This is a genomic window from Streptomyces sp. T39, assembly GCF_008042045.1.
Classification (GTDB): Bacteria; Actinomycetota; Actinomycetes; order Streptomycetales; family Streptomycetaceae; genus Streptomyces.
Genome location: NZ_RDBP01000013.1, coordinates 1 through 50,462, shown reverse-complemented (window position 1 = coordinate 50,462; position 50,462 = coordinate 1). Strand labels below are relative to the sequence as shown.

Genomic DNA, 50,462 nt, shown 5'->3' with positions numbered 1-50,462 from the left:
GTCCGGTCGGGGGCGCCGCGGGGGCCGGCTGTGCGCGCCGGGGGCTTCACGCGGCCGGGGGCTTCACGCGGCGACAAGCGACCGCTTAGTATGCGGAGCGCAGCACAGTACTGCCCGTACTGCCCTATGGCTGGTGGGAGGCCCCGAAATGCAGGCATGGCGAGTGCACCGCAACGGCGAGCCGAGCGAGGTGATGCAGCTCGACGAGGTGGACAGGCCGGTGCCCGGCGAGGGCCAGCAGCTGCTGCGCGTGCTCGCCGCGAACATCAACTTCCCCGACGCGCTGCTGTGCCGCGGCCTGTACCAGGTCCGCCCCCCGCTGCCGTTCACCCCCGGCGTGGAGATCTGCGGCGAGACGGAGGACGGCCGCCGGGTGATCGCCAACCCCGCGCTGCCGCACGGCGGCCTCGCCGAGTACGTCGTCGCCGACACCGCCGCCCTGCTGCCCGCGCCGGACGCCCTCGACGACGCCGAGGCCGCGGCCCTGCACATCGGCTACCAGACCGGATGGTTCGGACTGCACCGCAGGGCCGCCCTCAAGGAGGGCGAGACCCTGCTCGTGCACGCCGCCGCGGGCGGCGTCGGCAGCGCCGCCGTCCAGCTCGGCAAGGCGGCCGGAGCGCGGGTCATCGGCGTCGTCGGCGGCCCGGAGAAGGCGGCCGTCGCCCGGGAACTGGGCTGCGACGTGGTCGTGGACCGCCGCTCCGAGGACATCGTCGCCGCGGTCAAGGAGGCCACCGGCGGCCGGGGTGCGGACGTGGTCTACGACCCGGTGGGCGGCGACGCCTACGCCAAGTCCGCCAAGTGCGTCGCCTTCGAGGGCCGCATCGTCGTGGTCGGCTTCGCCAGCGGCGACATCCCCGCCCCGGCGCTGAACCACGCGCTCGTCAAGAACTACTCGATCCTCGGTCTGCACTGGGGCCTGTACGCGGCCAAGGACCCGGCCTCCATCGGCCGCTGCCACCGCACCCTGACCGAGTACGCGGCCAAGGGCCTGATCAAGCCGCTGGTGAGCGACCGCGTCCCGTTCGCCGAGGCCCCGGGCGCGGTCCAGCGCGTCGCGGACGGCACCACCACCGGCCGTCTCGTCGTCCTCCCGGCGGGCGCCGGGCCGGACGCACCCGCCGGCGCCACGGCAGAAGGAGAAGCACGATGACCGACGCCGCCGACCTGCGATCCCGCGTCGCGGACCTGCTCGCCGCCCACCCTCCGGCGACGACCCCGCGCGCCGACTTCCTGCGCGCCCGCTTCGACGCCGGACTGGCCTGGGTCCACTACCCGCCGGGCCTCGGCGGTCTCGGCGCCCCGCGCTCCCTCCAGGCGGTCGTCGACGCGGAGCTGACCGCCGCGGGCGCGCCCGACAACGACCCCCGCCGCATCGGCATCGGCCTCGGCATGGCCGCGCCCACCCTGCTCCAGTACGGCTCCGAGGAGGTCAAGCGCCGCTTCCTGCCCCCGCTCTGGGTGGGCGAGGAGGTCTGGTGCCAGCTCTTCTCCGAGCCGGGCGCCGGCTCCGACCTCGCGGCACTCGGCACCCGCGCCGTCCGCGACGGCGACGACTGGGTGGTCAACGGGCAGAAGGTGTGGACCTCCAGCGCGCATGTCGCCCGGTGGGCCATCCTCATCGCCCGCACCGACCCCGACCTGCCCAAGCACCGCGGCATCACCTACTTCGTCTGCGACATGACCGACCCGGGCGTCGAGGTCAGGCCGCTGCGCCAGATCACCGGCGAGGCGGAGTTCAACGAGGTCTTCCTCACCGACGTGCGCATCCCGGACGCCCACCGGCTCGGCGAGGTGGGGGAGGGCTGGAAGGTCGCCCAGACCACCCTGATGAACGAGCGGGTCTCCATCGGCGGCAGCCGCATCCCGCGCGAGGGCGGCATGATCGGCCCCGTCTCCCGCACCTGGCGCGACCGCCCCGATCTGCGCACCCACGATCTGCACCAGCGTCTGCTGACGCTGTGGGTCGAGGCCGAGGTCGCCCGCCTCGCGGGGGAGCGGCTGCGCCAGCAGCTCGTCGCCGGGCAGCCCGGCCCCGAGGGCAGCGCGATGAAGCTCGCGTTCGCGCGCCTCAACCAGGAGATCAGCGGCCTGGAGGTCGAACTCCTCGGCGAGGAGGGGCTGCTGTACGACGACTGGACGCTGCGCAGGCCCGAGCTCGTCGACTTCACCGGACGCGAGGCCGGCTACCGCTACCTGCGCTCCAAGGGCAACTCCATCGAGGGCGGCACCACCGAGGTGCTGCTCAACATCGTCGCCGAACGCGTCCTCGGGCTGCCCGCCGAACCGCGCAACGACAAGGACATCGCCTGGAAGGACCTCGCCCGATGACCGACCTGCTCTACACCGAGGACGAGAGCGACCTGCGGGCCGCCGTGCGCTCCCTGCTCACCGCCCGCGCCGACCCGGCCGCCCTCACCGGAGGCAGGGCCGAGAGCGGCAGCCCCTGCGACCCCGCCCTCTGGCAGGCGCTCGCCACCGAGGTCGGCGCCGCCGGGCTCCTCGTGCCCGAGAAGCGGGGCGGTCAGGGGGCGAGCCACCGTGAGGCCGCCGTCGTCCTGGAGGAGCTGGGCCGCGGGTGCGTTCCCGCCCCGTACCTGACCAGTTCGGTCGTGGCGACGGCCGCGCTGCTGGCGCTCGGCGACGGCGCGGAGGCGGCGGTCGCGCTCCTCGGCGACCTGGCCGCCGGCCGCCGCACCGCCGTGCTCGCCGTGCCGCTCTCCACGGCCCCCGACGGGCCGCTGCCCGCCCCGGCCGGACGGATCACCGGGGTCGCGGACGCCGCCGCCGCCGATGTGCTGCTGGTGCTCCGCGGCGACGGGCTGTACGCCGTGGACCGAGCCGACGCCGAGGTCGAGCCGGCGACCGCCCTCGACCTGACCCGGCCGCTCGCCGCCGTCACCGTGCCGGACGGCGCGGGCACCCTGCTGGCCGGCGCGGCGGAGGGCGAGGCCGCGGTCCGCCGCGGACTGCTCACCGGCGCGGGGCTGCTCGCCTCCGAGCAGCTGGGCATCGCCGAATGGTGCCTGGAGGAGACCGTCCGGCACACCCGGGAGCGCCACCAGTTCAACCGTCCCGTCGGCTCCTTCCAGGCCCTCAAGCACCGGATGGCCCAGCTGTGGCTGGAGGTGGTGTCGGCCCGGGCCGCCGCCCGGGCGGCGGCCGACGCCCTCGCCGCCGGCAGCGAGGAGGCGGCGCTGCTCACCGCCGTCGCCCAGGCGTACTGCTCCCGGGTGGCGGTGCACGCGGCCGAGGAGTGCGTCCAGCTGCACGGCGGCATCGGTATGACGTGGGAGCACCCGGCGCATCTCTATCTCAAGCGGGCCAAGGCCGACGAGATCGCGTACGGCACCCCCGGCAGGCACAAGGAGCGGCTGGCGGGCCTGGTCGGCCTCGACGCGCCGTAGGAACGGGGCCCGGCGGGGCAGGACCGCCCCCGCCGGGCCCCGTTCCCCCGGTAACACCCCCTGTTCCACCCCACCCTTTACATGCTGTTTAATTGCCACTGCTTTGCAATAACTGCTGATCTTCAACAGGGGTGGGAGCATGACGGCCCGATCCATACGGACCGTGGCACCGGTCGCCGCGCTGGTCCTCGGCGCGGCGGCCTGCGCGAATCCGTCCGGCGGTACCGGCGGGCAGGGCACGGGCGACACGGCCGTCGTCGGCATCGCCTACGAACCCGACACGCTGAGCCCGCTCCTCGGGTACGGCAAGGACGGCAACTCCAAGATCTTCGACGGACTGCTCGCCCACGACGCCGACATGACGCTGCGTCCCGCCCTCGCCGCCGAGCTCCCCGAGGTCAGCGCGGACGGCCTCACCTACACGTACAAGCTGCGCAAGGGCGTCGAGTTCAGCGACGGCGAGCCGTTCGACGCCGACGACGTCGTCTTCACCTACCGCACCATCCTCGACGAGAAGACGAACAACGCCTCCCGCACCGAGCTCGACGCCCTGAAGGACGTCGGCAAGGCGGGCGACGACACCGTCGTCTTCACCCTCAAGTACCCCTACGCGCCCTTCGCCCAGCGGACCGTCCTGCCCATCGCGCCCGAGCACGTCGCCGGCCGGCAGGACGTCAACACCGGCGAGTTCACCACGAAGCCGATCGGCACCGGGCCCTACATCCTCACCGGCTGGTCCAAGGGCGAGAAGCTCAGCTTCAAGGCCAACCCCACGTACTGGGGCGGCGAGCCGAAGGTGAAGAAGTTCACCATGGCGATCATCAAGGACGACGACGTCCGCGCCACCCGGCTGCGCGCCGGCGACCTCGACGGCGCCATCCTGCCGCCGAACCTCGCCGAGGGCTTCGCGAAGGACAAGGGACGCAGGACCCACCGGGCCACCACCTACGACTACCGCACCGTCACCCTCCCCACGCACAACGAGGTCACCGGCGACACCGCGATCCGCCGCGCCCTCGACATCGCCGTCGACCGCCAGGCCATGGTCGACTCCATCCTCAACGGCGCCGGCAAGCCCGCCTACGGCCCCGTGCCCACCGGCAGCGAGTGGTTCGCCGAGGGCACCGAGCGCCGCCACGACCTCGCCGGGGCGAAGAAGATCCTCGACGAGGCCGGCTGGAAGCCCGGCAAGGACGGCATCCGCGTCAAGGACGGCGTCCGGGCCGCCTTCCCGCTCTGGTACCTCACCGGCGACAAGCTCCGCCAGGACCACGCCCTCGCCTACGCCTCCGACGCCCGCAAGGCCGGCATCGACATCACCACCCAGGCCGGCACCTGGGAGGTCATCGAGCCCCGCATGGAGCACGACGCGGTCCTCGCCGGCGGCGGCGCACCCGGCGACCCCGACTTCGACCAGTACCTCCTGCTCAGGTCCGAACTCGCCGGAGACGGCTTCAACAACATGGGCTGGTACGACAACCCGGCGGTCGACAAGGCGCTGGAGGAGGGCCGCACGTCCGGCGACCGGGCCACCCGCCGCGCGGCCTACGACACCGTCCAGCGCGAACTGGTGAAGAACCCCGGCTACACCTTCCTCACCCACATCGACCACGTGTACGTGCTCGCCGACAAGTGGGACGGCCTCGGCACCCAGACCGAGCCCCATGACCACGGCCTGGCCTCGGGCCCCTGGTGGAACGTCGAGAAGTGGACCCCCAAGGACGCGGGGAAGTGAAGCGCCGCCTCCCCTGGGGTGCGCTGGCACGGATGACGGGACGGCGGGCGCTGCTCGCCGTCCCGGTCCTCGGCGCCGTCACCTTCGGCGTGTTCGCGGTCGCCGCGGCCTCCCCGTTCGACCCGGTCAAGGCGTACACCGGCACCGCCGGGCTCACCGCCTCCCAGGAGAACCTCGACCAGATCCGCGCCAACCTCGGCGTCGACCAGCCGCTCGTCACCCGCTGGTGGGACTGGATCACCGGAGCCCTCCAGGGCGAACTCGGCGACTCCTCGGTGATGCGCATGCCCGTCGCCGACGTCATCGGCGAACGGCTCGGCTGGTCCGTGCTGCTGGCCGTCACCGCGTTCACCGTCGCCGTGCTGCTCGGCACCGCGCTCGGCGTCCTCGCCGCCCGCCGCCGCGGCGGACCGCTCGACCGGTGCGCCTGCTCCGCCGCCTACACCCTCGAAGCGGCCCCGGCGTTCTGGCTCGGCCTGCTCGCCATCTGGTTCTTCGCCCTCCAGCTCGGCGTGCTGCCCGCCGGCGGACTCACCGACACCGCCAGCGACACCGTCACCTTCGACCAGGTCGCCCGCCATCTGGTGCTGCCCGCCGCCGTCCTCGGCGTCAGCCAGACACCGTGGTTCTTCCTCTACGTGCGCCAGGGGGTCGGCGACGCGCTCGACGAGGACGCCGTGCGCGGCGCCCGCGCCCGCGGCCTCGCCGAACGCACCGTCCTCACCGGCCACGCGCTGCGCGCCGGCATGCTCCCCATGCTCACGCTCATCGGCTCGCGCGTCCCCGAACTGATCACCGGAGCCCTGCTCGTGGAGACCGTCTTCAGCTGGCCGGGCATCGCCGCCGCGACCGTCCAGGCCGCCACCGCCGTCGACTTCCCGCTGCTCGCCGCGCTCACCGTGCTGGCGACCGTCGCGGTACTGCTCGGCAACCTGCTCTCCGACCTGCTCTACGGCCTCGCCGACCCCCGGGTGGGCTTCGATGGCTGACCTCGTCTGGACCAGCCGCGGGCGCACCCGCAGGTCCACCCGCACCGTCCGCGTCGCCGTCTCCTGGACGATCACCGCGGCCGTCGCCCTCGCCGTCCTGCTCGTCCCGCCGCTGGTCCAGCTGGACCAGCAGGCGGTCGACCTGTCGATGAAGCTGCGCCCGCCGTCGGCCGCCCACCCCTTCGGCACCGACGACGTCGGCCGCGACCTGCTGCTGCGCTGTGTCCACGGGCTGCGGGTGTCCCTGCTCGTCGGACTGGTCGCCGCGCTCGTCGCCACCGTCATCGGCACCGCCGTCGGCGCCGCGGCGGCCGCCTTCGGAGGCTGGACCGACCGGCTGCTGATGCGGCTGGTCGACACCTTCTCCTCCGTACCGCACCTGCTGCTCGGCATCTTCGTCGTGGCCCTGTTCCGCCCCGGCGTGTGGCCCGTCATCGTGTCCGTCGCCGTGACCCACTGGCTCTCCACGGCCCGCATCGTGCGCGCCGAGGTCCTCTCGCTGCGCTCCCGCCCCTACATCGACGCCGCCGTCAGCGGCGGCGCGAGCCGGTGGCGGGTCGCCGTCCGGCACCTGCTGCCCGGTGTGCTGCCGCAGGCCGGACTCGCGGCGGTGCTGATGGTGCCCCACGCCATGTGGCACGAGTCCGCGCTCTCCTTCCTCGGCCTCGGGCTCCCCACCCATCAGGCCAGCCTGGGCAACCTGATCCAGAGCGCGCGCGGTTCGCTCCTCGCCGGCGACTGGTGGCCCACCCTCTTCCCCGGCCTGTTCCTCATCGTGCCCACCCTCGCCGTCGCCGGCCTCGCCGGAGCCTGGCGCGAACGGATCAACCCCCGCCGCCGATCGGAGCTGATGCTGTGACCGCGACACCGGTGCTGTCCGTACGGGGACTGTCCGTGCGGTTCCGGATGCGCGGCGGACGGCATGTCGCCGCCGTCACCGACGCCTCCTTCGACCTCGCCGCGGGCGAGTGCCTCGCCCTCGTCGGCGAGAGCGGCTGCGGCAAATCCGTCCTCGCCTCCGCCCTGCTCGGCCTGCTGCCCGGCAACGCGCAGACCGCCGGCTCGGCGGTCGTCGACGGCGTCGACGTGCTCACCGCCGATGAACGCACCCTCGCCCGCACCGTGCGCGGACGCCGCATCGGCCTCGTACCGCAGAGCCCCGCCGCCCACCTCACACCCGTGCGCACCGTCGGGTCCCAGCTCACCGAGACCGTGCGCGCCCTGACCGGCGCGCGCGGCCCCGCCGCGCACAAGGCGGCCGGCGACGCCGCCGCACGCGCCGCCTTCCCCGCGGACCACCTCGACCGCTACCCCCACGAACTCTCCGGCGGCCTCGCCCAGCGCGCGGCCACCGCGCTCGCCCTCGTCGGCGACGCGCCCCTGCTGCTCGCCGACGAACCCACCACCGGCCTCGACCGCGACCTCGTCGAGCACACCGCGGCCGAACTGCGCCGCCACGCCGACCAGGGGCGCGCCCTGCTGCTGATCACCCACGACCTCGCGGCCGCCCGGCGCACCGCCGACCGGGTCGCCGTGATGTACGCCGGCCGCATCGTCGAACTCGCCGGCGCCGAGGACTTCTTCGCCGGCCCCGGCCCCCGACACCCCTACGCCCGGGGACTGCTCGACGCGCTCCCGGAGCGCGGCTTCACCCCCATCCCGGGCATGCCCCCCGAACTCGGCGACCTGCCCGACGGCTGCGCCTTCGCCCCCCGCTGCACCCGCGCCGACGCCCGCTGCTCCGCCGTGCCGGCCCTCACCGGCGGCGTCGCCTGCCATCACGCCGAGGAGACCCAGCGTGTTTGAACTGGAGCGGATCACCGCCGGCTACGACCGGCGCCACCCCGTCGTCCGCGACGCGTCCCTGAGCCTCGCGCCCGGCGAGTCCGTCGGGCTCCTCGGACCCAGCGGCTGCGGCAAGTCCACCCTCGCCCGGGTCGCCGCCCTCCTCCACCGTCCCGACGCCGGCCGGGTGCGCATCGACGGCCGCCCGGCGGGCGGCTGGCGCCACCGGGCCCCCCGGGAGCAGCGCACCGCCGTCGGGGTCGTCTTCCAGCAGCCGCGGCTCGCGGCCGACCCCCGGCTGACCTTGCACGACCTGATCGCCGAACCGCTGCGGGCGACGGGGCGGCGCGCCGAGGCGCCGGCCCGGGTGGCGGCCCTCGCCGCCGAGGTGGGCCTCGGCGGCGACCTGCTGGGCCGCAGGCCCCACGAGGTCAGCGACGGCCAGCTCCAGCGCGCCTGTCTCGCCAGGGCGCTGACGCTGCGGCCGCGCTGGCTGGTCTGCGACGAGATGACCGCGATGCTGGACGCGTCGACGACGGCGGCCCTGGTCGCCGTGGTCGAGGACTACCGGCGCGCGGAGGGCGCGGGACTGCTCGCCGTCGGCCACGACCGCGTCCTGCTGGAGCGCTGGTGCGACCGGACGGTGGACTGGGACGAGATCACCTCGGCGGACGCGGGGGCGGGGTCGCGGGCCGGGTGACGGTGACCGCGCCGGCGGGTGACGGTTGGCCGAACTCTTGCCGTGCGTCTGTCCGTTGGGGCGCGGCGCGCGGATACTCGCCGGTGTCCGGACTCCCGCCGAGCCAGGAGGCACCGTGCCCACCAGTCGTCGCAGAGCCGTCACCACCCTCGCCGCGGGGCTGCTGGGCGCCGTCGCCCTGACGGAGAAGGGGCGCGCGGACGGACCGACCCGTCCGGCGCGCGGCCCCGTGCCGCTGCGCCAGGCGCACGCCCACAACGACTATCTGCACCTGCGCCCCCTGCACGACGCCCTCGTCCAGGGCTTCACCAGCGTCGAGGCGGACGTCTTCCTCGTCGACGGCGACCTGCTGGTCGCCCACGAGCCGGCCGGGCTCGACCCGGCACGCACCCTGCGCTCGCTCTACCTCGACCCCCTCCTCGCCAGGGTCCGCGCGGGCCACGGCAGCGTCCACCCCGGCCACCCCACGACCCTGCACCTGCTCGTGGACATCAAGAGCGACGGCATCGCCGCCTACCGCGAACTCGACCGTCAACTGCGCGACTACCGGCGGATGCTGAGCAGTTGCACCGATGGACGGGTCCGCACGGGCGCCGTCACCCCGGTGGTCTCCGGCGACCGCACGGCACGCCTGCCCATGGAGGCCCAGCGCAGGCGGTACGCCTTCTACGACGGCCGGCTCGACGACCTCGTCGCACCGGCCCCCGCCCCCGCCTCGTTCGTCCCGCTGATCTCGGCCAACTGGACACAGAGCTTCGCCTGGCGCGGAGCCGGTGAATTCCCCGCCGCGGAACGCGAGAAGCTGCGCGCGATCGTGGCCACGGCCCACGCGCGGCGGCAGCGGATCCGCTTCTGGGCCACCCCCGACACGCCAGGGCCGGACCGGGACGCCCTGTGGAGCGCACTCCTGGACGCCGGCGTCGACCACCTCAACACCGATGACCTGGCAGGTCTCGCGGCCTTCCTGCGCGCCCGGGGGCACTGAACGGACCCCACCCGTACGGCGGACACGCCAGTCGGCCGTCCGGGGCCCGCGCTGCGCCAGACTGACCGCCGAACGCCGCACGAGCGGCACGCGGACGCCGCATGACCCGCGCGGCGAAGGAGGTTCGGCGATGGCCATCTCGATCTCGGTGGTGCTGCTGCTCACGGTGCTGGCGGTGATCTTCCTGCGCAACGGCGGACTGAAGCTCTCCCACGCGGTGGTCTGCGCCCTGCTGGGCTTCTTCCTCGCGGGGACCAGCATGGCGCCGACCATCCAGGACGGGATCGCGGCGACGGCGACCGTCGTCGGAAGTCTCCAGCCCTGAGCGCCCGTTCACGGCGTCCGGCCGCCGCCGGGTCGGGCCAGGTGCGACCTGATCAGGAACCGGACGCCTTCCGGGGCCTCCAGCGAGAAGCCGCTGCCCCGGCCCTCGACCACGTCCACCACGAGGCGGGTGTGCCGCCACAGGTCGTACTGACCGCGTGACATCCAGAACGGCACCGGCTCGTCGACGCCGTCCAGCCGCAGTTCGGCCAGCAGCACATCACTGTCCCCGGTGCGGAACTCGCCCGCCGGGTAGCACATCGGCGCGCTGCCGTCGCAGCAGCCGCCCGACTGATGGAACATCAGCGGCCCGTGCGCCGCACGCAGCCGGCGCAGCAGCCCGGCGGCGGCATCGGTCAGCTGCACACACGCGGTTCCGTCCATCGCCCGAGCACAGCACACGGCACGTTGCGGTCACGTTGCGGCGTGCCCGGCGCAGCCGAAATCCGCTGTCGCCCCGGCGTTCCCCCAGGTGAGAATGCAGCATCTCGAACGGAGGAACCCATGGGCCAGGCCCACCTGACTCTTCACGAACTGCTGCCCGCGCACGAGCTGGCGGAGGCTCTCGACGCGGGGCACGTGACCCGCAAGGCGCACCCCGAACTGCCGCTGTCGATCTACACGTACACGCGCGTCTGCCAGTACGAGCGGCGCTGGAACGAGGTCACCACCCGCTGCCGCGGGCTGGTCGCCGACGACGTCACCGGCCGGATCGTCGCCCTGCCCCTGCCGAAGTTCTTCAACGTCGGCGAGCACGAGGCCGGACAGCCCTACGCGCCGGCCCTGCCCGACGAGCCGTTCGAGGTGTACGACAAGGTCGACGGCTCGCTCGCCGTGGTCTTCCACTACGCGGGCCGCTGGCGGGTGGCCTCCAAGGGCTCCTTCACCAGCACCCAGGCCGTCTGGGCGCAGCGCCGGCTCGACACGAAGGACACCTCCGCACTGGAGCCGGGCGTCACCTACCTCGCCGAGATCCTCTACCCGCAGAATCGTATCGTCGTCGACTACGGCGACCGCCGGGACCTGGTGCTGCTCGCCGCGTTCGGGGCCGACGGCACCGAAGTGCCGCTGGCGGACGCCGCACCCGCCTGGAAGGCGGTCGGCTCCGTCGTCGCCCTGCGGCCCGCCATGCCGCTCGCCGAACTGCTCGCCCTGACCGAGTCCAGCACCCTGCCCGGCGGGGAGCCGGCCACCGGGACGGACGCCGAGGGCTTCGTGCTGCGTTTCGCGTCCGGTGTGCGGGCGAAGGCCAAGATCGCGGAGTACGTGCGGCTGCACAAGGTGCTGACGGGCGTCACCGAGCGGGACATCTGGCGCAGCCACGGCATCCAGCGCTTCGCCGGCCTGCCCGCCAAGGCGGTGGCCCAGGCGCTCGGCTGCTCGCCCCCCGAGATCGCCGCGTCCGGCGGCAGGCCGCTGGACGCCCTGCTGGAGCAGGTGCCCGACGAATTCGACACCTGGGTCCGGGAGGTGATCGCCCGCATCGAGGCGCAGGTCGCGGCACGCGAGCGGGCCGTCGACGAGGCGTACGCGTCCGTCGCCCACCTCTCCGGCGACCGCGGCGCCTTCGCCCGCGCGGTGCGGGAGGTGCCCGACCCGGCGGTGCGCCCCGCCCTGTTCCTGCGCCTGGACGGGCGGTCCACCGCGCTCGTCACGTACCGTTCCGCACGCCCCGAGGCGTCCGACCCCTTCACCACCGACGAGGAGAACTGACCGTGTCCACTGCCGTGACCGCACCCCGGGTGCACGTCATGACGGGCCTGCCCGCATCGGGGAAGACGACCGCCGCCCGCGCCCTCCAGGCCGAGGCGGAGGGCAGGATGCGGCGGGTCAACCTCGACGACCTGCGCACGATGCTCGACGTCCCCGCGCCGGAGCGCGGCCGCTCCCACGCGCACGAGCAGACCGTGCTGGCGATCCAGGACGCGGCGGTGACGGCCGCCGTGGCGGACGGTTTCGACGTCGTCGTCGACAACACGCATCTGACGCCCCACATCCCGAAGCGACTCAAGGCGGCCGTGGCGGGCCGGGCCGCGTTCGTGGTGCACGACTTCACGGACGTGGACGTGGAGGAGTGCGTACGCCGCGACGCCGTCCGGGAGCGTCCGGTGGGGGAGGAGATCATCCGGCTGCTCGCCGACAAGCACCTCAAGGCCCGCAAGGGCGGCTGGCGTCTGACCGACGAATGGTTCAACGACCAGCAGCCCGTGCAGCCCTACGTGCCGGACCCCGCGCTGCCGTCGGCCGTCATGTGCGACATCGACGGCACGCTCGCGCTGCGCGGCGACCGGGGGCCGTTCGACTTCTCCCGCTGCGACGAGGACGTCCTCAACATCTCCGTCCGGCAGGCCCTCTCCTCGTTCCGCCGCGCGGACGACGATGTCATCGTGCTCCTCTCCGGCCGCAGCGAGGACCACCGCGACATGACGGAGGCGTGGCTGCGGCGCCACGAGGTGCCGTACGACGAGCTGTGGATGCGGGCCTCGGGCGACGGCCGGCGCGACGACGTCGTGAAGGCGGAACTCTTCGACCGCCACGTCCGCCACCGGTTCGCGGTGCGGGTCTCGCTGGACGACCGCGACCGGGTCGTGGCCGTCTGGCGCCGGATGGGCCTGCCGACCTGGCAGGTCAACTACGGCGCCTTCTGACGGACACGCGCCGGGACGGGGTGCGCTGCCGCGCGGGAGGAAGACCGGCCCGGCCGGGTGCGTGCCCGGGCCGGGCAGGCCGAGCCGGCCGGGCCGGGGCGTGTGCAGATGCCCGCATGCACCCCGGCACGGCCGGCTCCTGCGACCGCGCGCCCTCGGTGGCCGGGGCCCGGGCGGCCACGCCGACGGGCCCGCGGCCCGGTGCCGGTCACCCGCGTCCCGGCGGCCGCCCGGGCCCCGCCGACCGGGCCGCCGTGGTGTGCGCGCCGCCCGAGCCGTTCGCCCGGCCGTCAGTGCCGGGACGAGGCGGGTGCGGTGCCCCGCAGGCCCGCGGCCGCGAGGGCGGCGCCCAGCAGGCACAGGACGCCCGTGACGGTCACGGCGGTGTGCACACCGTTCATGAACGCCTGGCCGCTGCCCTCGACGACCGCGGCCCGCAGCGGCCCGGGCATGTCCGCCGAGACCGGCGCGATGCCCATCGCCACCGCGTCCTCGACCCGGTGGAACTGTGCGGCCTGCCCGGCCGGGACACCGGCCGCGGTCAGCTCGCCGGTGAGCGTGGCGCCCACACGGCCGCTGATCAGCGAGATCAGCACGGACGTGCCGAGCGCGCCGCCGATCTGGAGCGCGGTGGCCTGGATGCCGCCCGCGACGCCGCCGTCCTCGACGGGCGCCTGGCCGACGACCGCGTCCGACGAGGCGGCCAGCACCATGCCGACGCCGAGGCCGAGCGCGACGAACGGCGGCCACATCGTGGCGTAGGAGGACCCGGTGCCCCAGGTGAGCATGGAGAACGCGGCCGCCGCCTGGAGCAGCATGCCGAGCGGCATCGACAGCCGCGGCCCGAAGCGGGCGGTCAGCGCCGCGCCGAGCGGCGACGCCACCAGTGACGCCAGGCTCAGCGGCAGGGTGCGCACACCGGCCTCCACGGGGGTGAAGCCGCGCACGTTCTGGAGGTAGAGCATCACGAAGAAGATCAGGCCGAGCAGGACGAAGAAGTTGAGCGCCGTCACGACGGTCCCCGTGGTGAGGGCCCTGCTGCGGAACAGCTGCATGGGCAGCAGCGGGTGCTCCACCCGCGTCTCGTACCGGCCGAAGACGACGAGGACGAGCAGACCGGCGCCCACCGCCGCGATCGTCCCGGCCGAGGACCAGCCCCAGGTCTCGCCCTTGACGACGCCGAAGACGACGCACAGCAGACCGGCCGCGAGCAGCACCACGCCGACCACGTCGAAGCGCTGCCGCCCCGCGGCGGTGCGGCTCTGGGGGAGTACGGCGCCGCTCACCAGCAGGGCGAGCACACCGATGGGGGCGTTGATGAAGAACACCGACTCCCAGGAGACGTGTTCGACGAGCAGACCGCCGACGATGGGCCCGAGCGCCGTGGACACGGCCGACACCATCGCCCAGATGCCGACCGCCATGCCGAACCTGCGCGGCGGGAAGACGGCCCGCAGCAGGCCGAGGGTGTTCGGCATCAGCAGGCCGCCGAAGAAGCCCTGCACGGCGCGGAAGCCGATGACGCCCTCCACCGAGCCCGCCAGCCCGATGGCGACGGAGGCGAGGGTGAAGCCGGCGACACCGACGAGGTAGTACGTGCGGCGCCCGAAGCGGTCGCCCAGCTTGCCGCCCAGGATGAGGGAGGCCGCGAGGGCGAGCAGATAGGAGTTGGTCACCCACTGGAGGTCCGCGGTCGACGCCTCCAGCGTTCGCCCTATCTCGGGGTTCGCGATCGCCACGACCGAGGCGTCGAGCTGGACCATGAAGAGGCCGAACGAGACGGCGAGCAGGGTCAGCCAGGGGTTGGCCCGCCGGCCGCGAGCCGGTGGGGCCGGCGGGGAGGCTGCGGGCAGAGGAGAGTGGTCCACGCTGGTGGGCGGCATGAGAGTGCCTATTCTTTCGAGGGTGCGGGAGGGGAACGGGCGTCGGGTGCCGCCGCGCGGACACGGGAGTGCGCCCGGGGCGGGCGTCGGCGCCCATGGGGATGTGCACCCGCACACGTGTCCCGTCGCGGGGTGCGGGGGAGGCGTGCGCGGCGTGCGGACGCCGGGGCCTTGCTACTCGGCCGCGGGGCCCGGGTGCAGGTGGCGCGCCAGTGACGTCAGCGCGCCGACGGCCGAGCCCAGCGCGCCTCGCTCGCCGTCGGTGAGCTCGTGCAGGGCGCGGGCGATGTGGGCGCCCTGGAGGCGCCTGACCTCGGCCAGTTCCCGCCGGGCGCGGTCGGTCGGGTGGAGGCGGGCGACGCGCTTGTCGTCCGGGTCCCGGCGCCTTTCCAGCAGGCCCGCGTCGGTGAGCTGCGAGACCAGTGCGCTGACGTTGTTGGGCCGCATCAGCAGGGCGTCCGCGCTCTCGCGCACGGTCACGCCCTCGCGCCGCATCACGAAACGCAGCAGTGCGAGCTGCCCCTCGGGCGGCTTGGGGCCCGGGAAGTCCCGGGCGACCTGCCGGTCGAGGGCCCGGTTCAGCGCAGGCAGGCACGCCGCGAGCGCGGAGGCGACGCGGTCGATGTCCTGGGCGGGGCTGGGGGACTCGGGCACCCGGCGACGATAGGTCTGCACCTATAGGTATGTCAAAAGACCTACTGCCCTCGGCGTGGCGCGCCGCCGGGCCGGGCGGGTGTGACGAGGACCGCTTGGAAGATCAAAACACCGTGGGGTTAGCATATGAGCGCCGCCTAGCTCGAAAGATAAATACGTGACTGTCAACGACGACTCGTTCACCAACTGGATGCACCGCGAGGAGATCGCGGAGTCGATGATCCCGATCATCGGGAAGCTGCACCGCGAGCAGGACGTCACGGTCCTGCTGCACAGCCGCTCCCTGGTGAACAAGTCGGTGGTCAGCATCCTCAAGACCCACCGGTTCGCCCGGCAGATCGCCGGCGAGGAGCTCTCGATCACCGAGACGTTCCCGTTCCTCCAGGCGCTGACGGCGCTCGACCTCGGTCCGTCCCAGATCGACCTCGGCCTGCTCGCCGAGGCCTACCGCGCCGACGACCGCGGCCTGTCGGTGGCGGAGTTCACCGCCGAGGCCGTCGCCGGCGCCACCGGTGACAACAAGATCGAGCGTCGTGAGGGGCGGGACGTCGTCCTCTACGGCTTCGGCCGCATCGGCCGCCTCGTCGCGCGTCTGCTCATCGAGAAGGCGGGCTCCGGCAACGGTCTGCGCCTGCGCGCCATCGTCGTCCGCCGCGGCGGCGACCAGGACATCGTCAAGCGCGCCTCGCTGCTGCGCCGCGACTCGATCCACGGCCAGTTCCAGGGCACGATCACGGTCGACGAGGCCACCAGCACGATCAGCGCCAACGGCAACGAGATCAAGGTCATCTACGCGAACGACCCGTCCGAGGTCGACTACACGGCGTACGGCATCGACAATGCCATCCTCATCGACAACACGGGCAAGTGGCGCGACCGCGAGGGCCTGTCCGCGCACCTGCGCCCCGGCATCGACAAGGTCGTCCTGACCGCCCCCGGCAAGGGCGACGTGCCCAACATCGTGCACGGGGTGAACCACGACGACATCAAGCCGGACGAGCGGATCCTGTCCTGCGCGTCCTGCACCACCAACGCGATCGTCCCGCCGCTGAAGGCGATGAACGACGAGTACGGTGTGCTGCGCGGTCACGTGGAGACCGTCCACTCGTTCACCAACGACCAGAACCTGCTGGACAACTACCACAAGGCCGACCGCCGCGGCCGTTCCGCGCCGCTCAACATGGTCATCACCGAGACCGGCGCCGCCTCCGCCGTCGCCAAGGCGCTGCCCGAGCTCAAGGCCCCCATCACCGGCAGCTCCATCCGCGTGCCCGTGCCGGACGTGTCGATCGCGATCCTCAGCCTGCGCCTGGGCCGCGAGACCACCCGCGACGAGGTCCTGGAGTACCTCCGCGACGTCTCGCTCCACTCGTCGCTCAAGCGCCAGATCGACTTCACCACCGCCCCGGACGCGGTCTCCATGGACTTCGTGGGCTCCCGCCACGCCTCCATCGTGGACGCCGGCGCCACCAAGGTCGACGGCGACAACGCGATCCTCTACCTGTGGTACGACAACGAGTTCGGCTACTCGTGCCAGGTCATCCGGGTCGTGCAGCACGTCTCCGGCGTGGAGTACCCGACCTTCCCGGCCCCGGCCGTCTGATCGTCTCCGGGCCCGCACGGGGCGGTGTCCGGCACCGGTACGGTGCCGGACACCGCCCCGTCCCGTCTCCCCGTCGTCCCGTCTCCCCGCACCGCGCGACCGCGGCCCGTTCCGCCCGGCGCCGCTCCCGGTGGCTTTGGTACCGTTGCGCCCATGGGTTCGTACTACTTCTTTCTCTGATTCCGGCCACGGACACGGCCTGAACCGCTGACCGCGAGGCGGCAGCGGCGCGGGCTCCGTCGTCCCTCCGTGCCCGAATCCTGCGAACCCACCCCAGGGACACCCCATGCGCCCCAGGGACACCCCATGCGCGACCGCGCACAGCTCAGCCTGCATTCCGTCAGCACCTCCTACGGCGTCCGCCCCGTGCTCGACCGGGTCACCTTCACCGTCCGGCCCGGCGAGAAGGCCGCCGTCGTCGGCGAGAACGGCTCCGGGAAGTCCACCCTGCTGCGCCTGATCGCCGGCGTACGGGCCCCGGACGGCGGGGAGATCACTGTCCGCTTCCCCGGCGCCACGGCCCACCTCGCCCAGACCCTCGCCGAGACCTTCGGGGTCGGCGACGAACACACCGTCCAGGACACCGTCGACGCCGCGCTCGCCGAACTGCGCTCTGTCGAGGCCCGGTTGCGCGCCTGCGAGGAGCAGCTCGCCGACGCCGACCCCGACCGGCTCGCCGCCTACGGCGAGCTGCTGAACCGCTACGAGGAACGCGGCGGCTACCGGGCCGACGCGGACGTCGACGCCGCCCTGCACGGCCTCGGACTCGGGCACCTCACCCGCGACCGCCGGATCGGCACCCTCTCCGGCGGCGAGCAGTCCAGGCTGGCGCTCGCCTGCGTCCTCGCCTCCGGCGCCGAACTGCTGCTGCTCGACGAGCCGACGAACCATCTCGACCGGGACGCGGTCCGCTGGCTGCAGGAACGCCTGCGCGCCCACCGGGGCACCGTGCTCGCGGTCACCCACGACCGGGAGTTCCTCGAGGGCATGGCGACCACCGTGCTGGAGGTCGACCGCGACACCCGCTCCGTCGCCCGCTACGGCGACGGCTGGAGCGGCTACCGGGCGGCGAAGGCGGCCGAACGGCGCCGGCGGGTGCAGGAGCACCAGGAGTGGCTCGACGAACTCGCCCGCACCGAGGAACTGGTGGCGACGGCGGGGCAGCGGCTCGCCGTCTCGGGCGGGGACCCCCGTCAGGGCTTCGGGAAACACCGCCGTTCGCACGAGAACAAGCTCTCCGGACAGGTGCGCGCCGCCCGCGTGCGGCTGGAGCAGTTGCGCCGGGAACCCGTGGCCGCCCCGCCCGAACCGCTGCGTTTCGGCGCCCTGTTCACGGATGCCGGAGCCGCCCCGGGCACCGTGCTCGCCGAGCTGACCGGCGTCTCGGTCGGCGACCGGCTCGCCGTCCCGCGCCTGCGCGTCGGCATGGGGGACCGGCTGCTGGTGCACGGCCCCAACGGGGCGGGCAAGACCACGCTGCTGCGGGTCCTCGCGGGAGACCTGCGTCCCGACACCGGGACCGTGCACCGGGTGGCCCGCGTCGGCCGTCTGCGCCAGGAACTCGACGCCGTGCCGGCGCGGGAGCCGCTCCTCACGGCGTACGCGCGGGGGCGGGCCGGCCTGCCGGAGGAACACGCCGGGGAACTGCTCGCCCTCGGGCTCTTCCGGGAGGCGGACCTGGAGGTCCCCGTCGCGGGGCTGTCGGTGGGGCAGCGCCGGCGGCTGGAGCTGGCCAGGCTGGTCTCCCGCCCGGCCGACCTGCTGGTGCTCGACGAGCCGACCAACCACCTGGCGCTCGACCTCGTCGAGGAACTGGAGACCGCGCTCGCCGGCTTCGCCGGCGCCGTGGTGGCCGTGTCCCACGACATGCGCTTCCAGCGCCTGTTCGAGGGGGAGCGCCTGGAGCTGCGCGCCGGCCGCGTCGTCGGCTGACCCGCGCCCGGGCCGGGCACACCTCCCGGCCCGGTGCCCCGCCCGTTCCCGGGTCCCGCCCCTGGGCGCGTGCCGCCGGGCAGGCGGACCCTCCCCGGCGCGGCGGCGCGGCGGCGCGGCGGTCCCGGCCACGAACGAATCGGTCTCGATCCGGGCCGCGGCTTGGGCGGCGGACGCGGTGCCGCAATCATGAGGCCATGCACCGTCCGCCGCCTCCGGTCCGCGTCCCCGAATGGTTCCTGCCCGACGACTCCACCCTGGACGTCGCGCTCGTGTACCCCCAGCAGGGGCCCGCCGGGATCTTCGGGCCCACCTGCCTGACCTGCGCCCGGCTCGCGGCCGAAGAGGTCAACATGTCGGGCGGGGTGCTGGGCAGGGAACTGCGGCTCCTGGAGGTCGACGGCGGCGCCGACCCGCGGCGGGTGGCGGCGGAGGTGGAGGCGCTCGTGGACACCGGCACGGTGCAGGGCGTCACCGGCTGGCACATCTCGTCGGTCCGCCGGGCCCTCGCCCCGCGGGTCGCGCACCGGGTGCCCTACGTCTACACGGCCCTCTACGAGGGTGGCGAGCGCACCGAGGGCGTCTTCATGACCAGCGAGACGCCGTCGTCGCAACTGCTGCCCGCGATGCAACTGCTCGGTGAGGCGCGGGGGGTGCGGCGCTGGTTCGTCGTCGGCAACGACTACGTCTGGCCCCGGCACACCGCCCGGGCCGCTCGCCGCTATGCCCGCACGGCGCGGGGCCGGGTCTGCGGCGAGGTCTATCTCCCGCTGGGCACGAACGACTTCCACGACGTGCTGCGGCGCATCGAGCGCACCGACGCGGACGCCGTGCTGATGCTCCTGGTGGGCAGCGACGCGGTCCGCTTCAACCGGGCCTTCGCCGCGTTCGGACTCGACCAGCGGTGTCTGCGGCTGAGCACCCTCATGGACGAGAACATGCTGCTGGGCAGTGGCCCCGGCGCCACCGCCGACCTGTACAGCACGGCCGGCTTCTTCGCCTCGCTGGCCGACGCCAACACCCTGGACTTCCACGGGCGTTACGCCGCGCGCTTCGGCCTCCAGGCCCCGACGCCCGGCAGCCTCGGCGAGTCCTGCTACGAGGGGGTGCTGCTGCTCGCGGCGCTCGTCGAGCGGGCGCGCACGCTGGACGTGACCGCCATCGGGGCCGCGGCCGACACCGTCCGGTACGAGGGCCCGCGGGGTCTGCTCGGCCTCGAGGGCCGGCATGTGCGCCAGCGGATCTACCTGGCCGAGGCGGACGGGCTCGACTTCACCGTGCTCGCCCAGCTGAGCGCTCCGCACGGGACCGGCTGACGCCGCCGTCCTGCAGGGCCGACGTCAACCGGTCCAGCAGCACCGCGAGCTGACGGCCGTCCTCCGCGGCGAGCAGCGGTTCCCATGCCTCACGGTCGGTGCGCACCGCCTCGGCCAGGAGCTGCCGGCGCCGCATGCCCCGCGGGGTGAGGTGGGCCAGCACCCGCCGGCGGTCGGCGGGGTCGATCCTGCGGAAGACCAGATTCTGGTCGACGAGCTGGTCCACCAGTTTCGTCAGCGTCGGCGCCGGCAGGAACGCGTGGTCGGCCAGGGCCGTCATGTGGTGTCCCTCGCCGTCCGCGAGCAGGTCCAGCACCCGCCATGCCTCGACGGAGCAGTCGAACTCCGCGAGCGCGGCCTGCATGCGGCGCGCGGCGAGCCGCTCCGCCCGGGTCAGCAGGTCGAGCAGTTCCACGGACCGCCTCGCCATCGCTCTCCTCGGTTCGCGTCGGCACCTCCCCGGGCGGGGAACGGCAGGAGCCTACCGCCGACCGGCACATGCGTGACAAGGGAATCCAGGAATCACATCCTTTCCGCCGGAAGTATCGGATCCGGCATCCGACGGTCCGTCATCTCCAGCGCGAGGGACCGTAATACGGCGAAGTTGCACGCATGAAAACTTCCGCTGGAAACTGTTCTTCAATTGCGCCGAAACGCGCGGGAAACAGTTCGCCCGCAGGCTGTGGACGCACTTCAGCGACCGGCCCGGACGCCACAGCGAAACGGCCGGGCCCCCGTGCGCCGACGCGGCCGCCCCCTGGAGCGCCCTCTTCTTTCCCGGTTCCCCCTTTCTCGATACGCCCCACTTCGCAACGCCCGTTACGGGCCCAGGAGGTAGTGCATGTCCGAGCTCATCCTGAGCAGACGCGGCCTGTTGACGGGCGTGTCCGCCCTCGGTGCGACCGCCGCGCTCAGCGCGTGCGGCGCCAGGACCGGAAACGGCACGTCGACCGGCTCCGGCGCCACGGCGGACACGTCCGGCGACACCGTCAAGGTCGGTCTGCTGAACTCGCTCTCGGGCACCATGGCGATCAGCGAGGTCACCGTCCGCGACGCGCTGCTGCTCGCGGTGAAGGAGATCAACGCGGGCGGCGGCGTCCTGGGCAAGAAACTCGAACCGGTCAGCCAGGACGGGGCCTCCGACTGGCCGACGTTCGCCGAGAAGGCCGAGGCGCTGATCACGGACACCCGCGTCGCCGCCACCTTCGGCTGCTGGACGTCGGCCAGCCGCAAGGCCGTCAAGCCGGTCTTCGAACGCCACAAGGCGCTGCTGTTCTACCCCGTCCAGTACGAGGGACTGGAGCAGTCCCCGTACATCTTCTACACCGGCGCCACCACCAATCAGCAGATCGTCCCCGCGCTCGACTACCTGAAGAAGCAGGGCCACACCCGGCTGTACCTGGTCGGCAGCGACTACGTCTTCCCGCGCACCGCCAACAAGATCATCAAGGCGTATGCGGCGGCCCACGGCATGACGGTGGCCGGCGAGGACTACGCGCCGCTCGGCTCCACCGAGTTCGGGACCATCGTCAACAAGATCAAGGACGCCGGGGCCGACGCCGTCTTCAACACCCTCAACGGCGACAGCAACGTCGCCTTCTTCAAGGAGTACCGGTCCGGCGGTCTCACGGCCCGGAGCCTCCCGGTGCTCTCCGTCTCGATCGCCGAGGAGGAGGTCAAGAGCATCGGCACCCAGTACCTGGAGGGCCAGCTGACCGCCTGGAACTACTACCAGACCACTCCGGGCGCCGCGAACACCGGCTTCGTCACGGCCTACCAGGACGCCTACGGCAAGGACAAGCCGACCAGCGACCCGATGGAGGCGGCCTACGTCTCGGTCCACCTGTGGAAGAGGATGGTCGAGAAGGCGGGATCCTTCGACGTCGCCGCGGTCAAGGCCGCGTCCGACGGCATCGCCCTCGACGCGCCCGAGGGCAAGGTCACCGTCGACGGCACCACCCAGCACGTGCACAAGACGGCCCGCATCGGCAGGGTCGGCGCCGACGGCCGCATCACCGAGGTGTGGAACTCCGGCCGCCCCATCGCGCCCGACCCGTACCTCAAGGGCTACGACTGGGCAGCCGGCCTCTCCTGAGACGAGCAGCCCCTCCCACGGCGGATCCGGGCCCACCCGGAGCCGGATCCGCCCGGTACCCGCACCCCGCCGTTCCCCCGGAGCCGCTCCATGACGGTCGTCCTCAACCAGTCCTTCACCGGCATCAGCATCGGTGCCGTCCTCCTCCTCATCGCGCTCGGCCTCACCCTCACCTTCGGCCAGATGGGCGTGATCAACATGGCCCACGGCGAGTTCATGATGGCCGGCGCCTACACCGCCTACCTCCTCCAGCGGGCCGTCGGCGACGCCGGGGTCTCCCTGTTCGTCGCCCTGCCGACCGCCTTCCTCGTCGCCGGCGCGATGGGCGCCCTGCTGGAATGGCTGCTCATCCGGCGCCTGTACACCAGACCGCTGGACACCCTGCTCGTCACCTGGGGCGTCTCGCTGATGCTCCAGCAGCTGGCCCGCGACATCTTCGGCGCCCCCAACGTGCAGACCCGCGCCCCCGAGTGGCTCACCGGCAACATCGGCGTCGCGGGCACCACCCTGGCCACCAACAGGCTCTTCATCCTCGGACTCGCCCTGCTGTGCGTCCTCGGGCTCACGGTCGTCATGCGGTCCACACCGCTCGGGCGACGCGTCCGGGCCGTGGTGCAGAACCGGGACCTCGCCAAGGTGTCCGGCATCGCCACCGGCCGCGTCGACCGGACGACCTTCTTCATCGGCTCCGGGCTGGCCGGCCTCGCCGGCGTCGCGCTCACCCTCGTCGGCCCCATCGGCCCGACCATGGGCACCAACTACATCGTCGACGCCTTCCTCGTGGTGGTCGTCGGCGGAATCGCCCAGCTCAAGGGCGCGGTCATCACGGCCTTCGCCCTCGGCGTGCTCCAGTCCGTGCTGGAGTACTCGACCACGGTCAGCGTCGCGAAGGTCGTCGTGCTCGTCGCGATCGTCGCGTTCCTCCAGTGGCGACCCCAGGGCCTGTACACACTGCGCACCCGGAGCCTGGCATGACGACGACCACCGCTTCGCCCGAGACCGCCCCAGTCGCACCTCCGCCGAATCCCCGGCGCGCCCGGCTGCGGGTGCCCGCCGCCTTCCTGGCGGGCGCCGTCCTCCTCCTCGGCGTCGCCCCGCTCGCCCTGTCCGACTTCCGGCTCAGCCTGCTCGCCAAGTACCTCTGCTTCGCCATCGTGGCCGTCGGCGTGAGTCTCGCCTGGGGCCGCGGCGGACTCCTCGTCCTCGGCCAGGGCGTCTTCTTCGGCATCGGCGGCTACGCCATGGCGATGCACCTGAAGCTCGCCGACGCCGCCGCGGCCGGTGAGACGCTGCCCGACTTCATGCTGCTCTACGGCACCGGCGACACCCTGCCGTGGTGGTGGCGGCCCTTCGCCGACCCGGTCTTCGCCCTGGCCGCCACCGTCCTGCTGCCGATGGCCGTCGCCGCCCTGCTCGGCTTCCTCGTCTTCCGGCGCAGGGTCAAGGGCGCCTACTTCGCCATCCTCAGCCAGGCGCTGGCCGCCGCCCTGGCCATCTGGCTCATCGGCCAGCAGGCCACCACGGGCGGCACCAACGGCCTCACCGACATCCAGGGCTTCTTCGGCTACGACCTGCGCGACCCGGTCAACCAGCGCACGGTGTACCTCGTCATCGCCGGCGCCCTGCTGCTCACGACCGCCCTCGCGCGCATGCTGTTCGTCTCCCGCTACGGCGAACTCCTCGTGGCCGTCCGCGACTCCGAGGAGCGGGTCCGCTTCCTCGGCTACGACCCGGCCAACGTCAAGCTGGTCGCCTACGTCGTCGCGGCCGGCACGGCGGGCCTGGCCGGGGCGCTGTTCGTACCGGCCGTCGGCATCATCTCCCCGGCACTGATCGGCGTCGTGCCGTCCATCGGCTTCGTCATCGGCGCCGCGGTCGGCGGCCGGGCGAGCCTGGTGGGAGCCGTACTCGGAGCCGTCGCCGTCGCCTGGGCGCAGAGCACCCTCTCCGAGTCGTTCCCCGCCGCGTGGACGTACGCCCAGGGCCTGCTGTTCGTCCTGGCCGTCGGCTTCCTCCCCGGCGGCCTCGCCTCCCTCGGCGCCGTCCTGCGCAGGCGCCGGACCGCCACGACCCCGACAGGAGAGACGGCATGAACGGCGAAGGGCTCACCGTCCGCGACCTGCGCGTGACGTTCGACGGCTTCACCGCCGTCGACGGAGTCGACCTGGACATCCGCCCGGGCGACCTGCGCTTCCTCATCGGCCCCAACGGCGCCGGGAAGACCACCGTCGTCGACGCCGTCACCGGCCTGGTGAAGGCCACCGGCTCGGTCCGCTTCGGCGGCGAGGAGATCCTCGGCCGGCCCGTGCACCGCATCGCCAGGACCGGCATCGGCCGCACCTTCCAGACGGCCACCGTCTTCGAGGAACTGACCGTCCTGCAGAACCTCGACATCGCCGCCGGGGCGGGCCGCTCGCCGCTGACGATGCTCCGGCGGCGCAAGGGAGTCCCGGAGCAGGTGTCCAGGGCACTGGAGACCACCGGCCTGACCCGGCTGCGCGACCGCCCGGCGGGCGCGCTGGCCCACGGCCAGAAGCAGTGGCTGGAGATCGGCATGCTGCTCGTCCAGGACGTGCGCCTGCTGCTGCTCGACGAACCGGTGGCCGGAATGAGCCACGACGAACGCGAGGCCACCGGCGAACTGCTCCGGCGGGTCGGCGAGGACCGCACCGTCGTCGTCATCGAGCACGACATGGACTTCATGCGCCGGTTCGCCCGCAGCGTCACCGTCCTGCACGCCGGCCGGGTCCTCACCCAGGGCACCGTCGCCGAGGTCCAGGCCGACGCCAGGGTCCAGGAGGTCTACCTCGGGCGCGCCACCGAGCCGGGGGCGGCCGCCGTCCCCGTACCCGTCGCCGAGGAGGCATGAGACCCGTGCTGGAGATCAAGGACGTCCGGGCCGGCTACGACCGCACCACCGTGCTCCACGGCGTGAGCGTCACCGTCCCCGAGGACGGCGTCGCCACCGTGCTCGGTCACAACGGAGCGGGGAAGAGCACACTGCTGCGCACCGCGATGGGGCTGATCCGGCCGGGCAGCGGAAGCGTGCTCCTCGACGGCGAGGACATCACCCGCCTCGCCCCGCACCGGCGGGTCGCCCGCGGCATGGCGTACGTCCCGCAGGGACAGCAGTCCTTCCCGCACCTCACCACGGCCGAGAACCTGCTCCTCGTCGCCGACGGCCGCCCCGGCGGGAAGGAGGCCGTCGCCGAGGCGATGGACCTCTTCCCCGCCCTGCGCGAACTCGCCCGGCGCCGCGCCGGACTGCTCTCCGGGGGCCAGCGGCAGCAACTCGCCCTCGCGCGGGCCCTGGTCACCCGCCCGCGGCTGCTGCTGCTCGACGAGCCGACGGAGGGCATCCAGCCGTCGGTCGTCGCCGAGATCGAGGAGACGGTCATCGCCCTCTCGCACCGGCGGGGCCTGTCGGTCCTCCTCGTCGAACAGCACGTGGGCTTCGCCCTGCGCGCCGCCCAGCGCTACCACGTGCTGGAGGCCGGACGGGTCACCTCCTCCGGCGACGGCGGGACCGCGGCCGAGCACACCGTGCGGGAGGCCCTCAGCGTGTGACCGGCGCGCACCCCCGGCCGGCGGACGAGGGCCCCGGGCCGGGGGCGCCCGCGGCGCACGGCCACGTGCCGCCGTCCGGCGTCATCCGGCGTCATCCGGCGAAGACGCGGGCGAGATGCGCGGCGAGGGAGTGCTCCGCCGGGAGCGGAAGCCGGGCGCCCAGGTAGCCGTCGGGCCGCACGAGGAACGCGGTCGGCTCCCGCACCCCGTACTGCCGGGCGAACTCGCCCCCGGTGTCGCGGTACACGGGCGGCCCCGCCCCCTCGGGCGGTGCGCCGTCACCCGCGACGACGGCGCATGTCTCGACGAGGCCGCGCGACGCCTGCCGCGCCTGGTGCGCCAGCCGCCCGAACGAGCCGTTCGAGGCGTCCGCGGCGGCGGCGCCGTACACGACCAGCACATGGCCCCGCCCGCGCAGGACGTCGAACAGCCGCAGTGGATAGGCGGCGATCCGGCCGCGCAGACCGCCGCAGTCGGGTGCCCGGTCGCCGGCCCCCGGGCCCGGCCCGCCGCCCGGGGCCTCGCCGTCCACGACCGGGCTGCCCCGGTAGCCGACCAGCAGCTGAGCCTCGCGCAGGATCAGCGTCGCCGGGTCCGCCGGGTCCGCCTGGACGCCCTCGGCGGCGTGCCGCACGGTCCGGCCCACGACCTCCTCGCCCACCGGACGCCGTTCGGCGTCGTAGCTGGCGAGCAGCCGCGGATGGGCACGGCCGGCCACGGCGAGGGCGAGTTTCCAGGCCAGGTTCCAGGCGTCCTGGATCCCGGTGTTCATGCCCTGGGCGCCGGTCGGCGGATGGATGTGGGCGGCGTCCCCGGCGACGAAGACCCGGCCGCGGCCGTAGCGGTCCACCAGCCGGTGACTGATGCGGAACACCGACGACCAGCGCAGCGCCGACGCGGTCGCCGGCCGCGGCGACAGCCGGTCCAGGACCGCCTGGACCTGGGCGAGCGAGGGGGCGCGGCCCGTCTCCAGACCGTGCGCGACGGCGTCGCCCCGGGCGCCGTCCCGGCCGGATGCCGACAGTTCCGGCGGCACCGTCATCGACATGCGGTAACGGCCGTCGCCCGGCAGCGGGATGCACACCAGCGCGTCGTCGACACCGCCGTCGGCGCCGCGGTGCAGCGAGCGCACGCCGTAGCCGTGCGGCAGGTCCCAGTCGACCTCCACGTCCCCCAGCATGTACTCGTCGGGGAAGGCACCGCCCTCGAACGTCAGCCCCAGCCCCTTGCGCACCGCGCTGTGGGCGCCGTCGCAGCCCACCAGATAGCGGCAGCGGACCTCCTCCTCGCGGTTCCCGTCCGGTGCCGTGTGCACGAGACGGGCCGTCACCCCGTCGTCGTCCTGCTCGAACGAGACGAGTTCCGTGCCGCGTTCGACCCGTGTCCCGAAACCCTCCAGGAACTCCTCCAGGATCCGTTCGGTCTCGTACTGGGGCAGCGCGGCGAAGCGGTAGGGCACCTCCGGCGGCAGCACCAGGTCGAACCGCCCGCGCTCGGCGCCGTCGACGTACAGCAGCTGGCCGAGCATCGGCACGGCCGCCTCCAGCACCTTGCCGACGAGCCCGGCCCGGTCCCACAGCTCCAGGGTGCGCGGCTGGATGCCCACGGCCTTCGCATACGGCAGCCGGTCGGGCAGCCTGTCGACGACCCGGACGCCGACGCCGCGTCTGCGCAGCTCACCGGCGGCGGTGAGCCCCACGGGGCCGGCGCCGATCACCAGGACGTCGGTGGTGTGCTGGCTGTCGCTGTGCATCGAAGCGCCTCCCGGGACCGGCCCCCGTCCCATCGTCGGCCGCCCGCCGAGGCCGTGCACCTCCACCGCCGCGGGGCGGCCCGTGGGCGGGCGGCGCGACGGTCAGCGCGGCAGGCGCTCCAGCAGCGCCGCGAAGTCCGTGCCCGGCGGCAGGGTGCCGAACGCCAGACCCCGGTCGCCCGCGAGACGCGAGGCGCAGAAGGCGTCCGCGACGGCGGCCGGCGCGTGACGCACCAGGAGCGAGCCCTGGAGGACCAGCGCCGCGCGCTCGATGACGCGGCGGGCCCGCAGGGGCGCGTCCTCGGTGAGGACCAGCTCGTCCTTCAGCGCACTCCAGGCGGCGTCGAGCCGGCCATCGGCGCCGGCGGCCGCCCCGATCTCGGCGTGGAAGGCGTCGAGGGACGCGGGCTCCCGCGCGAGCGCGCGCAGCAGGTCCAGGGCGTTGACGTTGCCGGAGCCCTCCCAGATGCCGTTCAGCGGGGCCTCCCGGTACAGGCGCGGCATGCCCGACGCCTCGTCGTAGCCGTTGCCCCCGAGGCACTCCAGCGCCTCGGCCACGGCGGCGGGCTGCCGCTTGCACACCCAGTACTTGCCGACGGCCGTCGCGATGCGCAGGAAGGCGCGCTCCCCGTCGTCCCCGCGCTGCGCCCGGTCGGCGGCGCCCGCCAGGCGCAGGGCCAGGGTCGTCGCCGCCTCGGACTCCAGGCCGAGGTCGGCGACGACGTTGCGCATCAGCGGCTGGTCGACGAGCCGGGCGCCGAACACACGGCGGTGGCGCACATGGTGGGCGGCCTCGGCGAGGGCCGCCCGGGTCCCGGAGGCCGAGCCGAGGACGCAGTCGAGCCGGGTCATGGTGACCATGTCGATGATCGTGCGCACCCCCTTGCCCTCGGCACCCACGAGCCAGGCGACCGTGTCGTCGAACTCGGGTTCGCTGCTCGCGTTCGAGCGGTTGCCCAGCTTGTCCTTGAGGCGCTGGATGCGGAAGGTGTTGCGGCCGCCGTCGGGCAGCACCCGCGGCACCAGGAAGCAGGACAGCCCGCCGGGCGCCTGCGCGAGGACCAGGAACAGGTCGTTCATCGGCGCGCTGGTGAACCACTTGTGTCCGCGGAGGCGCCAGGTCCCGTCGGCGTGCTCCGTCGCGGTGGTCGTGTTCGCGCGGACGTCGGTGCCGCCCTGCTTCTCGGTCATCCCCATGCCGGCGAGCAGGCCCCGCTTGTCCGCCGGGGTCCGCAGCCCCGGATCGTAGACCCGGCCGGTCAGCAGCGGCTCGTAGGTCCTGGCGAGGTCGGGGGAGTGGCGCAGTGCGGGCACCACCGCGTACGTCATGGACACCGGGCAGCCGTGACCGGCCTCGGCGCTGCTCCACACCATGAACCCGGCGGCCCGGGCGACATGGGCGCCGGTGCGCTCGTCGGTCCACGCCGCGCCCGCGAGTCCCGCGCCGACCGCCACCTCCATCAGCGCGTGATAGGCCGGGTGGAAGTCGACCTCGTCGATGCGGCGGCCGTACCGGTCGTGGGTGCGCAGCACCGGCTCGTGGCGGTTGGCCTCCTCCGCCCAGCGCCGGACCTCCTCGCTCCCGGCCCTGCGGCCGAGCCGGTGCAGGTCGTCCAGGCACCACTCGGCGCCCTCCCGGCGCACCCCTTCGAGGAGCACCGGGTCGTCGGCGACGTCGTGGCCGGTCAGCGGCGGTGGCTGGTTGGTGATCTCGTGCGTCACGGCGGTCGGGTTGCTGGACGGTGCGGACATGCGGTGCTCCGGGGGCGTGGTGGGCGGATGGTGCCGGGTCAGGTGCGGGGCGCCGCGGACGGGGCGCCCGAGCAGCGCAGTGCCAGTGCCGTGAGCTCGGCGAGGAGGTCCCCGGTGCGGGCGCCGCTGCCGTCCGGCCCGGACAGCGGGTCGACGAGCACCTCGCCGACCGCCCCCGTGAGCGCGGCGGCGGTCACCTCGCCGTCCTGCGGAGGCAGCAGGCCCTCCCGCATGCCCTCGGCGATCACCTCGGCGAACAGCGCACGGTAGCGGCGGCGGAATTCCAGGCGCTCGGCGCCGACGGCCGCTTCCGCCGGTGCGGCGAGCAGGGCGTGGGCGAGACCCCGGTTCTCCAGGGCCCGGCGGGCGAAGACCCCGACCCCGGCGGCGAGGCGGTCCACGGGCGTGCCGGGGCCGCGCAGCACCTCGCCGAGGACCTCCACCTCCCGTCCGGCCGCCCGCCGGAAGACCTCGACGGCGAGGGCGGCCTTGGACGGGAAGTGCTGGTAGACCGAACCGGCCGCGATACCGGCCGCGTCGGCGACGGCGGTGACGGACGCCTGTGCCCACCCCACCTCGGCGACGACCTCGGTGGCACGCGCCACCAGATGGTCGCGGGCGGCCTCGAGACGGCGGAGTTCGGCGGGGGTCTTGCGGTAGGCCATGAAAGAAGTGAAGCACTGTTCAGACTTTGAGCCAAGGGTCCCGCGCCGGCTCTCGGGGCGTCGGGCCCGCACGGGTTGATCACTCTTTCGGGGGACACACCCATCCAAGGCCGCCCGAGCGCCGAATAGGGGTTGTGACGATCGAGAGAGCAGCCACCGCCCGCCGCGGCCGCCCCGTCCCGAGCCGGGTCCCGTCCCCGCGCTCGATACGCGCCGGCGCGCGGGCCGCCCGCCCGGCGGGCGGGAGATCTCCGACGGCCGTCACCGCGTAACCCCCGAACCGGTTCCTCGGTGCGAGGCCCGTGCTCCGCACCCCTGTCCTGTCACCCTGTGTGACGAAGTGAACACCTCAGGAGATATCGATGAACGCGTTCCGTTTCCGCCGTGCCGCTGTCGCCGTTGCCGCCGCCGCCGTCCTGCCGCTCGCCCTGACGGCCTGCGGGAGCGACGGCAGCTCCTCCGACGCGGCCTCCGACGCGGCGAGTTCGGCCCCGGCGGAGGACAAGGCCAGCCCGTCCATGGACGCCTCGGCCGGCACGGACGCTCCCTTCGGTCCGGCGTGCGCCTCGGTGCCGAAGGACGGTGCGGGCTCGTTCGACGGCATGGCCAAGGACCCCGTCGCCACCGCCGCCTCCAACAACCCTGCCCTGTCGACCCTGGTCACCGCCGTCACGAAGGCCGGTCTCGTCGACACCCTCAACAACGCGCAGAACATCACCGTGTTCGCGCCGACCAACGACGCCTTCGCCAAGATCCCGAAGGCCGACCTCGACAAGGTCCTCGCCGACAAGGAGATGCTGACCAACATCCTCACGTACCACGTGGTCGGCGAGAAGCTCACCCCGCAGCAGCTGGAGAACGGCACCTACCCGACCCTCCAGAAGTCCACCCTGACGACCAAGGGCTCCGGCGAGAACTACACCGTCAACGACACCTCCAAGGTCGTCTGCGGCAACGTCCCCACCGCCAACGCCACCGTGTACATCGTCGACACCGTGCTGATGCCGAAGTCCTGACATCCGCCGCCCCGTCCCCCTGACGGGTGCACGACCGGTGCGGCCCCGCCTTCCCCCCGAGGCGGGGCCGCACCTCGTGCTCCCCGAGTGGTGCCGCTTCCCTGCCCGGCGCATCCGGAACGGGGAGTGGGGCCGCCCCCGCCCGGCGCATCCGGAACGCGGCGCGGGGCAGAAGCGGTGGGCGGGCAGGGGGTGTCGGGAGCAGTGGTTGCGCACGATAAAGTGTCTCGACGGTTGACATACTTTGTGAGTGACATACTCCGCGAGGCTTGGGGATCCCCATGAGGAACACACCGCGCTGGGCCCGGTGGCTGGTACCGCTCGTCCTGCTGGTCGTCTGGCTCGGCGTCGGCGGCACGCTCGGACCGTACGCGGGCAAGCTGGGCGAGGTCGCCACCAACGACCAGGCCGCATTCCTGCCGCAGGACGCCGAGTCCACGCAGGTGCTCACGGCACGGGAGGCCTTCGACCAGGGCGAGACCGTGCCCGCGATCGTCGTCTGGACCGCCGACGGCACCCGAGTCACCGACGCGCAGCGGACCGAGGCGACCCAGGCGATCGGCGGCCTCGCCGGCCGCCCGGGCGTCGTCGGACAGCCGTCGCCCGCCTTTCTCTCGGAGGACGGCGAGGCGATGCAGGCGGTCGTCCAGCTGGAACCCGACCTCGGGGAGGAACTGCCCACGGTCCTCGGTGAGGTGCGCGAGGCGGCCGGCGCGGTCGCGGACACCGAGGCCGAGATCGCCGGACCCGCGGCGAGCCAGGCCGACCTCTCCGACGCCTTCGCCGGCATCGACGGCCTGCTGCTCGGCGTGGCGCTCGCGGCCGTGCTGCTCATCCTGCTGCTGGTGTACCGCAGTGTGCTGCTGCCCTTCGTCATCATCCTCGGCGCCGTCTTCGCGCTGGGCCTCGCCTGCGCCGTGGTCTACGCCCTCGCCGACCGGGACGTCGTGCGGGTCGACGGACAGGTGCAGGGCATCCTCTCCATCCTGGTGATCGGCGCGGCCACCGACTACGCCCTGCTGCTCGCCGCCCGCTTCCGCGAGGAACTCGCCGCGCGCGGCGACCGGGCCGCGGCGGCCATGGCGGCGGTGCGCCGCTCCTTCGGCGCGATCACCGCCAGCGCGGCCACCGTCGCGCTCGGCCTGCTGGCCCTCCTCGCGAGCGACCTCACCAACAACCGGGCGCTCGGCCCGGTCGGGGCCATCGGCATCGTCTGCGCCGTCCTGTCCACCCTGACCTTCCTGCCCGCCGTCCTGGCGCTGCTCGGGCGCGCCGCCTACTGGCCCGCCCGGCCCAAGCCCTCGGACGCCACGGTCGAGGGGCACGGCGTGTGGCGCCGGGTCGCCGCGGTGGTCGACAAGGCCCCGCGCAAGGTGTGGGTGTCCACGGCGCTCGTCCTCACGGCCTTCGCCGCGTTCTCCCCGGCGCTCTCCTCCAAGGGCGTGCCCCTCGACGAGATCTTCGTCAACGACGCCCCCTCGGTGGCCGCTCAGGAGACCCTCGGCAAGCACTTCCCCGGCGGCTCGGGCAACCCCGCCGTGATCATCGCCTCCGCCGACCGGGCCGAGCAGGTCACCGCCGCCGCCGAGGGCACCGAGGGCGTCGCCTCGGCCGCCGCCGTCTCCGCCTCCGGGCGGCCCGGAACCGGCGACCCGCTCGTCGTCGACGGCCGCGTACGCATCGACGCCACCCTGGAGGCGGCGGCCGACAGCGACGCGGCGAAGGACACGGTCGAGCGGCTGCGCGAGCAGGTCCACGCCGTGCCGGACGCGGACGCGATCGTCGGCGGCTACACGGCCCAGCAGTACGACACCCAGCAGACCGCCGCACGCGACCGGACGATCATCGTGCCCGTCGTGCTCGCCATCATCCTGCTGATCCTCGTGATGCTGCTGCGCTCCCTGCTGGTGCCGGTGCTGCTCGTCGCGACGGTCGCCCTCAACTTCCTCGCCACGCTGGGGGTGTCGGCCCTCGTCTTCGAGCACCTGCTCGGCTTCAGCGGCACGGACGCCTCCGTCCCGCTCTACGGATTCGTCTTCCTGGTGGCCCTCGGCGTCGACTACAACATCTTCCTGATGTCCCGGGTCCGCGAGGAGACGCTCACCCACGGCACCCGCCTGGGCGTGCTGCGCGGCCTGACCACGACCGGCGGGGTCATCACCTCCGCGGGCGTCGTCCTCGCGGCCACCTTCGCCGCGCTGATGGTGATCCCGCTGGCCTTCCTGGTGCAGATCGCGTTCATCGTCGCCTTCGGCGTGCTGCTGGACACCCTCGTGGTCCGGTCCCTGCTGGTGCCCGCGCTGGTCGTGGACATCGGTCCGAAGGCATGGTGGCCGAGCGCCCTGGCCCGCGAGTCCCGCCCGGACACGGCGGAGAAGCCCCCGGTCGCGGTGTAGCGGCCGGAAGCCGGCCGGCCCGGTCCGCGCCGGCCGGTACGCCGGGCGACGTGCCCCGCCCGCGCCTACCGTGGGCGGGGTGGGCCGGTCCCGGTGGCGGGAGGCGCCTTCCCGCCACCGGGACCGGCCCGTCTCCCGGCCGCCCACGACGGAGGTGACCCGCGTGCACTGGCTCTTCGGCGACCAGCTCGGCCCGCACTTCCTCACGCCGTCCGAGGACGGCCCCTCCCGCGGCACACCGCTGCTGATGATCGAGTCCCGCGCGGTCTTCCGGCGGCGCAGGTTCCACCGGGCCAAGGCCCATCTGGTGCTCTCCGCGATGCGCCACCGCGCGGCGGAGCTCGGCGACCGCGTCACCTATGTGCGCGCCGGCACCTACCGCGAAGGACTGGCCGAGGCGGCCGGGTCGCGTCCGGTCACCGTGCACCACCCCACCTCCCGCGCCGCGCTCGGCCTGGTGCGGTCCCTGCCGCAGGTGACCGTGGGGCCGGCCCGCGGATTCCTGGTGCCGCACGCCGACTTCGCGGCCTGGGCCGACGGGCGCGACGGCGCCCGGCTGCGGCAGGAGGACTTCTACCACTGGGTCCGGCGCGGCCACGACCTGCTCATGGACGCCGACCGTCCTGCCGGGGGCACCTGGAACCTCGACCACGACAACCGGCGGCCGCCGCCGCACACCCCCGCCCTCGACGTCCCGCGCCCGTACCGGCCGCGCGAGGACGAGATCGACGACGAGGTCCGCCACGACCTCGACCGCTGGGAGGCCGACGGCGACGTGTCCTTCGTCGGGCGGGACGGGCCCCGCCGCTTCCCCGCCTCCCGGGCCGAGGCGCGCGCGGCGCTGAGCCGCTTCGTGGAGCGGCGCCTGGCCGCCTTCGGCCCGTACGAGGACGCCGTGCTCGCCGGCGACCCCGTGATGAGCCACAGCCTGCTGTCGTCCTCCCTCAACCTCGGACTGCTGGATCCCGCCGAGTGCGTCGCCCGCGCGGAGACGGCCTGGCGCGCCGGACTCGCCCCGCTGAACAGCGTGGAGGGCTTCGTCCGCCAGATCGCGGGCTGGCGCGAGTACGTGTGGCAGCTCTACTGGTACTTCGGCGAGGAGTACCGCCACTCCAACGTGCTGCGGCACACCGCTCCGCTGCCCGCCTGGTGGAACGACCTCGACGCGGACGACGTGCGCGCCCGGTGCCTGCACACCGTGCTGGCCCAGGTGCGCGACACCGGATGGACCCACCACATCCCCCGGCTGATGATCCTCGGCAGCTACGCGCTCCAGCGCGGCTGGGACCCGGCGCAGGTCACCGACTGGTTCCACCGCTGCTTCGTGGACGGCTACGACTGGGTCATGCTGCCCAACGTCGTCGGCATGTCCCAGTACGCCGACGGCGGCCGGATGACGACGAAGCCCTACACCTCGGGGGGCGCCTACGTGAACCGGATGAGCGACCTGTGCGGCCCGTGCCGCTACCGCCCCGGTGACCGGACAGGCGAGCACGCCTGCCCCTACACCACGGGCTACTGGGCCTTCCTCGACCGCCACCGGGAGCGCCTCGCGCACAACCACCGCACCGGCGCGGTGGTGCGCGGGCTGGAGCGGATCACCGACCTGGCCGAGGTGCGCCGGCAGGAGCGGGCCCGGGGAGGCGCGCCCCCGTGAGCGGGCCGCGGACGGGCACGGCGCATCCGGGACGGCCCCCGGCGGCGAAGAGGCTGTGAGCCCCCGCACCGGGCGGAGGTACCCCCGAAGGACTGATCACCATGACCTCTCGGACCCCTCTCGCCGTGGCCGCCGTGGCCGGAGTCTGCGCCATCGGACTCGGCACCGCCGTCCCGGCCCTCGCGGCCCCCCAGGCACAGCAGGACAAGGCCATGGTGTCCGTGTTCCACGGCGTGCCGGGCCTGGACGTGGACGTCTACGCCAACGGTGACGAACTGCTCGGCGACTTCAAGCCCGGCACCGTGACCGAGCCGCAGGCACTCGACGCGGGCACCTACGACATCCAGGTCTTCAAGGCGGGCAGCGACCCCGGCGGCACCCCCGCGATCGAGAAGAAGATCGAGGTGGCCGCGGGCTCCGACGCGACCGTGGCCGCCCATCTGTCCGCCGACGGCACACCGCAGCTGACCGCGTTCGCCGACGACACCGACGAGGTGCAGTCCGGCAAGGCCCGGCTGACGGTCCGTCATGTCGCCGCAGCCCCGGCCGTGGACGTCCGGGCGGGCGGGACGCCGCTCTTCAGCGACCTCGTGAACCCGAAGGAGGGCACCGCCGAGGTCGACGCGGGCACCGTCTCCGCCGATGTGGTGCTCGCGGGCACGGACACCGTCGCGATCGGCCCCGCCGACCTGGACCTGAAGTCCGGCACCGGCACGGTCGTCTACGCGTGGGGCAGTGCCGACGACAAGAACCTGGCGCTCGCGACGCAGGCCATCGACACCGCGAAGGCGTCGCCGAACGCCGACAGCGCCGGTGTGGCCGCCGGACCGTGGTACGTGTGGGCCGGAGCGGGTCTGCTCGCCGCCGCCGGCGCCCTCGCCGTCCGCGGCGGCATGAAGTGGGACGGCTGACCGTCCCCCTGCGACCCGGTGTCGCGGACGTCCGGCTCCGGCGTCTCCCGCGCCCGCGACACCGGCACCACGAGGGCCCGGCGCCGGGCACGGCGGCGCCGGGCTCCGTGGTGTCCGACGGGCGGCACCGCCGGGACGTGGCGGGACCGGGCCGGACACCTCGTCGGCCCGCCGGGCCGGACCACGGGACCCAGGCCCGGTGAGCGCCCGGTGAGCGCCCGGCGGACGACGCCGGAGAGCGCTGCCGACCCGGTGCACGTGCGATTGCTGCCCGGGGCGTCCGCCCTGCCCCTGGTCCGGGCCGGCGCAGCTGCCGGTGGCCGAGGTGTTCTCGCCGACCAGGTCGCGCACCCGCCGGACGGTGGCGCCGGTCCCCGTCGCACCGCCGCCCCGGCCGCGCGGGGACCCGGGCGGCCGACGGCGTCCGGCCACCCGCGCGGAGCCGGCGCGGCGGGCGCGGCGGGCGGCTGACCGGCCGCGCGGGCAGGTCCTCGGGCACCTGCGCGAGCGGCCGAGGGCCCGCCACCGCGCGGGCACCCCCGAGCCGGCCGTCCGGGAGGCGAGCACCCCCGCGGGAGGGCCGCCAAGTGGTGTCAAACGCGCCCCGATCGGGTGAGGTGAGCGCTGCGCCGCCGGGGAGCGGAGCCGGAGCGCGGCCACGATCGCTGGCGGCCGGGTGGACCGCCCCGACGGCGGTGTCCACAGCAACCCCGGAAGGGCCGCCCATGCGCATTCTGCTCATCGCCAGCAGCTACAACAGCCTCACCCAGCGGGTCCGTGCCGAACTGCGGGACCGCGGGCACACCGTCCCCGTGGAGATCACGCCCGACACCCTGTCGGTGCGCGACGCCGTCGGCCGCCACCGGCCCGACCTGGTCGTCGCCCCGCTGCTCAGAGCCGTCGTGCCGAAGGACGTGTGGACGGCCTACCACTGCCTGATCGTGCACCCCGGTCCGGTCGGCGACCGCGGGCCGTCCTCGCTCGACCGGGCGATCCACGAGGGCGTCGCCGAATGGGGCGTCACCGTCCTGCAGGCCGACGAGGAGATGGACGCGGGCGACGTCTGGGCGACCGTCCCGTTCCCCGTCCCGCAGACCGGCAAGAGCGACCTCTACCGCAACGAGCTGTCCGACGCCGCCGTGGCCGCCGTGCACCTCGCCGTGGAGCGGGTCGCCGCCGGGGAGGCGCCCGTCCCGCAGGCGGGCCCCGCCCGTGCCCGGCCCCTCCTCCGGCAGGAGCACCGCAGGATCACCTGGGAGGAGGACACCACCGAGCGGGTGCTGCGCACGCTGCGCGCCGCCGACTCCCAGCCCGGCGTGCGCGACCGGCTGCTCGGCGGCGAGTGGTTCCTCCACGGCGGCCACCCCGAGGACGGCCTGCGCGGACGCCCCGGCGACCTGCTGGCCACCCGCGCGGGCGCGGTCTGCCGGGCCACGGCGGACGGCGCCGTCTGGATCCCCGAGATCCGCGCCCGGACGGGACCCGGCGAAGCCCGGGCCTGCAAGCTCCCCGCCACCCTGGCCCTCGCGGACCGGCTGCCGCCGCTCCCGGAGCTGCCCGCCCCCGTGGCCGCCGCCGGCGCCCGCACCTGGTCCGACATCCGCTACCGCGAGCAGGGCCCCGTCGGGGTGCTCTCGTTCGCCTTCCCCGGCGGGGCCATGAGCACCGACCACTGCCGCCGCCTGCTGGCCGCCTGGCGGACGGCGTGCACCCGGCCCACCTCGGTGCTGGTGCTCGGCGGACAGCGCGACTTCTTCTCCAACGGCATCCATCTGAACGTCATCGAGGCCGCCGCCGACCCGGCCGCAGAGTCCTGGGCCAACATCCACGCCATGGACGACCTCGTCGAGGCGGTCCTCACCACGACCGACCGGCTCGTCGTCAGCGCGGTCGGCGGCAACGCCGCGGCCGGCGGCGTCATGCTCGCCCTCGCCGCCGACGAGGTCTGGTGCCGCTCCGGATCGGTCCTCAACCCCCACTACCGGCGCATGGGCCTCTACGGATCCGAGTACTGGACGTACACCCTGCCGCGCAAGGTGGGCGCCGACATGGCGGTCCGGCTCACCGACGAGGCCCGGCCCGTCTCGGCCGCCGCCGCGCTGGGCATGGGACTGGTCGACCGGGTGGTCGACTGCGGGCCGTCCGCGTTCACCTCGGAGATCACCCGATTGGCCGCACGTCTGGCGTCCCACCCGGCCGCCCGCACCCGCATCGCCGCCAAGAAGGCGGAGTACGAGCGCCGCGAGGCGTGCACCCCGCTGGCCGCCTACCGGGAGCAGGAGCTCTCCCGCATGCGGCGGACCTTCTCGGACCCCGCGGCGCCCTACCACGCGCTGCGCCGCGCGTTCGCCCGCAAGGAGGCCCCGCAGGCGGGGTCCCCGGACGGCCCGGGTGCGGGGGCGGCCGCCCCGGCCGACTGTTAGCAAGAACGAAGGCCCGAACGACGGCCCCGCCGCACCCTCCCCAGGAGGCGACCCCCCATGAACGCAGCGACGCCGGCCCCTGTCGAGGAACAGGGCGCCGCCCCCGGCAGCGAAGAGAAGCCGATCCACATCCTCTGGATCAACGCGGGACTCAGCTGTGACGGCGACTCGGTCGCGCTGACCGCCGCCATGCAGCCCAGCATCGAGGAGATCGCCCTGGCCGGTCTGCCCGGGCTCCCCAGGATCGCGGTCCACTGGCCGCTGATCGACTTCGAGTGCGGGCCCGTGGGCGGCGCCGACACGTTCATCGAGTGGTTCTTCAAGGGTGAACGCGGCGAGATCGACCCGTTCGTGCTGGTCGTCGAGGGCTCGATCCCGAACGAGGCGATCAAGCAGGAGGGGTACTGGTGCGGCTTCGGCGACAACCCGGAGACCGGCCAGCCCATCACCACCAGCGAGTGGATCGACCGGCTCGCGCCCAAGGCCCTCGCCGTCGTCGCGATCGGCACCTGCGCCACCTACGGCGGCATCCACGCCATGGCCGGGAACCCGACCGGCGCCATGGGCGTGCCGGACTACCTCGGCTGGGACTGGAAGTCCCAGGCGGGCATCCCGATCGTCTGTGTGCCCGGCTGCCCCATCCAGCCGGACAACTTCGCGGAGACGCTCACCTACCTGCTGTACCAGGCCGTCGGGTCCGCGCCGATGATCCCGCTGGACGACAAGCTCCGTCCCACCTGGCTGTTCGGTGCGACGGTGCACGAGGGCTGCGACCGGGCCGGGTACTACGAGCAGGGCCAGTTCGCCGAGACGTACGACTCGCCCACGTGCCTGGTGAAGCTGGGCTGCTGGGGGCCGGTCGTCAAGTGCAACGTGCCCAAGCGCGGCTGGATGAACGGCATCGGCGGCTGTCCCAACGTCGGAGGCATCTGCATCGCGTGCACGATGCCCGGCTTCCCGGACAAGTTCATGCCCTTCATGGACGAACCCCCCGGCGGCAAGGTCTCCAGCACGGCCAGCGGCGTGTACGGCTCGGTGATCCGAAGGCTCCGCGGCATCACCGCGAGGACCGTCGACAAGGAGCCGAAGTGGCGCCACACCGGCGACAGCATCACCACCGGCTACCGGCCCCCCTGGTGACCGGCCCCGCCCCGCAGCCCCATCCCTCTTCCCCCGCAGGCAGTCCACGATCCGACGAAGGGCACCGAACACACCATGGCATCTCCGGCGAAGACGACAGGTGACGGCACTGGTCTGGTGGAGATGGCGTGGGACCCCATCACCCGGATCGTGGGCAGCCTCGGCATCCACACCAAGATCGATTTCAAGCAGAAGCGCGTCGCGGAGTGCTACAGCACCTCGTCCGTCTTCCGCGGCTACAGCGTCTTCATGCGGGGCAAGGACCCCCGCGACGCGCACTTCATCACCAGCCGCATCTGCGGCATCTGCGGCGACAACCACGCCACGTGTTCGGTGTACGCGCAGAACATGGCGTACGGCGTGAAGCCGCCGCACCTCGCCGAGTGGATCATCAACCTCGGTGAGTCCGCCGAGTACATGTTCGACCACAACATCTTCCAGGAGAACCTGGTCGGGGTCGACTACTGCGAGAAGATGGTCCGCGAGACCAACCCCGGGGTCCTGGAGCTCGCCGAGCGCACCGAGGCCCCGCACGCCGCCGAGCACGGCTACCGCACCATCGCCGACATCATGCGCTCCCTGAACCCGCTCGAGGGCGAGTTCTACCGCGAGGCGCTCCAGGTGAGCCGCTACACCCGGGAGATGTTCTGCCTGATGGAGGGCCGCCACGTGCACCCCTCCACGCTCTACCCCGGCGGCGTCGGCACCGTCGCGTCGGTCCAGCTGTTCACCGACTACCTCAGCCGGCTGATGCGCTACGTGGAGTTCATGAAGCGCGTCGTCCCGCTCCACGACGACCTCTTCGACTTCTTCTACGAGGCCCTCCCCGGCTACGAGGAGGTCGGCCGCCGGCGCGTGCTGCTCGGCTGCTGGGGAGCCCTCAACGACCCCGAGTACTGCGACTTCACCTACGCCAACATGACCGACTGGGGCCGGCGGATGTTCGTCACCCCCGGCGTCGTCGTCGACGGCAAGCTGGTCACCAACGACCTGACCGAGATCAACCTCGGCATCCGCATCCTGCTCGGCAGCTCCTACTACGAGGACTGGCAGGGCCAGGAGCAGTTCGTCACCCACGACCCGCTGGGCAACCCGGTCGACCCGCGCCACCCGTGGAACCAGCACACCATCCCCGCCCCGCAGAAGCGGAACTTCGACGACAAGTACAGCTGGGTCATGTCCCCGCGCTGGTTCGACGGCAAGGACCACCTCGCCCTGGACACCGGCGGCGGCCCCATCGCCCGGCTGTGGTCCACGGCCCTGTCCGGCCTCGTCGACATCGGCTACGTCAAGGCCACCGGCCACAGCGTGGTCATCAACCTGCCCCGCACGATGACCAAGCCGGAGACCACCTTCGAGTGGAAGATCCCGCAGTGGAGCAACGCCCTGGAGCGCAACCGCGCCCGCACCTACTTCCAGGCGTACGCGGCGGCCGTCGCCCTGCACTGCGCCGAGAAGGGCCTGGAGGAGGTCCGCGCCGGACGCACCCAGACCTGGGAGAAGTTCGAGGTGCCCGAGGAGTCCATCGGCGTCGGCTTCACCGAGGCCGTCCGGGGCGTCCTCTCCCACCACATGGTCATCCMGGACGGCAAGATCGCCAACTACCACCCGTACCCGCCCACCCCGTGGAACGCCTCCACCCGGGACACCTTCGGCACCCCCGGCCCCTACGAGGACGCGGTGCAGAACACCCCGATCTTCGAGGAGAACACCCCCGAGAACTTCAAGGGCATCGACATCATGCGCGCCGTGCGCAGCTTCGACCCGTGCCTGCCGTGCGGCGTCCACATGTACACGGGCAACGGCAGGACCGTGAAGTCGATGCACGTGCCCACCGGCCTGAGCGGACTGGGCGGATGAGCGCCGCCGCCGCGGAGCAGGCGGGCCGGCGGGTCGAGGAGGTCCTCGGCAGGCTGGACGGCTCCGGCGACGCCGGCGCCCGCGCCGCCGCCGAGGAGGTCGTCCGCGCCCTGATGGAGTTCTACGGCGGCGGGCTCGCCCGCGTCGTCGAACTCCTCGGCCGCCCCGCCGCCCGCCCGCCCGCCGACCCTCTGGACGCGCTGCTCGGCGACGAGCTCGTCGCGAGCCTGCTGACCCTGCACGGACTCCACCCGGAGGACGCGCCCGCCCGCATCGCACGCGCCCTGGCCACCCTGCCGCAGCCCATGGAGAACGCCGGATTCGACCCGGCCGGCGGTGTGCTGAGGCTGCGTCCGGCGGCCTCCTCGGGCTGCGGCTGCTCCGGCAGCCAGGAGGCCGCCCGGCAGGCGGCGGCCGACGCGCTCGCGTGCTTCGCCCCCGAGGTGACCCGCGTCGAGCTGGAGCCCGCCGGCCCCCGCGAGCCGGCGCTGCTCCAGATCGGCACCCGCCCGCCGCTCGCCGGCGCCGACGGCCGCTCGCCGGCCACCGCCTCGTGAGCGCGCCGCCGCCCGCCGCGGGCCGCACCCCGCACACCCCGCAGCCCCCCACCGGTCTGCGCCGATTCACCACACCGCGGCCGCCGCGCGAGGAACGCTGCGAACTGTGCGGCGCACAACTCGACGGCGAGCGCCACCGGCACCTCGTCGACACGGACCGGCGCGCCCTGGTCTGCGCCTGCGGCCCCTGCTCCCAGCTGATGGACCACGCGCCGGGGGCGGCCGGCCGCTTCCGCGCCGTCCCGGGGCGGGTGCTGACCGACCCCCGGCATCGCGTCGACGACCGTGTGTGGGAGGCGCTGCGCGTCCCCGTCTCGGTCGCGTTCTTCTTCCGCAACTCCGTGCTCGGCCGCCCCGTCGCCCTCTACCCGAGCCCGGCCGGCGCCACCGAGAGCGAACTCGACGAGCCGGCCTGGGACACCGTGACCGACGCGACCCGGCTCGCCGCCCTCCTCGAACCCGACACCGAGGCCCTGCTGCTGCGCCGGCACGACGGCCGTACCGAGTGCTTCCTCGTGCCCGTCGACCTCTGCTACGAACTGGTCGGCCGCATGCGGCTGCGCTGGCAGGGATTCGACGGCGGAGCCGAGGCACGCGCCGACCTCGACGCCTTCTTCGCCCAGGTGCGCGACCGGGCACGCGAACCCCAGGGGAGCCTGCCGTGACCGAATTCTCCTTCAGCTGCCTGGGCGTCCGCGCCGACGCCTACGCGGCGGGACCGACCCTGGTGTTCCGGCTGCGGATCACCGCCTCCGGCGACACCCGGGTGCACGCCCTCGCGCTGCGCTGCCAGATCCGCATCGAACCCGCCCGGCGCGGCTACGACGACGAGGAGGCCGCCGCCCTCGGCGACCTGTTCGGCGAGCGCTCCCGGTGGGGCGGCACCCTCAACCCCGTGCAGTTCGCCCAGGTCTCCGTGATGGTCCCCGGCTTCACCGGCGAGATCGAGACCGACCTCGCCGTCCCCTGCACCTACGACACGGATATCGCCGCCTCCCGCTACTTCCGGGCACTCTCCGGCGGCGACGTCCCCCTGCTCCTGCTGTTCTCCGGGACCGCCTTCACCGGCGCCGCAGGCTTCCACGTCGAACCGGTGCCCTGGGACAAGGAGCTCTCCCACCGGATGCCCGTGAAGACCTGGCGCGAGATGATCGACCAGCACTTCCCGGGCTGCGGATGGATCAGGCTCCCCGGCGACTCCATGGACGCCCTCCTCGCCTACCGTTCCCGCCACGCCCTCCCGTCCTGGCAGGCCACCGTCGAGCGGCTGCTCGCCGGGGCGGGGGAGGGGGCACGATGACCACCGTCGCCTTCAGCTCAGGCACCGAGGCGCGGCTCGCCGTCGCCCGGCAGGTCGCCGACGCCGTCCTCTTCGAGGGCTACGTCCTCTACCCCTACCGGGCGTCGGCCGCGAAGAACCGCCTCCGCTGGCAGTTCGGCGTCCTCGTGCCCCCGTCGTGGAGCGCCCGCGCCGACGAGCACGACTTCCAGCACACCGAATGCCTGATGGAACCGAGGGCCGGCGCCGAACTCGCCGTCGAGGTGCGCTTCCTGCGGGCCCAGCGCCGCACCGTCGAACAGCGCGGCGAGGACGGCGCGTTCACGCCCACCGCCGAACTGCGCCTGGCCGACCGGGTGCTGGTGGCCTGGGACGAAGGCGTCGAGGAGACCGTCACCCTGGTCGTCCCCGTCGACGGACTCGACGGCGACGGCACCGTGTTCCCCTTCGGCCGCCCCGCCGCCGAGGAGACGGAGCAGGTCACCGGGGACGACGGCGCCGTGATCGGCCGGCTGGTGCGCCGCCGAGAGGAGATCAGCGGCGCCGTGCGGATCTCGGCCGCCGACCTGGACGGCCCCTACCGGGTACGGCGGCTGACCGTCACCGTGGAGAACACCAGCACCTGGACCGCGCCGCCGGGCGCCGACCGGCACGCGGCCCTGCCGTACTCCCTCGTCGCCGCGCACACCCTGCTCCGCCTGGACGCCGGGTCGTTCCTGTCGATGACCGACCCGCCCGAGTGGGCCCGGGGCGCCGTCGCCGCCTGCCGCAACCTGCACACCTGGCCCGTCCTCGCCGGCGAAGCGGGCCGCGCCGACCTGGTGCTGTCCTCGCCGATCATCCTGGAGGACCACCCGGCCATCGCCCCGGAGAGCCCCGGAGCCCTCTACGACGCCACCGAGATCGACGAGATCCTCGCCCTGCGCACCGCGGCCCTCACCGACGAGGAGAAGCGCGAGGCCAGGGGCACCGACGACCGCGCCGCCGCCGTCATCGACCTGGCCGACACGATGCCGCCCGACGTGCTGGAACGCCTGCACGGTGCGGTGCGCAGCCTGCGGGAGGTCACCGGCCCCAAGGAGCCGGACGGCCCCTGCACCCCGCCCGACACCCCCTGGTGGGACCCGGGCGGCGACACCGGCGTCGACCCGGCGACCGACCACGTCCTCGTCGGCGGGCGGCCGGTGCGCGCCGGAAGCCGGGTCGTCCTGCGGCCGCGGCTGCGCCGCACCGACGCCCAGGACCTGTTCCTCGACGGACGCCGCGCCCTCGTGGAGGCCGTGCTGCACGACGTCGACGGCGGCGTTCACCTCGCCGTCACCGTCGACGACGACCCCGGCGCCGACATCCGCCGCGAACAGGGCAGGTTCCTCTACTTCCAGCCCGACGAGGTCGAGCCGGCGGAGGACACGTGAGGGGCCCCGCCACCGGCGCGGCCCGCACCCTGGTGGCCGGCGTCGGCAACATCTTCCTGGGCGACGACGGCTTCGGCGTCGAGACCGTGCGGCGCCTCGCCCGCGAGGACCTGCCGCCCCATGTCGAGGTGGCCGACGTCGGGGTCCGCGGCGTCCATCTCGCCTACCAGGTCCTCGACGGCTGGGACACCCTCGTCCTCGTCGACGTCACCGCCCGCGGCGGTCCGCCCGGGACGCTCTACCTGATCGACGCCACGGCCGACCGCGAGGGCTCCGGCCCGCCCGCTGTGCCGCTCGACGGCCACCGCATGACCCCCGATGCCGTCCTCGCCCTGCTGGACACCCTGTGCGCCGGCACGGGCGCCGCGCCGCCGCGGCGGATCGCCGTCGTCGGCTGCGAACCGGCCTGCCTCGACGAGGGCATCGGCCTCAGCCCGCAGGTCGCCGCCGCGGTGCCCGGCGCGGTGCGCATGGTCACCGACCTGGTCGAGCGGGAATCCGCCGTCCGAAGCCCGATACGGAGAACACCATGAAGAACAGGAACACCGCCCTCACCACCGCGGCCGCCGCCCTCGCCGCGGTCGCGGCCGTCGCCGTCGTCGTGGGCGTCCTCCCCGACGTGCGGCGCTATCTGCGCATCAGCCGGATGTGACCCGCGCCGCGCCCACCGTCCCCCGGTGGGCGCGGCTGCACCGAACGGACGACACCGTCCGCCCGTACCGGCGCGCCGGGACGCCCCCGCCCTCGTCACGGCCTGTAATGGCCGCCGAGAAGGTGCCCCGGGCCGTCCTGCCACGGCAGCGGGGGAAGGCGCCTCGGGCCGCCCGGTCGGGGCGGCCGGGCCGAAACCCCGGAGCACGGACGGAGAACGATGCACGAGATGTCCGTCGCGCTGGCCGTCGTGGACCAGGTCGAGACGGCCGCGCGCGGCCGCCGGGCCCCGGGTGTCCGCAGCATCCACCTCGACGTGGGCGAACTGGCGGGCGTCGTCGCCGAATCGCTCGCCTTCTGCTTCGAACTCGCCTGTGCCGGCACCGTCGTCGAGGGCGCCGAACTGATCACCCGCACCGTCCCGGGCACCGCGCGCTGCGCACCGTGCGCCGCCGACTGGGACGTCGGCATGCCGCCCGGACTGCTCTGCCCCCGCTGCGGCACCGCCGCCGTCGAGCTCGTCTCCGGCCGCGAGCTGCTCATCCGCGAGGTCCGCTGGGCCGGCCCCACCGCGGCCGGCGCACCACGCCGCCAACCGATCACCGAGGAGAACTGACCATGTGCCGAGCCGTCGATCTCCAGCGGGCCGTCCTCGCCAAGAACGAGGCCGCGGCGGACATCCTGCGCGCCGAACTCACCGCCCGCGGCACCACCGTGGTCAACCTGCTGTCCAGCCCCGGCAGCGGCAAGACCGCTCTGCTCGAACGCGAGCTGCGGCTGGCCGCCGAACGGGGCGTCACCGCCGCCGCACTCACCGCCGACCTGGCCACCGAGAACGACGCCCAGCGCCTGGCCCGCTCCGGGCTCCCCGTCAAGCAGGTCCTCACCGACGGCCTCTGCCACCTGGAGGCCGACATGGTGGCGCGTCATCTGCACGACTGGCTGCCCGACGCCACGCGGCTGCTCTTCGTCGAGAACGTCGGCAACCTCGTCTGCCCCGCGGGCTACGACCTCGGGGAATCGCTTCGGGTCGTCCTCGCCTCCGTGACGGAGGGCGAGGACAAGCCGCTGAAGTACCCCACCGCCTTCGGACTCGCGCAGCTCGTCGTCGTCACCAAGACCGACCTCGCCGAGGCCGCCGAGTTCGACGAGGCGGCCTTCCGCGCCCACGTGCAGCAGGTCAACCCCGGCGTGGAGATCGTCCTCAGCTCGGTGCGCGACGGCCAGGGCACCGGCGTCCTGCTGGACCGCGCCCTGTCCGCGGCCGGCGGCAGCCGTGTCCACGCCCCGGTGATGGCCCGGGCCGGCGCGTGAGCGCGGCGCGGCCCGCCACCGCGGCCGCGACGGCCCCCCGGCGCTGCCGGGTGGTCGTCCGGGGCGTCGTCCAGGGCGTCGGGTTCCGGCCCCACGTCCACGCCCTCGCCACCGGGCTGCGCCTCTCCGGCCACGTCACCAACACCGTCGACGGCGTCGTCGCGGAGGTCGAGGGGGACCCCGCGGACGTGGCCGCCTTCTGCGCCCGCATCGCCCCCGGCGCGCCCCCGCTGGCCCGGGTGGACTCCGTCGAGGCGGCCGAACTGGCCGTCACCGGCGGCAGCGGCTTCACCATCGTTCCCTCCCGCGGGGGCGGTACCGGCCGCACCCTGGTCCCGCCGGACACGGCCACCTGCGACGCCTGCCTCGCCGAACTCGCGGACCCCGCCGACCGGCGCCATCTGCACCCCTTCGTCACCTGCACCCACTGCGGCCCGCGCTTCACCATCGTCACCTCGCTCCCGTACGACCGGGCGCACACGACCATGGCCGCCTTCCCCCTGTGCCCCGACTGCGCGCGGGAGTACGAGGACCCGGCGGACCGGCGCTTCCACGCGCAGCCCGTCGCCTGCCCGCGCGCAGTCGGGGCACAGGGGGAAGGCGGCCATGGTCGTGTGCGCCCGGTCGTACGGGAGCGAGGTGACGATGGTGAGTGAGGACCTGCTTGACGGGGAGCCCGGAGCGGGCCAGGCGCTGGGCGTCGTTCTCGGTGGCCAGGTCGGCGGTGAGTGCGGCGGCGGTGACGCCCCGTTCGGCGGCCAGCCGCAGCTCGCGTTCGAGCAGAGCGGTCTTGCCGCTGCCGGGGCTGGACAGCAGGTTGACCACGGTGGTGCCGCGGGCGGTGAGTTCGGCGCGCCGGATGCTCGCCGCCGGGGCGGTCCTCGCCGTCAAGGGCCTCGGCGGCTACCACCTGGCCTGCGACGCGACGGACGCCCGCGCCGTGGCCGAACTGCGCCGCCGCAAGGCCCGCGGTGACAAACCGTTCGCGGTGATGGCGGCCGGCCTCGCCGACGTCGAACCCCTGGTGCACCTCGGCCCCGAGGAACGCGGCCTGCTCACCGGCACGGTCCGCCCCGTCGTGCTGCTGCGGCGCCGGGACGAGCCGGAAGCGCCCACCGGCGCCTCGCCCGCCGCGGCCGTCGCCCCCGGCAGCCCCGACCTCGGCGTGATGCTGCCCTACACACCCGTCCACCATCTGCTCCTCGGCCTGGGCGCCCCCGAGGGCGAGGACGGCCCCCGGCTGCTGGTCATGACGAGCGGCAACCTCTCCGGCGAACCGATCGTCACCGACGACGCGGAGGCGCTCACCCGGCTCGCCGGCCTCGCGGACGCCTGGCTGCTGCACGACCGCCCCATCCACGTGCCCTGCGACGACTCCGTCGTCCGCATCTGCGACGGCGAACAGCTGGTCCTGCGCCGCTCGCGCGGATACGCCCCGCTGCCCGTCGCACTCCCCTTCGACGTCGAACCGGCGCTCGCCGTCGGCGGCGACCTGAAGAACGCCTTCTGCCTCGGCGAGGGGCGGACGGCCTGGCTGTCCGCCCACATCGGCGACATGGACGACCTCGTCACCCAGCAGGCCTTCGCCTCCGCCGAGCGGCAGCTGGAGTCGATCACCGGCGTGCGGCCGCGGCTGCTCGCCGCCGACGGCCACCCCGCCTACCGCTCCGCACGCTGGGCCCGGCGGCATGCCGGCGGGCGGCCGGTCGTCCCCGTCCAGCACCACCACGCGCACATCGCCTCCGCGATGGCCGAACACGGCCTCGACGGCAGCCGGCCCGTGCTCGGCGTCGCCTTCGACGGCACCGGCCACGGCCTCGACGGCGCCGTCTGGGGAGGTGAGTTCCTCCTCGCGGACTACGCCGGCTTCGCGCGCTTCGCGCACCTCGCCTACGTCCCCCTGCCGGGCGGCGACGCGGCCGTCCGGCGGCCCTACCGGATGGCCCTCGCCCATCTGCGGGCCGCCGGCCTGGCGGCCGACCACCGGCTGCCGTGCACCCGGGCCTGCCCGCCCGACGAACTGCGCGTGCTGGAGCGGCAGTTGGACCGCGGCTTCCACTGCGCCCCCACCTCCAGCATGGGCCGGCTCTTCGACGCCGTCTCCTCGCTCGCCGGCATCTGCCACCACGCCGGATACGAGGCGCAGGCCGCGATCGAGCTGGAGGCCGCGGCGCTGCGCGCACCGGACGCCGGCGCGGACGGGCGCTGGACCTTCCGCCTCGACCGGCCCGGCACCCGTGCCCCGCTCACCGCCGATCCCGCCCCGCTGCTGGCCGCCGCCTGCGACGACGTGCGCGGCGGCACCGGCCCGGCCGTGATCGCGGCCCGCTTCCACCACGCCGTCGCCCGCCTGGTGCGGACCGTGTGCGCCGCCGCCCGCGAGGCGACCGGGGTGGAGACCGTCGCGCTGACCGGGGGAGTGTTCGCCAACACCGTGCTCTCCTCGGCCTGCGCCCACGGCCTGCGGCAGGACGGCTTCCGCGTGCTGCGCCACCGCCTGGTCCCGCCGGGCGACGGGGGGCTCGCGCTCGGGCAGCTCGTCGTCGCGGCCCGCACCACGGCCCGGACGGCCCCCGCCCCGGGAGCCGCGGAGCAACAGTGAGGAGAGACACATGTGCCTTGCGGTACCCGGAAGAGTGCTGGAGGTGGAGGACCGGGACGGCACCCGGATGGCCACCGTCGACTTCGGCGGAGTGGTCAAGGAGGTGTGCCTGGAGTACCTGCCGGACCTGAAGCCCGGTGAATACGCCGTCGTCCACGTCGGGTTCGCGCTGCAGCGGCTGGACGAGGAGTCGGCCAGGAGGACGCTGGAGCTGTTCGAGACCCTCGGCATGCTCCAGGAGGAGTTCGGCGACCCGTGGGAGACGGCCGCCGAGGCGGCCGGAGGCGAACGGCCGGTGCCCGACGGCGCCGCCGGAGAGGTGCAGCGGTGAAGTACATCGACGAGTTCCAGGACCCCGCGCTGGCCGGGCGGCTGCTCGACGGCATCAGGTCGGCGGTGACCCAACCCTGGGCGCTGATGGAGGTGTGCGGCGGCCAGACCCACTCCATCATCCGGCACGGCATCGACCAGCTCCTCCCGCCGGAGATCGAGCTGATCCACGGACCGGGCTGCCCGGTGTGCGTGACACCGCTGGAGGTCATCGACAAGGCCCTGGAGATCGCCTCCCGGCCCGGGGTGATCTTCTGCTCCTTCGGCGACATGCTGCGCGTCCCCGGCACCGGCCGCGACCTCTTCCAGGTCCGCGGGCAGGGCGGTGACGTCAGGGTCGTCTACTCGCCGCTCGACGCCCTGCGGATCGCCGAGCAGAACCCCGAGCGGGAGGTGGTCTTCTTCGGCATCGGCTTCGAGACCACCGCGCCGCCCAACGCCATGACGGTCCATCAGGCCCGCCGTCTCGGCATCCGCAACTTCAGCCTGCTCGTCTCCCACGTCAGGGTCCCCCCGGCGATCGAGGCGATCATGAGGTCGCCCGACTGCCGCGTCCAGGGCTTCCTCGCCGCCGGGCACGTGTGCAGCGTCATGGGCACCGAGGAGTACCCCGCCCTCGCGGCCCGTCACCGGGTGCCGATCGTCGTCACCGGCTTCGAGCCGCTGGACATCCTCGAAGGGGTCCGGCGGACCGTGCTCCAGCTGGAGCGCGGGGAGCACACCGTCGAGAACGCCTACCCCCGCGCCGTGCCGGCCGAGGGCAACCCCGCCGCCCGCGCCATGCTGGACGACGTGTTCGAGGTCACCGACCGGGCGTGGCGCGGCATCGGCGTCATCCCCGACAGCGGCTGGCGGCTCTCCGAGCGGTACCGGGAGTACGACGCCGAGCAGCGGTTCTCCGTCGAGGGGATCGACACCCGCGAACCGGCCGAGTGCCGCAGCGGAGAGGTCCTGCAGGGTCTGCTCAAGCCCCACGAGTGCGAGGCGTTCGGCACCAGCTGCACCCCCCGTTCCCCGCTCGGCGCCACGATGGTCTCCAGCGAGGGCGCCTGCGCCGCCTACTACCTCTACCGGCGGCTCGACCTCGCCGCCCCCGCGCGGCAGAAGGACGGCCC

The 50,462-nt window shown here is 73.9% G+C and carries 45 protein-coding genes and 2 pseudogenes; 39 read left to right on the top strand and 8 right to left on the bottom strand.

Annotated features, from left to right (window positions below; genetic code table 11):
* The first annotated feature begins 148 nt into the window (after positions 1–148).
* The 10 genes from EAO77_RS17655 to EAO77_RS17610 all read left to right on the top strand — a co-directional run bounded on the left by EAO77_RS17655 (position 149) and on the right by EAO77_RS17610 (position 9,929).
* Positions 149–1,156 carry an NADPH:quinone oxidoreductase family protein gene (locus EAO77_RS17655; RefSeq protein ID WP_147989234.1) on the top strand — a complete coding sequence of 336 codons (1,008 nt, stop codon included), beginning with the start codon at positions 149–151 and terminating at the stop codon, positions 1,154–1,156.
* Positions 1,153–2,334: an acyl-CoA dehydrogenase family protein gene (locus tag EAO77_RS17650; RefSeq protein ID WP_147989233.1), complete on the top strand. Its 1,182-nt coding sequence runs from the start codon at positions 1,153–1,155 to the stop codon at positions 2,332–2,334. Before EAO77_RS17655 ends, EAO77_RS17650 begins: the two co-directional genes overlap by 4 nt.
* Positions 2,331–3,410 carry an acyl-CoA dehydrogenase family protein gene (locus tag EAO77_RS17645; protein WP_147989232.1) on the top strand — a complete coding sequence of 360 codons (1,080 nt, stop codon included), beginning with the start codon at positions 2,331–2,333 and terminating at the stop codon, positions 3,408–3,410. Before EAO77_RS17650 ends, EAO77_RS17645 begins: the two co-directional genes overlap by 4 nt.
* A gap of 139 nt (positions 3,411–3,549) precedes the next feature.
* Entirely contained in the window at positions 3,550–5,145 is a 1,596-nt protein-coding gene (locus EAO77_RS17640) for an ABC transporter substrate-binding protein (RefSeq protein ID WP_147989231.1), read from the top strand.
* A complete protein-coding gene (locus tag EAO77_RS17635) occupies positions 5,142–6,134 on the top strand; it encodes an ABC transporter permease (protein ID WP_147989230.1) in 993 nt (330 codons plus the stop codon). Before EAO77_RS17640 ends, EAO77_RS17635 begins: the two co-directional genes overlap by 4 nt.
* Entirely contained in the window at positions 6,127–6,993 is an 867-nt protein-coding gene (locus EAO77_RS17630; RefSeq protein WP_147989229.1) for an ABC transporter permease, read from the top strand. Before EAO77_RS17635 ends, EAO77_RS17630 begins: the two co-directional genes overlap by 8 nt.
* A gap of 47 nt (positions 6,994–7,040) precedes the next feature.
* Positions 7,041–7,940: an ABC transporter ATP-binding protein gene (locus EAO77_RS17625; RefSeq protein WP_147989312.1), complete on the top strand. Its 900-nt coding sequence runs from the start codon at positions 7,041–7,043 to the stop codon at positions 7,938–7,940.
* Positions 7,933–8,619 carry an ABC transporter ATP-binding protein gene (locus EAO77_RS17620; protein WP_147989228.1) on the top strand — a complete coding sequence of 229 codons (687 nt, stop codon included), beginning with the start codon at positions 7,933–7,935 and terminating at the stop codon, positions 8,617–8,619. The genes EAO77_RS17625 and EAO77_RS17620 overlap by 8 nt, the downstream gene beginning before the upstream one ends.
* Before the next feature lie 115 nt (positions 8,620–8,734).
* On the top strand, positions 8,735–9,604 hold the full coding sequence (locus EAO77_RS17615) for a phosphatidylinositol-specific phospholipase C/glycerophosphodiester phosphodiesterase family protein (RefSeq protein ID WP_147989227.1): 870 nt from the start codon (positions 8,735–8,737) through the stop codon (positions 9,602–9,604).
* Positions 9,605–9,734: 130 nt separating this feature from the next.
* Positions 9,735–9,929, top strand: a complete 195-nt coding sequence (locus tag EAO77_RS17610) for a hypothetical protein (RefSeq protein WP_147989226.1) — start codon at positions 9,735–9,737, stop codon at positions 9,927–9,929.
* An 8-nt stretch (positions 9,930–9,937) separates the two neighbouring features.
* On the opposite strand, the gene EAO77_RS17605 is transcribed toward EAO77_RS17610, so the two are convergent.
* Positions 9,938–10,312 carry a DUF779 domain-containing protein gene (locus tag EAO77_RS17605; protein ID WP_147989225.1) on the bottom strand — a complete coding sequence of 125 codons (375 nt, stop codon included), beginning with the start codon at positions 10,310–10,312 and terminating at the stop codon, positions 9,938–9,940.
* Positions 10,313–10,432: 120 nt separating this feature from the next.
* Between EAO77_RS17605 and EAO77_RS17600 the strand changes: the two genes are divergently transcribed.
* Positions 10,433–11,641 (top strand): RNA ligase, encoded by a 1,209-nt coding sequence (locus EAO77_RS17600; RefSeq protein WP_147989224.1) that lies wholly within the window; start codon positions 10,433–10,435, stop codon positions 11,639–11,641.
* Positions 11,642–11,643: 2 nt separating this feature from the next.
* Positions 11,644–12,576 (top strand): AAA family ATPase, encoded by a 933-nt coding sequence (locus EAO77_RS17595; RefSeq protein WP_261994005.1) that lies wholly within the window; start codon positions 11,644–11,646, stop codon positions 12,574–12,576.
* Positions 12,577–12,866: 290 nt separating this feature from the next.
* On the opposite strand, the gene EAO77_RS17590 is transcribed toward EAO77_RS17595, so the two are convergent.
* Entirely contained in the window at positions 12,867–14,459 is a 1,593-nt protein-coding gene (locus tag EAO77_RS17590) for an MFS transporter (protein ID WP_147989223.1), read from the bottom strand.
* Positions 14,460–14,633: 174 nt separating this feature from the next.
* Entirely contained in the window at positions 14,634–15,113 is a 480-nt protein-coding gene (locus EAO77_RS17585) for a MarR family winged helix-turn-helix transcriptional regulator (protein WP_147989222.1), read from the bottom strand.
* 157 nt (positions 15,114–15,270) lie between these two features.
* On the opposite strand from EAO77_RS17585, the gene EAO77_RS17580 reads away from it, so the two are divergent.
* The 3 genes from EAO77_RS17580 to EAO77_RS17570 all read left to right on the top strand — a co-directional run bounded on the left by EAO77_RS17580 (position 15,271) and on the right by EAO77_RS17570 (position 19,964).
* On the top strand, positions 15,271–16,716 hold the full coding sequence (locus EAO77_RS17580; RefSeq protein ID WP_147989221.1) for a glyceraldehyde-3-phosphate dehydrogenase: 1,446 nt from the start codon (positions 15,271–15,273) through the stop codon (positions 16,714–16,716).
* 306 nt (positions 16,717–17,022) lie between these two features.
* Complete coding sequence (abc-f, locus tag EAO77_RS17575; RefSeq protein ID WP_147989220.1) at positions 17,023–18,648, top strand: ribosomal protection-like ABC-F family protein; 1,626 nt, start codon at positions 17,023–17,025, stop codon at positions 18,646–18,648.
* Between the two features lie 197 nt (positions 18,649–18,845).
* Positions 18,846–19,964, top strand: coding sequence for a substrate-binding domain-containing protein (locus tag EAO77_RS17570; RefSeq protein ID WP_147989219.1), 1,119 nt, complete (start codon positions 18,846–18,848; stop codon positions 19,962–19,964).
* Here the strand turns inward: EAO77_RS17570 and EAO77_RS17565 are convergent.
* Complete coding sequence (locus EAO77_RS17565) at positions 19,921–20,394, bottom strand: MarR family winged helix-turn-helix transcriptional regulator (protein WP_147989218.1); 474 nt, start codon at positions 20,392–20,394, stop codon at positions 19,921–19,923. The genes EAO77_RS17570 and EAO77_RS17565 overlap by 44 nt on opposite strands.
* 411 nt (positions 20,395–20,805) lie before the next feature.
* Between EAO77_RS17565 and urtA the strand changes: the two genes are divergently transcribed.
* From urtA to urtE, 5 genes are all read left to right on the top strand, one after another.
* Positions 20,806–22,059 carry an urea ABC transporter substrate-binding protein gene (urtA, locus tag EAO77_RS17560; RefSeq protein WP_147989217.1) on the top strand — a complete coding sequence of 418 codons (1,254 nt, stop codon included), beginning with the start codon at positions 20,806–20,808 and terminating at the stop codon, positions 22,057–22,059.
* A gap of 90 nt (positions 22,060–22,149) precedes the next feature.
* Positions 22,150–23,034, top strand: coding sequence for an urea ABC transporter permease subunit UrtB (gene urtB, locus EAO77_RS17555; protein WP_147989216.1), 885 nt, complete (start codon positions 22,150–22,152; stop codon positions 23,032–23,034).
* Positions 23,031–24,152 (top strand): urea ABC transporter permease subunit UrtC, encoded by a 1,122-nt coding sequence (urtC, locus tag EAO77_RS17550; protein WP_147989215.1) that lies wholly within the window; start codon positions 23,031–23,033, stop codon positions 24,150–24,152. The genes urtB and urtC overlap by 4 nt, the downstream gene beginning before the upstream one ends.
* Positions 24,149–24,928, top strand: coding sequence for an urea ABC transporter ATP-binding protein UrtD (urtD, locus tag EAO77_RS17545; protein WP_147989214.1), 780 nt, complete (start codon positions 24,149–24,151; stop codon positions 24,926–24,928). Before urtC ends, urtD begins: the two co-directional genes overlap by 4 nt.
* The gene (gene urtE, locus EAO77_RS17540) at positions 24,925–25,626 is read left to right on the top strand and encodes an urea ABC transporter ATP-binding subunit UrtE (RefSeq protein ID WP_187283285.1); all 702 of its coding nucleotides are present in this window, start codon (positions 24,925–24,927) and stop codon (positions 25,624–25,626) included. The genes urtD and urtE overlap by 4 nt, the downstream gene beginning before the upstream one ends.
* A gap of 91 nt (positions 25,627–25,717) precedes the next feature.
* Here urtE and EAO77_RS17535 read toward each other — a convergent pair whose 3' ends face one another.
* From EAO77_RS17535 to EAO77_RS17525, 3 genes are all read right to left on the bottom strand, one after another.
* The gene (locus EAO77_RS17535; protein WP_147989213.1) at positions 25,718–27,379 is read right to left on the bottom strand and encodes an FAD-dependent monooxygenase; all 1,662 of its coding nucleotides are present in this window, start codon (positions 27,377–27,379) and stop codon (positions 25,718–25,720) included.
* 102 nt (positions 27,380–27,481) lie between these two features.
* Positions 27,482–29,131, bottom strand: a complete 1,650-nt coding sequence (locus EAO77_RS17530; protein WP_147989212.1) for an acyl-CoA dehydrogenase family protein — start codon at positions 29,129–29,131, stop codon at positions 27,482–27,484.
* Positions 29,132–29,169: 38 nt separating this feature from the next.
* Positions 29,170–29,796 carry a TetR/AcrR family transcriptional regulator gene (locus tag EAO77_RS17525; protein ID WP_147989211.1) on the bottom strand — a complete coding sequence of 209 codons (627 nt, stop codon included), beginning with the start codon at positions 29,794–29,796 and terminating at the stop codon, positions 29,170–29,172.
* A gap of 362 nt (positions 29,797–30,158) precedes the next feature.
* Here EAO77_RS17525 and EAO77_RS17520 point away from each other — a divergent pair, with 362 nt between their 5' ends.
* The 16 genes and pseudogenes from EAO77_RS17520 to EAO77_RS17450 all read left to right on the top strand — a co-directional run.
* Positions 30,159–30,812 (top strand): fasciclin domain-containing protein, encoded by a 654-nt coding sequence (locus EAO77_RS17520; RefSeq protein ID WP_147989210.1) that lies wholly within the window; start codon positions 30,159–30,161, stop codon positions 30,810–30,812.
* A gap of 281 nt (positions 30,813–31,093) precedes the next feature.
* Positions 31,094–33,208, top strand: a complete 2,115-nt coding sequence (locus EAO77_RS17515; protein WP_147989209.1) for an MMPL family transporter — start codon at positions 31,094–31,096, stop codon at positions 33,206–33,208.
* 163 nt (positions 33,209–33,371) lie between these two features.
* Positions 33,372–34,865, top strand: a complete 1,494-nt coding sequence (locus EAO77_RS17510) for a cryptochrome/photolyase family protein (RefSeq protein ID WP_147989208.1) — start codon at positions 33,372–33,374, stop codon at positions 34,863–34,865.
* A gap of 101 nt (positions 34,866–34,966) precedes the next feature.
* Positions 34,967–35,776: a DUF4397 domain-containing protein gene (locus EAO77_RS17505; protein WP_147989207.1), complete on the top strand. Its 810-nt coding sequence runs from the start codon at positions 34,967–34,969 to the stop codon at positions 35,774–35,776.
* 725 nt (positions 35,777–36,501) lie between these two features.
* Entirely contained in the window at positions 36,502–38,199 is a 1,698-nt protein-coding gene (locus EAO77_RS17500; protein WP_147989206.1) for a hydrogenase maturation protein, read from the top strand.
* Between the two features lie 57 nt (positions 38,200–38,256).
* Entirely contained in the window at positions 38,257–39,339 is a 1,083-nt protein-coding gene (locus tag EAO77_RS17495) for a hydrogenase expression protein HypE (protein WP_147989205.1), read from the top strand.
* 75 nt (positions 39,340–39,414) lie between these two features.
* Positions 39,415–41,199, top strand: a complete 1,785-nt coding sequence (locus EAO77_RS17490) for a nickel-dependent hydrogenase large subunit (protein WP_147989204.1) — start codon at positions 39,415–39,417, stop codon at positions 41,197–41,199.
* The gene (locus EAO77_RS17485; protein ID WP_147989203.1) at positions 41,196–41,756 is read left to right on the top strand and encodes a hypothetical protein; all 561 of its coding nucleotides are present in this window, start codon (positions 41,196–41,198) and stop codon (positions 41,754–41,756) included. Before EAO77_RS17490 ends, EAO77_RS17485 begins: the two co-directional genes overlap by 4 nt.
* Positions 41,753–42,421 (top strand): DUF5947 family protein, encoded by a 669-nt coding sequence (locus tag EAO77_RS17480; protein ID WP_147989202.1) that lies wholly within the window; start codon positions 41,753–41,755, stop codon positions 42,419–42,421. The genes EAO77_RS17485 and EAO77_RS17480 overlap by 4 nt, the downstream gene beginning before the upstream one ends.
* Positions 42,418–43,056 carry a DUF6084 family protein gene (locus EAO77_RS17475; RefSeq protein WP_147989201.1) on the top strand — a complete coding sequence of 213 codons (639 nt, stop codon included), beginning with the start codon at positions 42,418–42,420 and terminating at the stop codon, positions 43,054–43,056. Before EAO77_RS17480 ends, EAO77_RS17475 begins: the two co-directional genes overlap by 4 nt.
* Positions 43,053–44,450 carry a hypothetical protein gene (locus tag EAO77_RS17470; RefSeq protein ID WP_147989200.1) on the top strand — a complete coding sequence of 466 codons (1,398 nt, stop codon included), beginning with the start codon at positions 43,053–43,055 and terminating at the stop codon, positions 44,448–44,450. The genes EAO77_RS17475 and EAO77_RS17470 overlap by 4 nt, the downstream gene beginning before the upstream one ends.
* Complete coding sequence (locus EAO77_RS17465) at positions 44,447–44,983, top strand: hydrogenase maturation protease (protein ID WP_147989199.1); 537 nt, start codon at positions 44,447–44,449, stop codon at positions 44,981–44,983. Before EAO77_RS17470 ends, EAO77_RS17465 begins: the two co-directional genes overlap by 4 nt.
* The gene (locus EAO77_RS40080; protein WP_261994004.1) at positions 44,980–45,102 is read left to right on the top strand and encodes a DUF6893 family small protein; all 123 of its coding nucleotides are present in this window, start codon (positions 44,980–44,982) and stop codon (positions 45,100–45,102) included. Before EAO77_RS17465 ends, EAO77_RS40080 begins: the two co-directional genes overlap by 4 nt.
* Positions 45,103–45,321: 219 nt before the next feature.
* Positions 45,322–45,717, top strand: coding sequence for a hydrogenase maturation nickel metallochaperone HypA (locus EAO77_RS17460; protein WP_147989198.1), 396 nt, complete (start codon positions 45,322–45,324; stop codon positions 45,715–45,717).
* A 2-nt stretch (positions 45,718–45,719) separates the two neighbouring features.
* Positions 45,720–46,415, top strand: coding sequence for a hydrogenase nickel incorporation protein HypB (gene hypB, locus EAO77_RS17455; protein WP_147989197.1), 696 nt, complete (start codon positions 45,720–45,722; stop codon positions 46,413–46,415).
* Positions 46,412–46,994 (top strand): annotated as a pseudogene (locus tag EAO77_RS17450) (acylphosphatase); the annotation flags it as partial. The gene hypB and the pseudogene EAO77_RS17450, both read left to right, overlap by 4 nt.
* On the opposite strand, the pseudogene EAO77_RS17445 reads toward EAO77_RS17450, so the two are convergent.
* Positions 46,995–47,306 (bottom strand): annotated as a pseudogene (locus EAO77_RS17445) (GTP-binding protein); the annotation flags it as partial.
* On the opposite strand from EAO77_RS17445, the gene hypF reads away from it, so the two are divergent.
* The 3 genes from hypF to hypD form a co-directional block, all read left to right on the top strand.
* Positions 47,257–49,017, top strand: a complete 1,761-nt coding sequence (gene hypF / locus EAO77_RS17440; RefSeq protein ID WP_410088565.1) for a carbamoyltransferase HypF — start codon at positions 47,257–47,259, stop codon at positions 49,015–49,017. The pseudogene EAO77_RS17445 and the gene hypF overlap by 50 nt on opposite strands.
* Before the next feature lie 10 nt (positions 49,018–49,027).
* Positions 49,028–49,348 (top strand): HypC/HybG/HupF family hydrogenase formation chaperone, encoded by a 321-nt coding sequence (locus EAO77_RS17435; RefSeq protein ID WP_147989196.1) that lies wholly within the window; start codon positions 49,028–49,030, stop codon positions 49,346–49,348.
* Positions 49,345–50,462 (top strand): hydrogenase formation protein HypD (gene hypD, locus EAO77_RS17430; protein WP_147989195.1); only part of this gene is annotated, 1,118 nt, incomplete at its 3' end. The genes EAO77_RS17435 and hypD, both read left to right, overlap by 4 nt.

Excerpts from the sequence above, each read along its gene's own strand:
- EAO77_RS17655 (WP_147989234.1), top strand. The coding sequence starts at position 149 with ATGCAGGCATGGCGAGTGCACCGCAACGGCGAGCCGAGCGAGGTGATG.
- EAO77_RS17650 (WP_147989233.1), top strand. The coding sequence starts at position 1,153 with ATGACCGACGCCGCCGACCTGCGATCCCGCGTCGCGGACCTGCTCGCC.
- EAO77_RS17645 (WP_147989232.1), top strand. The coding sequence starts at position 2,331 with ATGACCGACCTGCTCTACACCGAGGACGAGAGCGACCTGCGGGCCGCC.
- EAO77_RS17640 (WP_147989231.1), top strand. The coding sequence starts at position 3,550 with ATGACGGCCCGATCCATACGGACCGTGGCACCGGTCGCCGCGCTGGTC.
- EAO77_RS17630 (WP_147989229.1), top strand. The coding sequence starts at position 6,127 with ATGGCTGACCTCGTCTGGACCAGCCGCGGGCGCACCCGCAGGTCCACC.
- EAO77_RS17625 (WP_147989312.1), top strand. The coding sequence starts at position 7,041 with ATGCGCGGCGGACGGCATGTCGCCGCCGTCACCGACGCCTCCTTCGAC.
- EAO77_RS17610 (WP_147989226.1), top strand. The coding sequence starts at position 9,735 with ATGGCCATCTCGATCTCGGTGGTGCTGCTGCTCACGGTGCTGGCGGTG.
- EAO77_RS17605 (WP_147989225.1), bottom strand. The coding sequence starts at position 10,312 with ATGGACGGAACCGCGTGTGTGCAGCTGACCGATGCCGCCGCCGGGCTG.
- EAO77_RS17600 (WP_147989224.1), top strand. The coding sequence starts at position 10,433 with ATGGGCCAGGCCCACCTGACTCTTCACGAACTGCTGCCCGCGCACGAG.
- EAO77_RS17590 (WP_147989223.1), bottom strand. The coding sequence starts at position 14,459 with ATGCCGCCCACCAGCGTGGACCACTCTCCTCTGCCCGCAGCCTCCCCG.
- abc-f (WP_147989220.1), top strand. The coding sequence starts at position 17,023 with ATGCGCGACCGCGCACAGCTCAGCCTGCATTCCGTCAGCACCTCCTAC.
- EAO77_RS17570 (WP_147989219.1), top strand. The coding sequence starts at position 18,846 with ATGCACCGTCCGCCGCCTCCGGTCCGCGTCCCCGAATGGTTCCTGCCC.
- EAO77_RS17565 (WP_147989218.1), bottom strand. The coding sequence starts at position 20,394 with ATGGCGAGGCGGTCCGTGGAACTGCTCGACCTGCTGACCCGGGCGGAG.
- urtA (WP_147989217.1), top strand. The coding sequence starts at position 20,806 with ATGTCCGAGCTCATCCTGAGCAGACGCGGCCTGTTGACGGGCGTGTCC.
- urtB (WP_147989216.1), top strand. The coding sequence starts at position 22,150 with ATGACGGTCGTCCTCAACCAGTCCTTCACCGGCATCAGCATCGGTGCC.
- urtC (WP_147989215.1), top strand. The coding sequence starts at position 23,031 with ATGACGACGACCACCGCTTCGCCCGAGACCGCCCCAGTCGCACCTCCG.
- urtD (WP_147989214.1), top strand. The coding sequence starts at position 24,149 with ATGAACGGCGAAGGGCTCACCGTCCGCGACCTGCGCGTGACGTTCGAC.
- urtE (WP_187283285.1), top strand. The coding sequence starts at position 24,925 with ATGAGACCCGTGCTGGAGATCAAGGACGTCCGGGCCGGCTACGACCGC.
- EAO77_RS17535 (WP_147989213.1), bottom strand. The coding sequence starts at position 27,379 with ATGCACAGCGACAGCCAGCACACCACCGACGTCCTGGTGATCGGCGCC.
- EAO77_RS17530 (WP_147989212.1), bottom strand. The coding sequence starts at position 29,131 with ATGTCCGCACCGTCCAGCAACCCGACCGCCGTGACGCACGAGATCACC.
- EAO77_RS17525 (WP_147989211.1), bottom strand. The coding sequence starts at position 29,796 with ATGGCCTACCGCAAGACCCCCGCCGAACTCCGCCGTCTCGAGGCCGCC.
- EAO77_RS17520 (WP_147989210.1), top strand. The coding sequence starts at position 30,159 with ATGAACGCGTTCCGTTTCCGCCGTGCCGCTGTCGCCGTTGCCGCCGCC.
- EAO77_RS17515 (WP_147989209.1), top strand. The coding sequence starts at position 31,094 with ATGAGGAACACACCGCGCTGGGCCCGGTGGCTGGTACCGCTCGTCCTG.
- EAO77_RS17505 (WP_147989207.1), top strand. The coding sequence starts at position 34,967 with ATGACCTCTCGGACCCCTCTCGCCGTGGCCGCCGTGGCCGGAGTCTGC.
- EAO77_RS17500 (WP_147989206.1), top strand. The coding sequence starts at position 36,502 with ATGCGCATTCTGCTCATCGCCAGCAGCTACAACAGCCTCACCCAGCGG.
- EAO77_RS17495 (WP_147989205.1), top strand. The coding sequence starts at position 38,257 with ATGAACGCAGCGACGCCGGCCCCTGTCGAGGAACAGGGCGCCGCCCCC.
- EAO77_RS17485 (WP_147989203.1), top strand. The coding sequence starts at position 41,196 with ATGAGCGCCGCCGCCGCGGAGCAGGCGGGCCGGCGGGTCGAGGAGGTC.
- EAO77_RS17470 (WP_147989200.1), top strand. The coding sequence starts at position 43,053 with ATGACCACCGTCGCCTTCAGCTCAGGCACCGAGGCGCGGCTCGCCGTC.
- EAO77_RS40080 (WP_261994004.1), top strand. The coding sequence starts at position 44,980 with ATGAAGAACAGGAACACCGCCCTCACCACCGCGGCCGCCGCCCTCGCC.
- EAO77_RS17460 (WP_147989198.1), top strand. The coding sequence starts at position 45,322 with ATGCACGAGATGTCCGTCGCGCTGGCCGTCGTGGACCAGGTCGAGACG.
- hypB (WP_147989197.1), top strand. The coding sequence starts at position 45,720 with ATGTGCCGAGCCGTCGATCTCCAGCGGGCCGTCCTCGCCAAGAACGAG.
- EAO77_RS17435 (WP_147989196.1), top strand. The coding sequence starts at position 49,028 with ATGTGCCTTGCGGTACCCGGAAGAGTGCTGGAGGTGGAGGACCGGGAC.